The organism is Vibrio harveyi NBRC 15634 = ATCC 14126 = KCTC 12724 (assembly GCF_001591145.1).
Lineage (GTDB): Bacteria > Pseudomonadota > Gammaproteobacteria > Enterobacterales > Vibrionaceae > Vibrio > Vibrio harveyi.
The window spans coordinates 57672-115342 of the sequence record NZ_BCUF01000007.1 but is presented as its reverse complement, the minus strand read 5'-3'; the positions used below and the strand labels follow the sequence as shown (position 1 = coordinate 115342).

The following is a 57671-nucleotide window of genomic DNA, read 5'->3' as shown; positions in this document are numbered from 1 at the left end:
TACGTCGGTAATGATGCAGGAACGACTGTACCAACCAGCGGCAAGGCGACCTACAACATTACTGGTATTAACAAGTTCTCTGGCGCAAACAAACTTTCAGGTACGTTTAACGCTGATTTCGGAGCCAAAACGCTAGACGGTTCAATCAACAATAGCAACCTAACGGTAAGTGTAGACGCAACGATTAATGCAGCAACCGCAGCATTTAATGGCACTGCTCAAGCTGTACAGAATGGCACAACCACGAATGGCGCTTCTCAAGGTCACTTCTTTGGTGCGAACGCTGCTGGCTTGGCTGGTATCGCCACCTTTACCAACAATAGCGATCTAGACACTGCTTTTGGCGGCGAGAAAAAATAACTCTCAATTCAATGAGTGATAACCAAGAAGCAGCCCGTGCTGCTTCTTTTTATATGGAATATTTATGGCGGTTAGAACCTCTTACACCATCGCTCTGACATCCCTGTTAGTGCCGTTGTTTTCTTTTCCCGTTGTAGCCAATGACCAAGATACGAATCTTCGCATTCAGCAAAGAGATGCGCTATCAGCACAAGAAAAAGAAAAGCGTCTCCTGCAAGAAGAAAAAGAACTCGAATTACAGAGGTCGAAGCAAGCTCAGGAACAAAGCTCGTCAGATCAAAGCAACGACAACTTAGGGCAAGCGCTTTACCTAGCAGTTAAAGGAAAGCAATGGTCACAAGTAGAAGTACTATTGAACCAGTATCAATCTTCACCCTATGCAGATCCTTTACTTATCCATTATGCCCAAGGCGCTCTATCACGCTATTTAGGTCGTTTAAGTGATGCAGAGGCAGAGTACCGATCGCTTTTATCCTTATATCCGAATTTTCTTCCCGCTCAGTTAGAGCTTGCTCGCGTTTTGTTTGAGCGTAAGAAAAACCAAGACGCACACACCCTTTTCTCACAAATCAAATCTACTCTCCCTACTGATAACCCAAGGGCTGATGGTGTCAGACGTACTCTCAATGCCTTTATATCAGCACTAGAGCACAGAGATGCATGGCAAGGTGCGATCAGTTTTGGTCCAACTTTCAATGACAATCTCAATAGCAGCTCAGAAACCTATACTTGCTTAGTCCGTCATGAGACAGGAAAGTGTTTATTTGATCGAGTAACACCGGAAAAACAGAGAGCAGCAGGGTTAACTTTTAATGCAAGTGCGAATAAGCGCATTAGCTTCAAAGGTCATCATGGTATGAGTTTGCAAGCGCTGACGTATGGTTCTCGTTACAACAATCACAGTGAATACAACGAGCAAACAGCGAATGTTAGCTTTGGTTACAGCTTTCAAGACCAGCGTCATAGTATCTTGGTTGCGCCGTTGATCGAGTACAGCACATACGCGGATAAGAGTTTGTATTGGTCAACAGGTCTAAAGTTGAATGGATTCCATAGCTTAGACTCGAAAAGCGCACTGAGATGGGAACTAAAAGGCGAATACCAAGATTACCGTCCAACAAAGCTCGACTATCAATCAGATTGGCAATGGAATGCAAGCATCAACTATTGGCACCAGTTGCCACAACAATGGCTCGCATTCGGTGGCATAGACTGGACGCATAAACAAAATGATCAAGATGTACATGCTTACCAGCTCTATGGTGGTCGAATCGGAGTCGTGAAAAGCGTCGAAGGTTGGCTTGACGCTAACCTGTTTGCATCACTGCGAGAAAGGCAATACGAGGGATATAACGCCCTACTCGATGCAAAGAGAAGAGACACAGAGCAAAACTATACTGTCACATTTTCCTCTCCAAAGTTGGTTTTTTGGACGTTGACACCCATTCTAGAGTGGACTCATAAACGGGTAAACAGCAACGTTGATTGGCTGTACACCTATCAGCAAAATGAGGTGAGCGTAAAATTTGAAAAGCGTTTTTGACTCTAAAATCACGGCAAACATGCTTTACAGTGTAAATTGACCCAAATATTTAAATTTATTTTACGGATTTCGTTACTTCATTCGGTGTAGTGGATAGAGCAGGCGCGAAAAGGTTATTTGCGCCATCAGTCATTTTCACAACGAGCAATGGATAATGAATAAGCGTTTTTTTCTCCTAGTGTCGGCATCTTTTAGTCTGGCACTTCTTCCCCTTTCTTCTTCTGCAACTGAGTCAACTGGTACTTCTATAAATAACTCAGTCACCGAAACACAAATAGCACCACCTTCTAACCCGCTCATCACCCACGATTTATCCCCAATGGGTATGTACCACGCTGCTGATTGGGTGGTAAAGGGAGTGATGCTCTCACTGCTTGCCGCATCCATTTTGACTTGGGCAGTTTTTCTTTTTAAACAAGTACAACTGATGAAAGCAACACGACGCACACAAAAACTACTTACTGAGCTTGTTGATGCAGAGTCATTGGAAAATGCCAAACAGACCACTCAGCCTTTTAAAGGCGTAGAATCCTCACTAATTTCAGCAACGCAGCATGAATTGCAACTCTCTTCTCTAGGCTTTGCTTCAGAAAATGGCATTAAAGAACGCGTACAACTGCGCTTAGAAAGAGTGCAAGCTGAATTAGGGAGAAGCATGACTTCACTGACCGGCATCCTCGCAACCATCGGCTCCGTCGGTCCTTTCGTTGGATTGTTCGGCACAGTTTGGGGCATCATGAATGCTTTCATCGGAATCGCAAAATCTCAGAACACGACGCTAGTGGTGGTCGCTCCGGGGATCGCAGAAGCCCTCCTTGCCACGGCAATTGGTTTAGTGGCAGCAATTCCAGCAGTGGTCATCTATAACTACTTCACACGTAAAATTTCTGGCTACAAAGCGCAACTCGCCGATGTCTCCGTAGCATTGATGATCTTGGTTAGCCGAGATTTGGATCAAAAGCGAATGCAATCTCACCAAGAACACAACGACACAGTGCTAAAGAAGGTGGGTTAAACCATGGGATTTAAGCCAGCCTCAGACAGCGATGATATGGTTGAGAATCATGAGATCAACGTGACACCTCTGGTTGACGTCATGTTGGTGCTCTTAATCATAGTGATGGTTGCCGCCCCATTAGCGACAGTCAACGTTGCAGTCGATTTGCCGACGTCATCTGCAGAGCCTCAGCCTCAACCTGATAAACCAGTTTATCTCACGATTCAAAAAGACCTAACCTTAGTTGTGGGAGAAAAGCACGAGACTTCGCTTGCCGATTTGAAGCAAGCCCTAATACAAGCCAAGGTTGAACCAGACACTCGGATATTTCTTCGAGCTGACAAATCTCTGAGTTATCAAGATTTAATGAAAGTGATGAATGAAATGGTCGCTAGCGGCTACAACCAAATTGCATTAGTTGGTGTAGAGCAAGCGTCGGGAGCGCCACAATGAATGCTCTAGCAGGACCATCTTTTCGTTATAGCTATAGGAAAAAACGTTTTGTTTTAACGGCTATACTACTGAGCGCCTCTCTTCACGCCTTAATAGCCATCGCTTACATGTGGACACCTGAGTATGACTTTTCCTCTCCGCCACAAGCGATACCGATTACAGTGAGTATCGTAGCACCAATGGCTGCCCCCAAAAACACGGTGAAAGCGGTTGAAAGTACAGTGCAACAAGAAGAGTTAATTCAACAAGCCCGTCAAGAGCAATCCGTAAAACATAAGCCCGAACAAGAGCAGTCTCCAGCTTTAGTCAAATCCAAACAACCGAGCACGATTGCTGCAAACACTGAAAAGCCAATAAAAACAGAGAAACCAAAACCGAACAGATCAAAACCAGAACCAGAACCAGAAAAGCAGTCAAAGAAAAAACAACCTGAAATCAATCAAGCCGCCAGTTCAAAACCTAGCTTGGAGACGAAACGTGAATCCAAACAAATCAGCGCACTAAGGCAGGGTCAGCAATCCGAAGCAGGACGAGCGGCAAAGGTAAGTTGGCAACAAGCTCTGCATGCACACCTAGAACGAGAAAAACGCTATCCAAGGCAAGCACGTCGACTTAAGAAGAAAGGGATGCCAGTGATTCGCTTTACCATGGACAGGGAGGGAAATGTTCTCGATGTAGAACTCGTAAAAAGCTCAGGAACAGCATCATTAGATAAAGAAGCGATTGAGCTTGTAGGACGAGCGCAACCGTTAGTAAAACCACCTTCAAGTGTCAAAGGTGCTCGCTTGACACTAACTCTTCCTATCAATTTTTCGTTCTAGCCAGCCTGAAAAACAAAGGAGAGAATTTACAGTGTAAACTCTCTCCTCTATCTAAATTCCTATCTATTCCACTTTACAGTGTAAATTACAAAACCGCGTATCGTTTTACACTGTAAATTTAGCGATTAAAGCTTGAAGCTCTTTGCGTATCTCAGCTTCGATTTGCTTACGTCCCGCCAATCCAAATTGTTTTGCGCACTCATTCCAATCTTTGTTTAAGAGTGACTTACTGATCAGCAGATCAGAAACATCAACCAAACCAAATTGAAGTAACCATTGTTGAAGCCATGTCGACACAGATTCAAAGCTATTACCACCTTGAGCATAGCACTCCACCAAAGTGAGCTTCGCCTTATTCAACGAGACAGCTTGAATTGGTTGGGATAACAACGTACGCATTAAACTCGGCTCAAGTCGTGGATAAATCGCAGAAGCACTCAACGACAATAATTCTTCAAATAGATGCTTAGACTCTTCAATCCAAGACTGCTGTTGGGCGTTACAATTGCGAACCATCAAAAGTGAATAGCAGCCACTCGCAGCGTCACGCATCGTTCCAAGTCGAATCGACTCATAGCCCGAGCGTTGCCAGAACTTTATGAGTTCTTCCGTTGCACCAAAGCTGGTGGACAAATAGGAAATGTGAGATGGCGTTGATTGCTCCAGCAATGACAACATATGTTGACCAATTCCTCGCCCTTGCAACTCTGGATGAACAGCGATACGCATCACACGTAATGTAGAAAGCGCGCCGACTTCTGAGTAGCCAAGCTGGTTAATAATGGTAATGGGAGCTAAATGCCCTTTTGGACGACGCTTGCCAAGCTGGATATCTTTAATTAAATTTTCGGCAAAGTTGCCTTCTTCCACGGTTAAAATCACACCGGCGATTTGACCTTGGTACTGAGCAACATAAACCTGACTGTTTTCATCTTGCAGCAAGTGAAGTAAATCATTAGGCGCCGTTTGATAATGCGCGTTGACCAATAGCGCAAAGCACGTTTTCAATACGGAAGGATTAGAAATCAGCTCGGACTTACGGAGATTGACCAATGCAATTTCACCAAGCTCTATTCGCTCAAACGGTTCAAGCTCTGCATTCAATAAAAACGCCTCATACAGCCACGACTCTAGATTGTCATTTGTACTCCAACGGATAGGCTGTTGAAGGTGGTGGCTTTTCATTCCTGGTCTTTGTTCTTTCAACCACTCAATAAACTTAAGCGTAAACCCTCGACCACACCCTTCATAACCATGTATCGTGCTCGAAAAAACCAAACGATGATAATGTTCCGTAATTTGCTTGAGCATTGGTACAGGGATCGCCGCAGCTTCATCCACTAACAACAAGTCACATTCCGGCATAGACGAAAGCAGCTCGTCTGGGGCAATAAATTGGATGTACCCCTGCCCTACTTCCAATCGATCTTTCTTAACTCGTTGCGCTGTTGAAAGTAATCGCAATGCATGCTGATAGATGGGTTCAACAGCTTTAATGCTTGGTGCGGTAACTAAGACACGCAGCGTCTTTTGCTTAAGAAGCTGTGCACAAGCGATACCTAAAGCGCTGGTTTTTCCACGACCACGGTCAGCAGTCAACACCAATGGACGCTTGCGGTGTCCCGTTACTACTTTCTCAACTAATGCTACCGCTTCAGTTTGTTGCTCAAACTGGTTTTCCTTCGCGCCAAATTGTACGCTCGATAGTGTCGGCAACGGAAGACTCTGGTCTATCACAGTCAGTTTTTGCCAATGCATTTGCATCCACAAATCAGCTTCGCTTGGTTGCTCTTGTTTATTGGCGATAACAAGCAGCAATCCACCGCCAACTAAAGCCCCAAGAGCAGCGGTAAAACTGTTGGCATCGACGCCTTTTCTCGCATCAAACAATAAAACATCGCACTCACGACCAAGCAACATATTGCCTTGTTTGCCAGACACACAAAAAGCCCCTTCAAGGGACCAATCACCAACACAGAACCAAGTCTGATCCGATTGATGTTTGTAAAAGTCAGCAATTAGCGCATCTTGCCATTCGGGTTCACCATAGATAGCCACGCCACGACGTTGAAACGCATCATGAGATTGAGTTTGAAGTTGAGAAAGGAATTCAGATTGAGCGAGCATTACGTATATCCGAGCATTAAACTGACGCCATGTTATCACATCTCGATTCATGGAGACTTTGCCAAATTGCAGACATAAAAAAACCGCCCGAAGGCGGTTTCAAAGAAGAAGATATTTACTTCATTTTACTCTCAACGAAAGCAAGAATTTCTTCCATCAAGCTGTCGTCAACTTTCTTCAAGTTAAGAGCAAGGTTATTGCCTTTGCGGCTGTAGCTTGCACGCCCTTTAACAAGATCAACTTTTTCAGCTTTCTTAGCTGGCTTCGCAGGTGCTAATTCTGCAATCCAGCTTTCAATGCTTTCTGTCACTTCTTTTGTCAGACGAGCAACACCTTGAGCTGTGCTACGTTGCCACAGGTAGCCTTCAGACGTACGGCATTTATCCAGCAGATTTTGTTGCTGTTCACCAGTTAGTGATGAGAATTGCTTGTGCAGCTTCACTATCGTTGGACGACCTAAATCGCCAACATTCGGGTACGCTTGAAGAAGCTCTAACGGTAATGCCGCCGCTTTTAACGCACCACTCACCAATGCTTCGCTGCACTGGAACATTTTTGCCAGTGCTTTTTGGTCTTCTGCTTCGCCGCTTTCTAACTTCGCCTGCATCTCTTTACCTTTCTCGTAGAGAGACAGTGGCTTGTGCGCGTTTGCAACATCAGAAAGGAATTTCGCGTGGTCTGTGTTGATGCCGTCACCAACGTAAACCAAGAAATCTTTGCCCGCTAAGATACAAGACATACGACGGCGGCTACCATCTAATACTTCAATCTTGCCATCTTGCGTGCGACGACCAACTGCTGGATATTGTTGACCACGTTCTTTCAACGTCACCAACACATCCGATAAAGCGTGTTCGTTTAGGAAAGATTGCTCACGAGCGTTTTCTGCAAATACGCTCGTGTCTGTCGCCACTTTATCCGCAGGGATTCGTACCAATTCAAATTGCACAGTATTCTCACCAGCGACTGCTAGTTCGATAGTTTGTGCTTTGTCTTTTGCCGCCGTTTGCGCTTCTTGAGGTGTCGCAACACGACGCTTATTGGTTTTACCAAATAATTTCGCGTTTAATTCAGACGTTTTCAATGCCATTTATTCATTACCCCTGATTCAATGACGGCCAGTTAGAGTGCAGTACGCGCTCTAGTTCTAATGCACTCTTGTGTACCGCATCTTGTGCAGTTGCGAGTGTTTTCTTACCACCTTCGAAGTCGCCTATGGTTAAGTCAAACACAGTGCTGTAGGTATCAGCACAGGTTTCGAATGCACGACTGCGAGGAATGGTAGCCATCATAACTTGGTCACCTAGAAGATAGTTCATTTCAGTTAGAACAGAAACTTGCTTCTTGTTGTCGTCTTCAAACATAGTAGGCATAAGACGAACAAACTCAAGACCGTTCCAATCTTCAGGGAACATCTCATAAACCGTTGGTAGGTGTTGGAAGAAGTTTACTGTCGAAGCCCAGTCAAGACGCTTCGCCGCACAAGGAATCAATAGCGCGTTCGATGCGTACATTGCGTTCCATACTAGCGGGTCAACGTGTGGACCGGTATCAATCATAATTACGTCGAAGTCATTCGCGATCTTGTCAATCAACTGCTCTTTCAGCAGACGAACGATATCTAGCGATGGGTCTTCAGAGAGTGTTTGCCACGCTTCTGCGTTGAACATTGCGTCTTCTGGGAAAGCAGAAATCGACTTCAAGTTCGGATATTGCGTCGGCAACAGTACGTTCTTGTGAAGGAATTCACGATCAATTTCAACACCATCAGGCACGTTACCCAACATGATATCGACAGCAGAATAGATGTTGTCGTGTTCTGCCACGCTAATTTGTGGGTTCAAAAACAGACGCAGAGAGCCTTGAGGGTCAAGGTCAATCAAACAAATACGGTAGCGTTTATCTAGGTTTAGAGCCAGACACGCCGCCAAATGAACCGCGGTCATCGATTTACCCGTACCACCCTTTTGGTTTTGTACGTTGATGATCCATGGTTTATTTTCAGAATTCTTTTTGCGTTCATGGAATTTTGGCACTTCCGCCGCCTCCATTAGCATGTGCGCTTCTTCAAGCGTGATTGAATAATGGTTAGCATTATTCTTTGTAAATTGATGACCTTCCGCTTCCATCTTGCCGATAGCATCGTCTAGTTTACGACGAGTTAAACCAGAGCGGGTTTCCATCATTGCCTTAGACATTGGTGGGAAGTAGTTGTCACTACGCTCTTCCAAAACAATCTCAATACGGTCAGCTTGAACTTGTTGCGTCAGCTCTGCTAATTCCTGGAGATTTTCAATCGTTGTTTCTCTTTTCATGCCAAATTCCGTTGGAAGGATATCTGCATTTCATTGTACAGCACTACAACACAAAAACAACAAAAAGGTGCACAAGCATTTTGAATAACCATCACATAAAAAACACTCACAAACGCCAGTTTTATGATTTCACCATCAAAACATCACAAAATTTAATCAAAAACCTGCGAATAAAGTGCTTCAAACTCGACTAGATTTAAAATGTCACACTGTCACTTATTTACAATGTAAATAGCATTAATCTCGGAACGATTATAAAACAACGCTAAATTACGGATAGTGTGAGATGAATCTTATGTTGGATGATTTTCAGTGTCTCTTTAAAGAAATGGAAAAAAACCACACCTTGATCATGCATCCAGTACGTTAGAACGTATATTTAAGTGAAATGAAGCGGAAGTATGATCAAGGGGAGTTCTTGATCATACTTCCGGTACTCACACCAAAATCGAAAGCATGATCAAGGAAATCAACGCATCATTTACATTGCAGCTCGTTTTTTCAAACGGATCAATTTACCGGAAAAATGATCAAGTGAATTAACCACTCGGAAGCATGTAATTCTCAAGCTAATTTACGGAAGAATGCAGACAGACTGGGGGATAGAGGCAAAAACGAATATAAAATCACGGAACGATGAAAACAAAGCGAATGCAAAATGTAGAAACTCATCTGATGATCATGCTTCCGTTTAATTAACGCTAATCATTAATAAGAGGCACAACCAGCAAAGTAGAGTAAGTTTTCATCACATGCGCAAATAATATCCAACTCAATGAACAGAACGATAAAAAACCTCTCTCTTGATCATCGATCCGAGTGTAAAATGACAATGTTTCAATATGCAGAAACCGAAAGTTTTCCATTTGAACCGCTAGGATCTGTGGATAAGTTGTACAAACATCATGATCATCGTTTCAAGGCTGTTTTGATCATCTTTTCAGAAACTTAATGATCATGCTTACGACGTTTTGTGATCATGCTTTCCGGCTCATGTTGATCATCGTTTCGATATAATCATGATCATAGTTCCGTTAATGAACTTTTAAATATCATTATAAAACAAAAACTTACAGAGCTAAAAATCTCCAGATCATTAGATCATATAATCAATTAAGATCAGAATAATCAGAAAGATCAGTTATTTAAAAACCCAAGATTTTTTCTTTATTTATGATCTGTTTTTCTTTATCCTTCGGAACCATAGCAAAACTACGGCTAGTGTGATCTGGATCTAAAATGACGGCTGATGAAAAAATTCTGATTAAAGCGCCAAGAAGCCATAAGGATGGGCACCTTTTTGAGGTACACGAATCTTCTGCAGATTGGGTAGAGCAATACCAACACTTCAAAGGGGTAACCAAAAGCATCTTGGAGTTACTTAATCTGATCTCTTTAAGAGGGTTCAGCAGCAAAGATGGTTTGGTATCTACAACTGAAATTGTTGAAGCGACAGACGGTCAATTGACCAGAGCGGCATTACAACAGCGCCTGCGTGCTGCAGTTAACATTGGTTTGTTTACTCAAACACCAGTGCGTTTTGAAGAAGGTCTCGCGGGTAAAACCATGCTGCATAAGTTCGTTAACCCGAATCAACTTATTTCAGCCTTAGGTGCCACCAGCTTAGTAACTGAAAAAGTTCGTCAAAACGAAAAGCAAAAACGTTCTAAAGCGCTAGCACAAACTCAAGTGAATAAACGTTTACTGAACGAACATGGTTTAAATACTCCGCCGATGATGAAAGATGAAGCGGATCAATTTGTTGTTTCACCAACCAATTGGGCAGGGATCATCGACCAAGCTCTCGCGCCACCGCGTACTCGAAAAAGTTATCAAAAATCCATGGTGTCGATCTCTGGCACAAAAGCGGTGATTGAAACTCGATCGTCTAAAAATATCATGACGGTAGATGATCTGATGACTTTGTTTGCTCTGTTTACTCTAACGGTGCAGTACCATGATCATCACAAAGATCAGTACCACATGGATGCGGCGCATGTTCCAAACAAAACTCCTCTGTACATTACTGATATTCTGTCGTTACGTGGTAAAAAAGACAGCGGTCCGGCACGAGATTCCATTCGTGACAGCATCGATCGTATCGAGTTTACCGATTTTCAATTGCATGAGCTGACAGGGCGTTGGCTTAGCGAGAACATGCCTGAAGGCTTCAAGAGTGACCGTTTCCGTTTCTTAGCGCGTACTATCACGGCATCGGAGGAGGCTCCAACAGAAGGCGCTGATGGCGAAATTCGTATTAAACCAAATCTGTATATCTTGGTTTGGGAGCCATCCTTCTACGAAGAACTGCTTACGCGAGATTATTTCTTCCTGTTCCCACCAGAAATTCTGAAGCAGCACACTTTGGTGTTCCAACTGTATTCATTCTTCCGTAGCCGCATGGTACGTAGACATACGGACTGCATGTTGCTGAGCGAATTGAACCAGAAATTAGCGCGCAATATTGAGTGGCGTCGTTTCTCCATGGATCTGATCCGTGAATTAAAACGACTATCGGAAGGGGCTGGGAGCGATGATCATTTTGTTGTGAATCTTTGGGGATATCACTTGACGATCGAAGCGATGATCGAAAACGACAAGGTGATGGATTACCAAATCGACATCAAATGCGATGTGGAAGAGGTGCTGCGTTATTCTCGTGCTCGTACAACCAACGCAGGAAAGCGCAATATGGCGCCTACACTGCCAAACCCACTTCGCAATGAGATGGTGACCAGGCAGCAGCTAGATGAGCTCTCAGGTATCATAGACGGCGAATTTGAGCCTATTCAGCGTAAAGCCCCGTCTCCACGTGGCAATTTAGGTCGCCGAGTGAAACAGAAAAAGCACTTGGTAGAGATCAATGCTGACGAGATAACCATAACTCTATCTAAATATACCTCTCCAGAGGCTCTAGAACGCAGTATAACGGCTTTATCGGCGATGACAGGGCATTCGTATGCCTCGATCAAAGAAGAGTGTTCTGACTTCATTGAGAAGCTTGATTTCTTGAGAGTAGGGGATGCACCGCTTCCATACGAGACATTAAGTAAGACAGTCGAACTGTTTAATAGCCAAAATGATGTCAAACATCTCACCATTGAACGTTTAATTGCAGGCTTAGCTGTCCGTCGTAAGGTATGCCGTCAGATCTTTGAAGGTCATATGGATGAAATGGTATTCAGAGCACTTGATGAGATGGCGATCTGATATCAACCAAGCGGATACTTATCGAGTGATAAGCATGAGTAATTGATTCAGAATGTAACAATGAATTGCACTGATGGAAATCAGACTTAACTCTTACAAACCACTGACATTGCAACGCTGAGCGCAGACTAAGATTTATCCCGAATAGACAACCTTTTGTCCTTTCTGATGATTAATAGATTGGCTCATATTGTTACATTCATTCTGAATAGACTTCGCGAGTTTCTCCTCAAGAAACTCGCTTTTTTTTATCTAAAATTCCTGTCTTTTGTATCCACAAAATCCATTCGGAACAAACAAGCAACTTTGATCATCTTTCCGGATTAATGACGTAATCCTTGATCATGCTTCCTAGTTTCATTCCAATTTAACGATCGCATCAACGCAACGTGTGACTCGATCAAGCTGCTTGCTTGTTGCTGCCACTCATTTTGATCGTGCTGTTGATTGCAAAACTCCAACGCCAGAACGGTCAAATGTTGCAATCGTTTGAGGCACCAATCCTTGATTAGAAGATCGGTCATCGGTTGGCAAGCCGCGTGTTCTAGCTTTGCACTGGTGTACTGTAGGATTTGAAACGCTTTTTTATGGTCTTGATGCCTAGCGTATTGAAAGACTCTTAGACAGCCATCTAGCCAACAAGCGATGGCTTTACTCTGTTCGTCCGTTAATTCTGGACCAAATACAGAAACAGGTGCTTGATATAAGATCACTTCTAATCTTTCTACTTGATCATGCTTCCGATTATCGTACCAATCTGAAATATGATCTTGCCAGGTCATCAAATTCATTAAGCTGCCTCAGTCCATTGTTTTACAAAGTGATTTGGTCCGATTTGATCGAATTCTTCAACGATAACACTGCTGCGATTACGGATCTCATCGGCATCTACTGAATAGTTTGGTTCACTTTCCACTAGGTTGCCAAACGGCAGATCAGGATCTGGCACCGCAGAGATCAACAACTTAGTGTACGGATGCTGTGGGTTCTTTAAGAGCGCTTGAGTGTCTCCCCACTCCACGATCTGTCCTTTGTACATTACTGCGGTTTCTTCGGCGATGTAATGTGCGGTTGCAAGGTCGTGAGTGATATACAGAAATCCGATTCCAAGCTCTTTCTTCATGCGCTGCATTAGGTTGAGCACACCCAAACGAATCGACACATCCAGCATCGATGTTGGCTCATCGGCAAGGATAAGTTGTGAGCCTACCGCCAGAGCTCGCGCGAGATTGACGCGTTGACGTTGACCGCCACTAAGTTCATGAGGGAACTTGTTCAGAGTTTCCTCTGGCAGCTCGACCAAATCCAGCAGTTCTAGTAGCTTGGCTGGGATTTCTTTGTCACTCTTCACCTGCTTATGAATCTTCAGTGGGCGAGTTAAGTGATGACGAATAGTATGGGTTGGGTTTAAAGAGCCAAACGGGTCTTGAAACACCATTTGGACCTTGCTGCGATAATCCTGAATCTCAGCGCGAGCGGTAATATCGTTGACGTTTTTCCCGTTAAATAGGATTTCACCATCACTGGCTGGATACACTTTGGTAATTAATCGAGCGCAGGTACTTTTCCCACAACCAGACTCGCCTACCAGAGCAAGGGTCTTTCCTGCATAAAGATCAAAACTCACGCCCTGAAGCGCGCGGAAGGTTTCTTCTTTGGCAAAACCACCACCGACTTTGAATTCCTTGATCACGTTTTTCATTTGGATGATCGGTTCACTCATGCTGGTGCTCCTTCCGTTTGCGGTTGTTTGTGTACATCGTGGATATTTGGGAATGACGCCCATAGCTTTTGGGTGTATTCATGTTGAGGATGATTGCGGATTTCGTATGAACTATTCACTTCGACAATCTTGCCGTGGCGCATGATGGCAATGCGGTCGCATAATTGGCTCATGAGCGCTAAATCGTGGGTAATAAAGAGCACAGAGAAACCAAATTCGTCACGCAACTGATAGATTTGCTGCAAGATTTCGCGTTGAACCACTACATCAAGTGCTGTGGTTGGCTCATCCATGATGATCAATTTGGGATTGAGGGATAGGGCAATTGCAATCACTAAACGCTGACGCATGCCTCCGGAGAACTGATGTGGATATTCGCTCAGACGATTTCTCGGAATGTTGACCAAGTCGAGAAGCTTCTCTGCGCGGTCTTTGGCTTGCTCGTTGGTTAACCCTTTGTGGTGGCGTAATACGTCGGCAAATTGTTCCTGAACCGTGAGTACCGGATTCAGCGAGTTCATGGCACTTTGGAACACCATCGCAATCTCGCTCCAGCGTAGCGTATTTAGCTCATTATCAGGTAGGCGAAGGATGTCTCTGCCTTCAAATAGAATTTGTCCACCAGAGATAAACGCGGGCGGCTTGTGTAGGCGGTTGATAGAGAAAGCAATGGTACTTTTGCCGCAGCCAGATTCTCCAGCCAGACCAAATATTTCGCCCTTGCCAATATCAAAGCTCACTGATTTAACAGCATTGAAGTCACCGTTATCAGTGATGTAGTCCACGCATAAGTCTCTGATCTGAATAACAGGATCAGAGTGGAATGCCTGGTTCAGGTTAAGTTCACTCATAATTACACCTTACCAATACAAAAGATAATTATTATCATTATCAGGTGTGTAAGGTTTGCGAAAGATAAAACCGTCTAATCAGTGAAGTGACTCGAAAGTTGAGTGTAATAAAAAGATTTTTTTCCGTTATGGAAGTGTGAATTTATGAGGGAAAAATGAGAGCTGGATCAGCTCACTTTTCGTAGGGGGAATTCTTCAAATCTAAACGCTAAAAACGTGGTTTGCAAAAACTAAATGATGAATCTATTAAAGAGTTAATGAAAGGTCGAAAGGGGTCACATTTCCCCACTGTTTTTCTTACCTCTGCATTGGGGGTTTGCTATAGATTACCCATCGAAAACATGGTGTGTTCGGAGGAAATATGTCCATTAATTCTATCGACCATGAAGAGATGAGCAACATCGCTCACAAATGGGAACTCCCAGAAGAAGAAGCCGTTGTGAGACCCGAGAAAACCGTGAAGTCTGCCGAAGCAAGACGTCGTATTGAAGCACTTCGAGAAATCCGTGAAAGCGGCTTGAGCATCGAAGAAGCAAGGGAACTTGGCTTAATTCACTAATTCTCACACTGCGGTATAAAAACCATGGGGTAGTCATAGGGCTGCCCTTTTCATTTTTCTGATTTACAACCAATTATTTGACTTTCTTACCCTGCGTTACTAAAGCTTATATCAATAGCAATATGCTTTTTGTTGACTATTAAACAGCAACGTCAGGAGTACGATTATGGTTGATCAGATCCTTTTCTATGAGCCCGATGAATCCCACGGTTTTCTCTCCAACTTTTGCCAAGCTCCAATCAAAGTTTCCACCCAATCTTGGCCCACCAGCGAACATTATTATCAAGCTCAAAAATTCAGTGACCTCAAACTGCAAAACAAAATCCTCTTAGCGAAAAGCCCCGACGAAGCCTTTGCTTTAAGCCGTAAGTATCAGCACCTAGTCCGAGAAGATTGGGATAACGACAAACTTTCTGTGATGGCGTTTATCGTCCGTGAGAAGTTTTTGCAAAACCCTCAGCTTGCCAAACAGTTGATGCAGACAGGAAACGCCTGTCTTACCGAACATTCGCATAAAGATGCCTTCTGGGGCGATGGCGGTGATGGCTCTGGTGAAAACCATTTAGGGGAGATTCTGATGAACGTACGTGCTGAACTAAAACATGTAGAGCCATATAGTCTGGTTCGCTTTGTCGATAAAGCCAAACTGCCAACTCAATGGGGCACGTTTATCATGCATGGTTTTATCGAGAACGCGACAGGAAAAGAACATCTCGCCTTGGTGTATGGCGACCCTGCAAACACTAAAGCGCCGCTAATTCGCCTGCATTCAGAGTGCTTAACTGGTGATGCGCTGTTCAGTACGCGTTGTGATTGCGGCTTCCAGCTTAACCGTGCTTTGCAAAACATTGTCGAAGAAGGCTGTGGTGTGCTGCTTTATCTGCGCCAAGAGGGCAGGGGGATTGGCTTAATCAACAAGATTCGTGCGTATCACTTGCAAGACGAAGGCGCAGACACGGTCGAAGCCAATGAACGTCTTGGCTTTGCCGCAGATATGCGTGACTACGCGTTTTGCAAAGGGATGCTGGAGCATCTTGGAATCGATGAAGTACGTTTGATGACCAACAATCCACGTAAGCTTGCAGCGCTGACGAAGGTGAACATCAACGTGATAGAAAGAGTGCCACTGCAAGAGGGGAATAACCCGCATAACCAACATTATCTGCAAACCAAAGCCAATAAGCTCGGTCACATGTTCGACCCCAAATTTGTTGAACAAGATTAAGCGCTCGAACAAGATTAGTTGCAGAGATGAAATAAAAATAAAACCGCTGGCTTATCCAAGCTGGCGGTTTTTTATGATTGCTAAGGCGTGAGTGACTAGATGTATTTTTTGATGATGTCGTCGATTTTTCCTGAATTTTTAAGCTCCGCTAAGCGTTTATTGATGAAGCTCTGTACTTTTGGACTCATCTCTGGAGAGAAAGCCAAATAGATGGAGTAGTCAGGGATGATTGAACTGAAAGATTGGATCTGGAAGTCTCCCATTGGCAACTCTAGGCGTTTGATGTTGTATACCACGCGCGATTCCATTTCGACGAAGGCGGTATCACCAGGAGTACGTTGCAGAACGCGATAAGCAGCGTCGTAGTCTTTGACGCGCATTTCATTGACGGTGCCGTTTTCAAAGAATGGGCTAAGGTTAGGATAATCGAAGCCAAGCAGCAGCACGATAGAACGACCTTGCATGTGCTGCATATCGCTAAATTTGAATGGCGCTTTGCTGCTGGACACGAGTACGTGTTTTACAGTGTAAATAGGCTGTTCAGAGAGGTTTTCCGATTGCACTTTCCCCCAATTCGGGCTGCCATAAGTAACCCAGTTTTCCTCGCCGCCCGCTTCGAGTACCGAAATCATGCGCTTGAATGGGTAGGTGTGGTATTTCACTTCGTAATCGGATTCCGCAAAGATGGCGCTGACGATATCAGTCACAATTCCAGAGTGTTGCTCTCCTTGCTGCTCTATTTGAAATGGGCGGGCTTGCTCAGCAATTACGTAATAATTCACTTCGCTTGCCATAGAGTATGAGCTTAAGGCCATAAAACTAAAGCCTAATGTACGTAAGAGTCCTTTCATCCTAACCTCGATTATTGTCGTGACGTGACTATATTTATAGTAGCGCAAGTTTAAGGGAGCGATTTCATATGGAGATAAAAGAGCGAGCTCAACGCCGATTTAGTATCGGAAATCAATTGATGCTGGCGATTTTTGCGTTGAGTTTAATCTTTACCGTGATCATCTCTTCGATCAGCCTTTATCGTGATTTCAACGATGATCTCGCTCGCCTAGATGTAGAACTTGAACAGGTAAAAACCAGCTACCTTTCCAGTTTCTCTGCCAGTTTGTGGGTTGAAGATAGAGAACTGTTACGCACTCAGGCTGAAGGTGCAATGCGCCTACCCTCTGTGGACTATCTAAGAATTGCCACCCCAGATGAAGTGATCTTCGAACTAGGTAGCGCATTAACGGAAGATCGGATCGAGCGTCAATGGCCGTTGAAGTACGAAATGGGGACGAAAATTTATGATCTTGCCGAAGTGACGGTGCAATCAGATCTTAGCCCGATCTATCAAGGGTTATGGCAAACCTTCTTTTTTCTCGTGATCGCGGAAGCGATCAAGATCTTCTTACTCATCATTGGTGTTTTATGGGTGGCATTTCGTTTGATGGTGAAACCACTAGAGTTGCTCTCCGGTGCGGTGAGCGATTTCAGTGGCGGTCATGTACCTAGTAAAGTGACATTGCCAAAACGTTGGTTCTTTGATGAAGTGAGTTTGTTGGAACGCAAATACAACCGAAGTGTTGAGCGTGTGAAAGAACACCAAGCTGAAATCGAAGAGGCGCGTGACAAAGCTGAAGTGGCAAACCGTAAGAAAAGCGAATTTCTTGCCACCATGAGCCATGAAATTCGTACGCCAATGAACGGGATTATCGGTATCGCTTCGTTGCTCGGAGATACCAAACTCGATGATCAACAAAAAGATTTCGTTTCTATCATTAACAGCTCTTCCAACTCTTTGATGGTCATCATCGACGACATCCTCGACTTTTCCAAAATTGAAGCGGGTAAGATTGAGTTAGAAACCACGACCTACAATCTACTCGATTTACTTCACGAGGTCGGGCGTCTTCATACTGTCAAAGCTCAACAAAAAGGGCTTCAACTGGTTTGTGATATCGACCCTCAGTTACCTTTAGAAGTCGAAGGGGATGTTGGCAGACTCAAACAAGTGTTAAGCAATCTGCTCAGTAACGCGGTGAAGTTCACAGAGCGCGGGCATGTTAAGTTAATGGTGTCGCAGGTGAGCCGAGAAGAGGGTGTTGCCAGCGTGCATTTTCGTGTTGTGGACTCGGGTATTGGGATTGCCAAAGAGAACCAACAAGCGGTGTTTGAGAAGTTTCAGCAAGCTGATGGCAGTACCACTCGTAAGTACGGCGGTACTGGTTTGGGTTTAGCGATTTGCAGTAGTTTGGTCGAAGTGATGGGCGGAGAAATCCGTCTGACCAGTGAACCCGGTCTAGGCAGTTGTTTTGAATTTACTATTCCACTCAATATCGTCAGTGAAAAGGCTATTTCTCCTCAGACACCAAATGTGTTCGATTTTCCGAATGGTGAGAGTAATGCCATCACTTCTGAGTGTATTAACTCAGCCAAAGACGAGGGGAAACCTTGGATTCTGGTGGTGGAAGACACGGCAGTGAACCAGAAAGTGGTACGCATGATGCTAGAAAAACTCGGAATGCAGGTGAATGTTGCCGAACATGGTGAAGAAGCGCTCCAGCAATGCCAAGCGCATAAATTCGATTTGATATTGATGGACTGTCAAATGCCAGTGATGGATGGATTTATTGCCACTGAAAACATTCGCAAGATGGATGAGTGGGGACAGCAAGTGCCGATCATTGCTTTGAGTGCGAATGTCATCAAGGAAGATCAAAAGCGCTGTTTTGATGTTGGCATGAATGAGTTTGTTGCTAAGCCGGTGACGAAAGAACGGTTACAGCAAATCTTTGAGCGATATCTACCAGACTCCTTGCAAACACGATCGAATCCAAAACAAGCAACTTGAAATTGATCAAGTAAAGTGCGTTTCACTTCTTAAAAGTCAAATCTGTGTGCTATAGTGCGCGGCTAGTATTTATTAAAGTACCTTGAGGCTGTGAATGTCGTTCAATCTATCCCTGTTGCCGCCTGACGAGAAAAACAAAGTCGAGCTTGATAAACAAGCGTCGTTTTTGGTTTGGAAGCTTAAAGAAGCAAAATCTGGTCCTGAGGTAATAGACGAACAGCTGTCTAAGATTAACGACGCTGACGAGAAAGTGTTTTTTCAACAGGCGGTCGATAAGTACAAACGAGTAATGGGTGTCGCATAAAGCGAACCGTGGCTCTGGTGTAAACCACAGCGGCGAATGAGGTTTCCTCCCCATTCCTTTGCAAGGTGAAAGGTAAAACTGTTCACTCTTTGCTAAAATCCTTCGCATTAAATTTGAATTTAGAGAGACATCCCGATGGGAAGAAGTTTTGAAGTGCGCAAAGCCTCTATGGCGAAAACTGCAGGCGCAAAAATTAAAGTTTATTCCAAATACGGTAAAGAAATTTACATGTGCGCGAAAAACGGTGGTGGTGATCCAGACATGAACTTGTCTCTGAAGCACCTGATCGCAAAAGCGAAAAAAGACCAAGTTCCTGCACACGTTATCGATAAAGCGATCGACAAAGCGAACGGCGGCGGTGGTGAAGACTACACTCCAGCACGTTACGAAGGCTTTGGCCCTGGCGGCACAAGCGTGATCGTAGACTGTCTAACAGACAACGGTAACCGTACATTCCAAGACGTTCGCCAATGCTTTGTTAAAGTGGGTGCGAAAATTGGTGTTGAAGGTTCTGTTTCTCACATGTTCGATCACCAAGCTGTATTCCAGTTCAAAGGCGAAGATGATGAAATCATCCTAGAAACGCTGATGATGGAAGATGTGGACGTTACTGACGTTGAGCTAGAAGATGGTGTTATCACTGTATTCGCACCTCACACAGAGTTCTTCAAAACAAAAACTGCGCTTAACGGTGCATTCCCAGATCTAACAATCGACGTTGAAGAAATCACATTCGTACCGCAAACGAACACGCCAGTAACAGGCGAAGACGCAGAGAAATTCCAGAAGTTCCTAGACCTTCTAGATGACTGTGACGACGTTCAACAGGTATACCACAACGGCGAACTGTAATTCGGTTCTCTAGTTGTAAAAAAGGCTTTCCGAGGGAAGCCTTTTTTGATCGTGTTGTTTGTCTTTTCTATCGTGACTAGCGTTTAAGTGTTTCGGTACTTGGAATAACACAGCGACATGATCACGCCAAAACAGATGCCTTGAGTCAGCATCGCCGTACCACCGTAGCTAAAGAACGGCAGTGGACTGCCCATTACTGGTAACAAGCCACTTACCATGCCGGTGTTGATGAAGGCATAAAGGAAGAAGCTCATTGCTAATGCGCCACTCACTAAGCGACTGAAGAAATGCTCAGATTGGCACGCTAGCAGCATCACACGCGCCGTAATGAATAAATACAACGCTAACAACACCACACAACCAATAAATCCCCATTCTTCTGCGTAGGTCGAAAAGATGAAGTCGGTATGGCTCTCTGGAATAAACCCTAACGTACCTTGAGTAGCATTCATCCAGCCTTTGCCTTTCATGCCGCCAGAACCAATCGCAATCAATGATTGGATGATTTGGTAGCCTGAACCCAGTGGATCCGACTCTGGATGCAAGAACTGCGTTACACGGCTCTTTTGATACGCCTCCATCACAAAGAACCAAAGTATTGGTGCCAGCGTTAGAATGCTCACCAAAAAGCCGCCAATGATCTTCCAGCTCATGCCTGCAAAGAACAGTACAAACAACGCGTAAATCACGGTGAAGATAGCGCCGTCTAAGTCTGGTTGTAAGGCAATCAAGCCCGCAGGCACAAAGGTGATCAGCAAACAGAAAGCAATTTTGCGAATGTCTGGTCGCCCACCTTCTAGATGCAGCATCCACGCGATCATAATGGGAATGGAGAGCTTGATCAGCTCAGAGGGTTGAAAGCGGAAGAAGCCGATATCGAGCCAACGCTGTGAGCCATTGGTGCTATCGCCAAATAAGGCAACGGCCGCCAAGAGAGAAACTGCAACCAGATACAAATAAGGCGCTGAACGTTGATAACTGGACGCAGGAATCGACGACATGACCAAAATACACACCAGCGTCAAACCGCATCGAGCGAGGTGCTTAAATAGCATAGCTTCATTAAATCCACTGGCACTCCAGAGAGTGAGTGAACTCAATAGCATGATCGGAATGATCGCCATCAGCAATGGCAAATCAATCCTAGGGAAGAAACGCTTGTTCATCTTCTACAACCTAAAAACGCCCCAACGCGGGGCGAAAACAACCAGAACTCTGCGAGCTCAAACTATTCCGATGCTAAGAATCCAATTTGGAAATAACAGACACCACGCAAAGGTGTGCAAGAGAGGAGTGTGCGACGCCGCCTGTTATGGGTAAGCTGACTTGGAAAGTCGTGGGAAGGATAAATACACCAGGCTGAGGTTTTGCGCCACACTTTTTATAAGGTTGAAATGGAAATTGGTACAGGCAGCGCAATGAAATGAGCAGATTCGCCTTAAGTATTGAGCACTTAAGGCGATGGCATGATTAGGCTTGGGCTTTTTCTGGTTTGTGCGTGAAATAGTACAACGCCCACAGCACAAACAAAGTCACGGTGAGCTCCCAAGCTCGGAGGAAGGTGCTCTCCAAGCCCAGTTCATTGCTGGTCATGTAGAGTTGAATCGGCAACATGGTCGCCAATAACGCATCGGCATGGACATCTTTGGCTGGGCCTTTCGCTTTTGCCATTGATGCGGTAATCATAAAGGCAAGCAGACCCAATACGATGGTGTAGTAACCGAACGTGGACTGATGCCCAGCCATCAGTAAGGTGAACACTACCGCTAATGCACAGCCGCCCACCTGAGTTTGAAAACGACGGTCAACCACGTCGATAAAGTTTTTGTGTGTGGTTTGTGTTGCGGCGGCAATCACAGGCACCAAACAAAACGTTGCTGAGATGATGTCGACAATCATCAAGAACGCCACACCAAGACCAATCAACGAGAGTGAAATCGCTCGGTTCTCAAACGTAACAGGCTCTTCTTCAAATACTGGAGGCTTGCCGCCACGTTCAACAGGAAACAGAGTCACCATGGTTTTTGCGACGATCATGGTAATCAGCATCGACAGCAAGATTTCATGAATGCGCATTGGCATGTCCATGGTGGTATGCTGAGCAAACACCACAATCAGAATCCAGTTGAAGGTTGGCATTAGCATCTGACCTTTCTTCGGCGGCGTGGTAGCTCTGCGGCGCATAAAGTCGAAGAAGAACAAGCTAATGGTCCACACCACAAACGGATGCTGCGAAAACACTTCAGTTACCACTAATGCTGCACTTGCTGCTAATAACGTAGGTAGCAAGGTGCGAAGCAGACCAAGCCAAGAATAGTCTTTGTTCTTGGTCATGATGATGGTTGGGTACAGCGCCAGATAAACTGGAGAATCAAGATTCAGCAGTTTGCCCAGCACCATACAAATTGTCACAGTAAGGGCGACACGCAGTGCTTCATTACGCTCAGAGCGATTTTGAAACAGGCTTTCGAAGGTCCACATGGTTCACCTCTTAGTAGATGTAGCGGAACATCGCCACCAAGTGAATCCAAGCCGAGCCAATGACATCCATAATAGGATTGCCGCTTTCAACGATCACACTTGCTCGTGAACCAGAAATCATCGACGGATCCAGCTCGTTCACCGTAATGCGAGTACGCACTTTCTGTTGCTCACGGATCCAACGAGTATCATTGGTCACGCTAGAAAGCTGCCCATTAGCATTGTTGGTATCGTAAATCGCACGCTCTTGGCTGCTGACTTCACCAGTAAATACTTTGCCCGGTAGCGCATCGAAGGACACCAACACTTCGCGACCATTAGTTAGCTTATCAATGCCTTTTTCGTTGAAGTCTGCACTGATCCACGCATGAGCTTCGTCCACCAGCATCAATGACGCTGTGCCTTGTGTGATGTAGCTGCCTGATTGCAGTTGCAAGTTAGTTACCACGCCTTCAGTTTGCGCCACGATTTGGGTATGGCTTAAATCCAGCTCTGCGCTGGCAAGCTTTGCTTCTGCCAACTCGATAGCTGCCGTACGGTCTTGAGTAGAAAGCTCTGCTTCAATACGTTTCACTTCTGCGTTCGCTGCTTCAACCGCGCTGCTGGCGACTTGTGTATTGGTGATCGCGTCATCAAGTTCTTGCTCTGTTGCCAGCCCTTTGTTGCGCAGTTTTTGGTTACGCGTCAGTTTTTGCTTCGCGTTGTGGTATTCGAACTCGCGTTGGCTTTGGGTTTGTTTCGCTGCTGCCAATTGTTGCCATTTCGCGGAATCTGATTCACGTGCTTGGCGCAGTTCGGCTTTGGCTTGTGCCACTTTCAATTGGTAGCTGCTGGCATCGATAGCAAACAGTGGCTGACCTTTTTCAACCAATTCACCGTTATTCACCATCACATCCGTAATCACACCAGATACCTCCGGCGCAATGGTTGCGACATTACGATGCAGTGTCGCTTGGGTGGTGAAAGGGGAAACATTGTCTGAGGTGACTAAAAAAGCGGAGAACAAAGTAGCCGCTGAAAAAACAGTGTATATCGCGTATTTATAAAAATTTTCTTTCACGTCTGTACCTAGTATTCATTCGTTATTACGCGCCGCGTTCACGGCATATTCGGGTCTCTTTTCTACGTGGGCTAGGTTATACTCATCTAAAATTGGAAAAAATAACCAATGGAAGAAGTATGAATTCCATATTTGGAAACGTTGATGATCTGTACCTGTTTTGCTCAGTGGTTGAGCAAGGCTCTCTGCTCGCGGCGGCGAAAAAGCTCGAACTGCCGGTCTCTACTATGTCTCGTCGTTTATCGGCGCTGGAAGCGCGTCTAGGGCTGAGGTTGCTGGAGAAGAAAGGACGTGAGTTGGTGGCAACCGAGACAGGCTTACAGGCGTTTGACCAGCTCAGCAGTGCGATGGCGCAGATTGAATCCGGCATCTTGCAGCTCAATCAGCAAAGCCAAGAAGTGGAGGGGCGAATCCGACTGGTGATGCCAAGCCGCTTTTACAATGACTTGGTTGACAAGGTGATTGAGGACTACATCAAAACCTATCCAAAAGTGACTATTGATCTATTGCTTAGCCAAGTGAATTCGATTCCAGAAACCGATCGCGATCTGGTGGTGACGTTCGATTTGGATGGTTTGGACGATATGATCGCGCGCCCATTGTTTAAAGTAGAGCACGCTTTCTTTGTTAGCCCTGAATATCTAGCGCAAGCGGGCGGCAATATTGAAACCTTACAAGATTTAGCCAAGCAAGACTGGGTAGCCAGCACACACACCACACAAGTGCCTATCTATCAGCAAGACAAGCTGGTGGACATGCTCAACTGTAATCCGCGTTTAGTGGTCAATGACATCACCGCGGTGATCAAAGCGGTGGAAAACGGTTTGGGAATTGCGTCGATCCCATTACGCCACGTTAAGCCTGAATTGAATCTCGTGCGCGTCGCAACATCCTACAGCCGCGGGGATCGCGAAGCCTATTTGGTTTATCGTCAGCGTAACTATCAGCCTAAAGCGCTGACCTTAATGGTCGAAGCGATTTTGCTGGCTTCAGAGGAGCGAAACCATTCATCCTCTCTCAATACCATTCACTCCACATAACTGCCATTGGTCGCATGCAAAAGCAGCGTGCGATTTTCTCCCTTAATCTGAAACCATCAAATCACGTTCAACTAAGGACAGTACATGATGGTTTCTCAATCTCGCTCAATCAAAGCTCTTAAACTGGCAAGTACATTTATCGCCGCATTTGCACTCAGCAGCAATTTGGCTCTGGCTAATCCAAGTGAGCGCACACTCAGTCAATTCAATCAAGCAGCGCAGGGTGACTCTGGCTTAGTTGATACCGTTTACGGCGAATTATCCAAACAACTCGAAGAGCAGGGCGCAACGCCGGTGACCTTGGTTTACTTAGGCAGTGCTGAGACGTTGCAAGGTCGTGAGGCGTTTATGCCTTGGAACAAGATGAAATTCACCGAGCGCGGTCTTGCCACTATCCAAAAAGGCTTGGACTTAATGGCGAATCAGCCATTGCCACTGCAAGAACAACAACGCTTACAAGGCTTGCCGGAATACCAATTAGCCACCGCTATGGCAGCCACTACGTTTACCTCTTTACCTGACATGTTCAATCACTTTGAGCGTGGCTACGAGCTGTACCTTTCATTGCTCGATGAGCCGAGTTTTAGCCAACAACCTTTCGCTGCAACGTCGTGGATTTATCGCTACGCCATTGAAGCGGCACTGCGTGCTGAAGATGTTCAACAAGCCAAAATATGGTTAGCGCAAATGGAGCAGTTGGGTGACAGCAATTTAGAAACGCAAACCGCAAAAGCGCTGCTAGCGAAATATTAGGGAGGCGTCATGATCGTTTTTAATCAACTTAGCCGCGATTACGCCCTTGGCAACCAAACGGTGCGTGCATTGCGAGACGTGTCTGGTGAAGTGTTTGCTGGCGAAATGGTGGCTCTGTGTGGACCGTCTGGCTCAGGCAAAAGCACCTTACTTAACGTGCTTGGTATGCTGGATACTCAATACCAAGGTCAGGTGACGTTTGCAGGCAGCCCATACCCAACCGGGCAAATGCAGGCGGCGAAAATGCGTCGTGAAAAGCTTGGTTTTGTGTTCCAAAAATTCAATCTTGTCCCCGTGATGACGGCGCTAGAGAACGTGGCGTATCCGTTACACCTCAACGGCTTTTCAAAAGCTGAACAAACCGAGCTCGCCACACAAATGCTAGAACACGTTGGCTTGGGCGAGTTTATTCATCACATGCCCGATAACCTATCAGGCGGTCAGCAACAACGCGTGGCAATTGCGCGCGCTTTAGTGCACAAACCAGCATTGGTGATTGCTGATGAGCCAACCGCAAGTCTTGATAGCCAAACTGCCAACAAGGTCATCGACATTATGAAAGGGCTCGGACACGAGCTAGGCACCACTTTTATCGTCGCCACTCACGACCCTCGCATGGCATCCCGTTGTGACCGCACCATTGAATTGGTGGATGGCAAAATTACCCAAACGCACGCAAGTGTGGAGGAGGTTTCATGGGCAAGCTAATTCCTGTTTCGGTTCGTCTTGCTTGGTTGAACCTGCAACGCAATCGCCGTCGCAGTTTGTTGTCGATGCTGATCATCGCTATTGCCGTGTTTGCGTTAACCAGTGCGGGCGGTTTTGGTCTGTACACCTATGACAGTTTGAAAGAATCGACAGCGCGTGACACGGGGCATCTGACGTTAACCACTCCGGGTTACTTCGCCAAAGAAGAAGAGATGCCGCTGAGTAACGGGTTAACTCACGCCGACGACATCACCAAGCAATTGATTGGGTTGAATGAAGTGCGAGGTGTGCAGCCACGAGTTGAGTTCAGCGGTTTGATTTCCAACGGCAACAAGTCATCGATCTTTATCGGCATTGGTGTTAACGAACGCGAATTCGATATGAAAGGACCGTTTTTGGACGTGCGTGAAGGGCAAACACTTTCGAACATTCATGCATCGCGTTATGACCCAGCAGAGCCAGAAGTGATGCTCGGCGTTGATTTGGCGAACAACCTAAGCGTGCACGTTGGCGATTGGATTACCTTGCTGGCGACCACAACTGACGGCGCATTGAACGCGTATGACTTCAAAGTTCGTGGCATCTATTCAACAGGCGTACCAGAGCTTGATAAACGCCAGTTGTACGTGCACATCAACAGCGCGCAATCGTTGTTGGGCTCAGACAAAGTCAGTACGTTATCTGTCTTCTTGTTCGACACCAGTTTAACTAACCAAGTCGAGCAACAAGTGGCTTCGGTTCTGAGTAAGCAAAAGCAGAACTTTGGCGATCAAGATATTGAGATTACGCCTTGGCAAGAACGTGCGTTCTTCTATCTCAAAGTGAAAGATTTGTACGACCGCATCTTCGGCATCATGGGCGCAGTAATGGCGTTGGTAGTCTTTGTCGCCCTGTTCAACACCATGACCATGTCGGTCACCGAGCGTACCCGTGAAATTGGCACCTTGTCAGCGCTTGGTAGCTACCCTCGCGAAATCATTGCTGGGTTCTTGCGCGAAGCAGGGTTACTTGCCGTGATTGGCAGCTTAATCGGTGCTTTGTTTACGGCGCTAGTCACCGTCTTACTGATGGTCGTGGATGTGCAAATGCCGCCACCGCCAGGACGCACAGAAGGTTACCCATTAACGATTTACTTCTCTTGGGAGCTGGTAGCCATAGCAGGATTTGCAGTAATGATGATTTGTTTGGTTGCGGCGTTTTTCTCGGCGCGCAAAGGGGTGAACAAGCCAATTACGGAGGCACTGATTTATGTTTAATTTCAAATCACTATTACCAATTGCACTGCTGACGGTAAGCGGCGTTGCAAGCATGAATGTCAGTGCAAATGAAACAGCGCTAGATGCACAGCAAGTTGCGCAATTGATTGAAAAAGCCGACAGCTACCGCTTGCACGATGATTCCTCCAAAGTGGTGTCACTGGTGCGCTTATATCAAGACCAAGAGTTAGATAAAACCCGCCTTTACCATGTGTACACGCGTCCAAATCGTGAATCGTTGGTGGTGTTCAAATCGGCAGTCGAAGCTGGGCAAAAGATGCTGATGATGGGCGACAACTACTGGCTGCAAATGCCAAAGAGCCGCCGTCCGATTCGCATTACGCCGATGCAGAAGCTTCTTGGTGAAGCGTCTATCGGCGACATCTCAACCCTGACTTGGAGCCAAGATTATCAAGGTGAATGGAGAGCGACAGAAACTGTTTCGGTGAATGGAGCAAGTGTTGCGGCTTATCACCTTGCCTTAACCGCGAAAACCAAAGGGGCGAGCTATCAGAAGATCGATTTATGGTTGTCTGAGCAAGATGCGTTTCCAATCAAAGCCGATCTCTACTTGCGCTCTGGCAAACTCGCCAAGCAAGCGCAATACGGACGCGCAACCGACAATGGCGAAGACTACGTCAGTGAGATGACCTTGCTTGATAGCATTCAGCCGAGCAAAAAGACCGTTATCGAGTACCAAGAAATCGTGCCTTGGCAACTGGATAACAAGTTCTACAACCCAAGCTATCTGCCTAAAGCCAACACGACTCAGCTTTAGTCTGAGCTTCGTAAATAGAACCATGAAAACGAGCAAGGAAGTCACATGAAATCGCACCAGCCTAACCTTAACAAAAGCACCAGTCTGTTGATTGCTGCGTCATTGTGTGTGGGCGCGTCAGCCCCTGCTTGTGCCAATGATGAACTGAGTTTTGAGTGGGATTGGGCTGTCAGTTACGAAACGGCCAAGCAGCGTGACAGCGCATTTATACAAGCGCAGAGCAGTTCTCGTGATTCACTTAATGCACTCTTGGATGTGCAGGTGAATTATCAAAACTTCAGTGGCTTGTTTGCTCTGTACAGCCAAGGTTTGTACCTCAATCAACAAGGAGAGAGTGATTGGTGGAGTGAAGCTGATAACCAGTTGTTGATTAGAGAGCTGGCTTGGCTAGGGGAGTGGCAAGTCGGTGACACTACGCTTGATGTGAGCTTAGGTAAGTTGCGCGTGGATTGGGGTGTGGGTTATGGCTACCGACCTTTGGATCTGTTTAAGCCTTATCGACAAAACCCGGTTGGCTTAGTCGCAGAAGAGGGGGCGGGTGTGTTTTCACTCTCACACTACCATATGGCAGGCGAGTGGACGGTGATTGCGACGGATTCAAGCTGGGGGCAACAAGACCAGAGTGCTCTTGATCAAGCCGCAGAGCAGCAAGGTGTTGGTATTCGTCGTTATGCGCTGGTGGGTGACACCGAGTATCAACTTGTTGGTTATTACGATGATGTGCGCCGAGGTTTACTCGGAGCCAGTGCCATTGCCGTGTGGGATGAATCCATCGCCATGCACGGTTCCATGCTGTGGCAAAAGCAAAGTGTCGGCTATCAGTTTCAGCAGGATGATCTTTACCAACCCGTTTCAGCTGAGGAGCAGGGAAGTGCATTCCAAGCTTTAGTTGGGATGAACTGGGCAAACCAAGCCGGACACAACGTGATTGCTGAATATTGGTACGACAGCCGAGCATGGTCGAAAAGCGAATGGCAGCAAGCAATAGAGCGTGGCGAATTACTCTCTCAGCTCCCTGAACCTAACAACTCTCTGTTGGCTAGCAGCGCTCTACTTGCGACAAGCTACGCCCAAGGGTTTCAGCACGCCAATATCGTTCAGCATAACGTAATGCTGCACTGGAGTTGGGATTTGGAAGCGTGGGCTGCATGGAACGGTAAAGCGGATATGGGCTGGCTAAGTGATGTAACCCCTACGTTGGATGTGATGTTGGCGCCACAAGATGGTGGTGTGATTGTCACGCAGTGGCTTAACTACCAATGGATTGATACCGGCGATCAAAGTGTAGAAGTGGAAGTTGCCGCACGCTTTTTAACCGGAGACGACCAATCTGCTTACGCACAAATCAATGATAAGCATATGATTGTATTTAACATCAAAGGGAAATTCTAAATGTGTTCAGCAAAATCAGTGGTGAAAAGTGGATGGTCGCGTAGCTTATTAGTGACCACGGCATTTTGTCTCTTTATCGCAGCAATGACGCTTTCTGTTTGGGGCGGCTCATTTTACGTTCATGTTATGGTGAGTTTTGGATTTGGCTATTCGGCTATATTCTTCTCATGGCTTGTCGACCGCCTGTTTCCTACCATTCCTCGTTTGGCGGAAGTGGCTATCTCGCTGACGGCTTGCTTATTGTTCGGTGTGGTAAACGCCCAGTTTTGGCTCGGAGAATATTTCGGCATCTCAGGTATGCTATCGGTTGGACTCATGGGGTTGTTATTCAGTACCATGTGCTTTTTCTATTTCTATTCACGCGAGCAACATGCAATCGCGCAACGAGAGTTGGAAGCCATTAAGCGCGAGAAAGCAGAGCAAGATCGTGCGCTGTTGCTGAGTCAGCTTAAGCAGATGCAAAGCCAGATTGAACCGCATTTCTTATTCAATACCTTGGCAAATATCAGCGCGCTTATGTCGCAAGATGTTGATAAAGCTAAGCTGATGCTAGAACAGTTAACCGCGCTACTGCGTGCAACGCTCAAAAGCTCACGTGAAGAGCACACCACCATAGACGATGAAACTGCGTTACTTGAGGCTTACTTAGGTATCCAACAAACTCGTTTGGGTGATCGACTGAGTTATAAGATTGAGGTGGAAGAGGGGTTAGCCAGAACCGAATTACCGCCGATGATGCTCCAACCTTTAATCGAAAACGCCATCATCCATGGTATTGAGCCGAAGCGAGAAGGTGGCGAAGTCAGCTTGCTCATCAAGCGCGAACAACAGAACTTGAAGATTGAAGTCAGAGACACAGGTGTTGGCTTGAATCACGTGAGTGGGCACATGGGCTCTGGCGTGGGTCTAAGTAATCTCAAGCAGCGAGTTGAAGCTTTGTTCGCAGGGCAAGGAGAGGTTTCTATCAGTGAACCTGCTCAGGGTGGCGTTTGTGTTCGCTTGCGCTGGCCAATGGAATCGTAATCAAGGAAGAAAGGAATGAATACAGGGTTTACTGCCATTATTGCTGATGATGAACCGCTATTGAGGCGCCATCTTGATAAAAGCCTAGCTGAAGTGTGGCCTGAGCTAGAGGTAATAGCCAAAGTTGCCGATGGTGAACAAGCGTTGCAAGTCATTGAGCAAAACCAACCTGACATTGCGTTTCTTGATATTCGTATGCCAGTTCTGGATGGCATGACACTAGCGCAAAAACTTAATCAACTCGCCAATCCACCTTTGATTGTGTTTGTCACTGCGTACGATGATTACGCCATCAAAGCCTTTGAACAAAATGCCGCCGATTATTTGCTCAAGCCTATCTCGGATGAGCGCCTCCTGACGACGTGTGAAAGAGTGAAAGCACGCCTTGCTAAGCGAGAACAAGAAAGCAGTAATGTGCAGATGAGCAGTCTGTTAGAACAGTTGCAGCAATTATCCGCGCCACAAACGCCGCAATATCTTCAGTGGATCAAAGCGACGCAAGGGGAAGATATTCATCTGATTGCTACGTCTGATGTGTTGTATTTCAAAGCGGAAGAAAAATACGTTTCTGTATATGCCCAACAAGGACAAGGCAAAGTGCAGGAGTATTTGATTCGCACCTCGTTGAAAGAGTTGATAGGGCAGCTTAACCCAGAACAGTTCTGGCAAGTGCACCGTTCAAGCGTGGTGCAAGTGTGCAAAATTAGCAAAGTAAACAAAGACTTTGCAGGCAGAATGTTTGTTCACGTTGGGGAAAACAAGCTTCCCGTGAGCCGTGCATCTCAAAGTTTGTTCAAAGGGATGTAAACGCTAGAACTGCTCACTCTTTACACTGTAAACTCGCTGCTCTTTTTTTCAGCAATAAAAACAAAAAGCGCCCAGGTCATAAGACGTTAGGCGCTTTTGTCGTTTTATAGCGACGATTTCTACCAAGAGGCGAATGGGCTTATTCGCTGACTGTCACTTTCTCAATAATGATTGGATCGCATGGCACATCATCGTGACCAAGCTTAGAGGTCGTTTTCACTTTCGCGATGCGGTTTACGACATCCATACCCGCAGTCACTTTACCAAACACGGCGTAGCCCCAGCCTAGGTTGGTAGTTGCGGTGTGGTCTAGGAAATCATTGTCTTCCAAGTTAATGAAGAACTGTGCCGTTGCAGAGTGCGGAGCATCGGTACGCGCCATTGCGATAGTGCCAACAAGATTCTTTAGACCACGGTTTGCTTCGTTCGCGATAGGGGCGCGTGTTGGCTTTTCTGCCATGTCTTCGGTATGACCGCCACCTTGGATCATAAAGCCGTCAATAACGCGGTGGAAAATGGTGCCGTTGTAGAAGCCATCTTCACAGTATTTTTTGAAGTTTTTTGAGCTAACTGGTGCTCGTTCTAGGTTCAGTTCAATCTCGATATCACCGAAATTGGTGGTCATGATAATCATCTGGTTTTGCCCTTGTAGGTGCTAAGTTGGCGGCATTATAGCTAAGTCGTATGAGGATAGCAGAAATAAAAACAGCGACGTTTTGGCGTCGCTGTTTGCATAGTAAATGGGTGAGGAAAGCTTTAAACCGTAAAGCGACCGACCAAGTCGTACAGCTCGTTAGCTTTGTGGTTAAGGTTGCCACTGCCTGCACGGTTTTGGTTGGCAAGGTGTGCCGATTGGCTGCTTTGTTGAGAGATCACTTCAATCCGTTGTGAAATCTCTTGCCCAACTTGGCTTTGCTCTTCGGTTGCCGTTGCGATCAAGGTGTTCATGTCCATGATGTTAGCAATTGCGGCTTGGATTTCTTGTAGTGCGGCAGAGGCAGCTCGTGCTTCCTCAACCGTTGCTTCACCACGCGCTTGGCTTGAACCCATGGCTTTCACTGCTGCATCCGAGCCAGACTTCAACTGCTCAATCATTTGGTGAATTTCGCCTGTGCTGTCTTGAGTGCGACTCGCCAGTTTACGAACCTCATCGGCAACGACCGCAAAGCCGCGACCTTGTTCGCCTGCACGTGCTGCTTCAATGGCTGCGTTTAGTGCCAATAGGTTGGTTTGCTCGGCAATGTCTTGAATCACTTCTAGCGAAGAAGAAATGTTTTGTACATCGCTTTCTAAGCGAGAAATCACCGTGCTGGCTTCCGACACCTCTAGTGCGAGCGCTTCGACAGAGCTCGCTGCGGAATCAACAATGTGTTTCGCTTGCTGTGAGTTATCATCGGCGTCTTTGGCGGATTGCGCCGCTTGGTTAGCGTTGCTGGAAATCTCGTGCGCCGTTGCTGTCATCTCGGTCATTGCCGCAGCGACTTGTTCGGTTTCTTCACGTTGACCTGAAGCCAATTCGTCCACTTGCGACGCTCGCTGTGACATGTCGTTGGTCTCTGAAACCACTTCTTGCCCAACATGGCTAACACTCTTGATGATGCCTTGCAGGCTTTCAACAAAGATATTGAAGTTACGGCTAAGCTGAGTGAACTCCGGTACGCTTGATTCTTCCATGCGTGCGGTTAAGTCGGCATCGCCTTGCGCGAAAGAGTGAATTGAAGCATCAAACTGCTCAATAGGCTTCATGATGCTGCGGTTAACAAACACCGCGAAGACTGCGACGATAGCTGCAATCGAGACACAGAATAGAGCGATCGCAGTCAGTGTGGTGTTGAGAGCCTGATGCGCAGCTTCTTCCATGTTTGCCACAATGGCATCGATATCGTCAGTATAGAAGCCCGTACCCAGCATAAGATCCCATTCAGGAATAAAGACGGAGTAGCTTAGTTTCGGTAGCGCTTCGCTCTGACCGAGTTTTGGGAAGTAATAAGTCGTGAACTCACCAGTTTTGGAATTTTTGAGCAAATCCTGAATCAGGTAATTGCCTTTCTTATCCTGCAAGTTATAGAAGTTTTCCCCGATGCCTTTGGTGTTTTTACCCACTACGACGCGAACGCCTTTTGAATCGTAGCCAAAGATGTAACCGGATTGACCGAACTCCAGCTGTTTCAAGATAGGCAGAGCCTCTTCAAGTGGGGCGTTTTGAGCGAGTAGTGGCTCGACAGCGGAACGCGCCATTTGGACGTAGTTTTTGAGCTCAGCTTTTTTCATCTCCATCATTTGACTTCGAGTCTGCTCAATCTCGTGTTCGTTGTAGGCAGTGGTTTGTAGGTAGGTGAACCACATCATGCCTATTGCCATGGTTAGAATTGGAATTATTGAAAGGATATATAGTCGTTTTCTGATCGTCAGATTCATAGAGACGTCCTTCTCTCGGCGCAGCGTTACAAGTGACAAGCTGAATAAGCCTGCCTGATAAAATTATTAATACTTATTGTTGTAATGCTTAGAGATTAACCGAGTTAATCAATCAGAAGTACAGGAAGTTTATAAATTTAGACTAAGGTCGTAGCATTTTTAAGCGGGATCACAATTAACGTGAACACGAACCGTTATTGCAGCGAGAAGTGCCCGTTAGCCAGTAGGAAACGCGGTAGCGGTTTTTGGCAAATTTGAGGTAAAGCCAGTCCGCAACAGGTTTGATAATGCGCCAACGCAATGGTGCATACAACCAACCGCGACCGACCAATTGCCATGCACGATGAGTCACGTCTAACCCAAGCAGAAGTTCTCCCTTATCGTTAAGGGCGTGCAAAATGGTGTTGGCTTGCTCCGGATCGATCTGCGGATAAGCGGCAAACGCCTCGCTGTAGATGTCGACGGTTTTGATGTGCTGCTTGGCATCGCGTTGTTTTAGCGCCTTCATCTCTTTGGCGCACAAGGGACAAGTGCCATCGTAAAATACGGTCAGTTTGGTCATGATTGAGCTCATTATTGGCGGTTCTTATCCCTTTTACGCGATTATTTTTCTTTTAGTTCATTGTCTTGCAAGTAATGCAGCCAATTATCGCGAATGTTGCCGTAATTGAATTGGCAGAACTCTTTGCGATCGCGTAAGTAATCTTTTTCTACTTCATCTAACAAGGCTTTGTATTGCTCTGGATCGCTGCCGTAGACCAGACACAGGGTCGAGAAGTAACGCTGTAGGTCGAAACTGTGCTCGTCAATGTACTCGCCAAAATCGTAGTAGTCCGGTCTGTCGTCGGATTCGAATGCGAACATGTCCGCAGCACTGATCGCCACATCGGCACCGTCATCGACGTAATCAATCAACAAAATGGTAGCGAAGTTATCAACCGCATCTTCTTCCTTGCCTAGTACCGGAATGTTTTGATCGGCAATGTAAGCGTGTCCGGCTTCGTGCAATAGCGTGTGCAGCAAAGTATCGAGCGCGCCCGTTTTCGGTGATTTACCGTAACGTTCTTGGTATTTGTTGTTGGTGAAGTAGTTGAATGATTCCAGATAGAAGGTATAGGGAATATGGATGGTGTGGGTTTCTGGATCATAAAGCGGACCGTCTTCGCCACCGTAGGTCAGTGTTAGTGGGTTATCAAACGGGAAGTAATCATCAGAAAGCTGGACAAAGATGTCGTTCACTTCACTGCTTTCAATCACTTGCGCAGCAAAGCGATCGTCGGCAGTTTCCGCTGGGCGGTATTCGATTTTAATGTTTTCGCTCGCAGACGCTGTGGCAGCAAACAGCAGCAGAGAGGCAAAGGCAGAGTGACTTTTCATTTTCGGAATCTTGTTATTTGTTTGGTTTGCTTGAAAATTATACATGCTTTTTATAGTGTGCGCGCTGGAGGGTACATTCATGAATAATCCATTACTACTGCAACCCCGCATCCAATAGGCGTTGTTGACTGAGAACGCAGCAACAACGCCACGAGAAACCGTTCCGTGGCATACATTTACTCTATTGAGGCAACTGCCATGAAAAAACATTGGTCCAAATTTCAGTACCTGCACCAAGTGGTGCAAAACCAAAACATCCACATCAAAGGCACCCACAGTTATTACAGTGATTGTTGGGATAATGGCTTCGAAGATTCTGTCGTGCGTTATCTGCATGGCGATGAAGTCAGTAAAGCGTGGCAACCGAGGTGGGAAGTCGATCAGCTCTACATCGGTGATTACGTTTGTATCGCGGCTGAAGCGGTGATTTTGATGGGCGGCAACCATAATCACAGGACGGACTGGTTCTGTCTGTATCCGTTCCTTGATGACATCGAGCAATCTTACCAAGGCAAAGGCGACACCGTGATTGGTGACGCGGCTTGGATTGGCATGCGCGCGATGATCATGCCCGGTGTCACCATTGGGGAAGGCGCAGTGATTGCCGCAAACAGCGTCGTGATTAAAGATGTCCCACCTTACACTGTGGTGGCAGGATCTCCGGCAAAACCCGTTAAGCTTCGCTTTAAGCAAGACATCATTGATAAGCTGCTCGCCCTGCAAATCTACACGTGGGATGAAGCCAAGTTCGAGGCACTTCGCGCTTTCATCTGCAGTAATGATATTGAACAGTTGATCATTGCAGAAGCAAACTATGAAAGTGGCGAATAGCACTGAAATGAGGAAAATTTTCAGCGATATGTTATAATCTCGCTCCGTTGTAACGAGAACACTTGTTGCAAGCTTGAGAATTTCCCGGGATTCGGCTCGTTCCAAACACCATGAGTCAGAGTTTTTAACTACGATGGGATACAAGCAAACCCAGATGTTAGAGCGCCACCTCGGCGCTCTATTCGTTATGACGGGAAGGAACTTTGCTCGATAGTGATGATCACATTCTGTTTAAGTAAGGGAGCCCGATAGCGGTTCAGAAAGTGTCACTCGAACAATACTCACAACACGATATCCATCTCCTGCAAGCAGTCATTTCTGTTTGTCTATGAAGAGGATAAGAAGGAGCTTAACAGGCTCCTTTTACATTTTAGGGCTTGCGAATAGCGCGTAAATCAGAACATCGCTTAACGACCGTCCCTTAAACTAGCCTAAGGCGCATTTAACACAACCTTTTGAGTATTTTCGGAAAAATATAGCGAGAAAATTTGCTATTGAGCGAAGGTTAAACTAACACTCAATCATTACGGAGGATGAAGAGAACAATAATAAGAGGCGATATGAATCATTTAATATCTGTAGGTGCACTGGAGTCCTTTTTGGTTGCGATCAGTGTGCTTTTCCTGGGGCATTTCATTAATGCTAAGCTACCGATCTTAAAGAAATTCAACATACCTGAGCCGATTGTAGGGGGCTTAATCGTTGCCTGCATCATTACTGCTCTTCATTTTAACGGCGTCGATTTGGAGTTCGACTTACCGTTGCAAAACACATTCATGCTGATGTTCTTCGCTACCGTTGGTTTGGCAGCAAATTACACTCAGTTAATGAAAGGGGGCGCGAAGGTTTTCATCTTCTTAGCAGTCGCGTCGTTCTACATCATCATTCAAAACGGTGTCGGTGTTTCACTGGCAGCGGCATTGGGTTTAGATCCGCTGATGGGGCTTATCGCTGGTTCGATTACTCTATCAGGTGGTCACGGCACGGGGGCGGCGTGGTCACAAACTTTCCAAGACGTTTACGGTTTGAATAACGTATTGGAAATCGCGATGGCGTCAGCAACATTCGGTTTGATCATCGGTGGTATCATCGGTAGTCCGGTTGCGCAGCGTCTGGTCGAAAAGAACAACATCGAATCTGAGTATGGTCGTGGTGGTCGAGATGCCAAAACCCACGAGAAATTCCCGGAGTTGGTGACGTACAACGAGTACGAAGAAGACAAAGTAACCGCGAAAAAAGTGGTTGAGAAACTGTTCTTCTTATTGATCTGTGTAACAGGTGCTAAGTACGTAGAGCAATGGGTGAGCACTTACGACATTCAATGGCTGATGATTCCAGACTTCGTTTATGCGTTGTTCATTGGTGTGATCATCACTAACTTCTTGGAAGTGACCAAGATTCGTAAGTTGGATGCCGAAACGGTCGACATGTTAGGTACGGTGTCGCTGTCTCTGTTCCTAGCGATGGCTCTGATGAGCTTGAAACTATGGAACATCTTTGACCTAGCGATCCCATTCTTGGTGATTCTAGGCGTGCAGTCAGTGATTCTGGCTATCTTCACCTACTACGTAACATTCAAGGTGATGGGTAGCAACTACGATGCTGCGGTTATCGCAGGTGGTCACTGTGGTTTCGGTTTGGGTGCAACCCCAACGGCGGTAATGAACATGGGTTCAATCGTTAACCGCTTTGGTCCGTCACCACAAGCGTTCATGGTTGTTCCGATTGTTGGTGCCTTCTTCATCGACATTGTTAACTTGATCATTCTACAAGGTTACATCTCGTTCCTTGGCTAGATAGATTAAGACGCCAAATAAAACAAAAGGTCACAGTATTGCTGTGACCTTTTTTGTTTCTGGCGCTTGCCAACGACGAACTTCGTCAGTCTATACGCAAGCTTTCATTTTCAAGCGGTTCTTGTTGTCGCGATTAGCAAGGACTTGCTGGTGGTCATCAATCGTCCCCAGTGTTTTCGCCATGCGATCGTAAAGCACAACGTTCACCGTCGCGGCTAGGTTCATACAACCGTGAGTCGGTACGTACACCACGTGATGCGCCTTATCGACCATCTCTTGCGGCAGTGATCCGTCCTCCGGTCCAAACACATAAATCGCGTTCTCTGGGTGAGTGAAGTGCGGCAGTGCTGTTGCGCCGACCACTAACTCAACACAAACAATTTCCACATCGTCGGCAACATTAGCAGTGAGGTCTTCCATCTCCACTAATTGAATACGTTCTTGTGAGTTCTGGGTGTCGGTCTGGAACTTTACTGCGCGGCTGTAGCGCGTGCCGTTGTAACGAACTTGCGCAGCGTCGTAGCAGCCTGCGGCTCGTAATACAGCGCCAACGTTGGTTGGACTCTTTGGGTTGTACAGTCCAATAATGGCTGTTGGCTTGGTGGTCATGGTTAGTGTTCTGCTTTTCAAAAATTCTAGATAATAGCGCTGAGCGCATTAAGCGAGGGATTATGAACTTAACCACGCCGAAGCGCTATTGCTATAGGCTGATTATTTTTGCGTTGAAGCAAAGAGAATGAAGATTGATGGTGCTGAAAATGAAAAAGCGAGGACAGTACCTCGCTTTTGATGTGTGGTTTTGCTTGTGCTTGTTAGTTCACGGTGCGGCTGAACTTGATGCTAGCCGTCCAAGCAAGCACACCGATGAAAGCGTAAATCCCAACGTTCATCCAACCTGCATCTGGAATCGCGCTGAACGGGTTTGGCGCAAGAATCGCATGCAGTGGTAGATAGAAAATTGCTGAGAAGAAGTCATCCAGACCATAGAAGTTGAACATCGCAATTGGCATCCAACGTAGCGCGTAAATACCAATCAAGATGACCAATAGTGGTGAGTTCACTTTCTGCGAGATTGCCATTGCGGTTAGTGCGAGCGGCAATAACAACACCCCAGCCACTACCATTCGAAGCAAGAATTCAATCCAGTTCAGCAGCACGAAGCCCAATGATGCCTGGCGATACAATAACGCCAGCTGGTGGTCGGTTGAAACATTCAACATCCACAGCATAAAGTCGGCAGCGAAAACCAATACCGAACACACCAATGGAATCACCAATAAACCAAACGTCAGCTTCACCAGATGGGTTTTCACGTCACTGACAGGCATACTGCGCCAAAACATGATACTGCCCTCTGAGCGCTCTTTACGCAGCGTTCTCGGGAAGTATTGAGTGCCAAGCAGGATAGACAACAAACCAATGCCGCCGGTGATCAGCATGTTGACGTCATCGCCTAGCTCTTTGTGGATGTCACTGACATCACCGCCAAAGCTCATTTGGAAGAACATATTGTGTTGCAGTGTCGAGCTACTCATCAAGCTGACAAATAGCAGCACACCACAGGCAAACATAAATAACGGCACGCGTGTAACCAACGGGTTCTCTAGCCATTCTTTACGCAACATCGCGACAATCGATTTCATTATGCTGCCTCCTTCTGCAATGCCAAGAACAGATCCGCAAGCTTGACGCCATATACATCACCCAGCCCTGCAACTTGCTCTGCGTATTGAGACGAAAGCAACCATTTAGTTGTGCCTAAGCCTTTTTGTGATGACAGTGGTTTCAGCGCTTCGATTTGTGCGCGATGCTCATCACTGGCATCGAGAATGAAGTAATTTTCGCTGATGCTGTCCATTGAAGTTTGCAGAACAGGTCGACCGTGTTTAAGGATCAGCACGTCCGTCAGTAGGTGTTCGATTTCCGATACTTCATGGCTAGCAATGATCAGCACACGCTCGCCATCGTGGAACCATTCCAGCAAATGACGGTAGAAGGTATCGCGATAAACCAAATCCAAACCAAGCGTCGGCTCGTCGAGAATCAGAATCTGCGTATTGGTCGCGATGACGACAGCCAAGTGCAATTGCACCTTCATGCCTTTCGATAGGGATTTGATACGTGCACGCGGCTTGATATCGGTTTGACGAAGCATGCTATCAGCTTTGCTGCGATTAAAACCTGGGTGTACGCCCTCGGTGTAATCGAGCAGCTGAGCAACCGTCATCCAGTTTGGCAGAACGTTCACATCCGACATGTAAGATAAGCTCTGCATGATTTTGTCGCGTTGCATTATTGGCTCAAAGCCGTTGATGCGAATGGTGCCCTGATATTCGTGTGCACCGAGTAGGGCGTTAATGAGAGTCGATTTACCCGCACCGTTATGACCTAGCAAGCCAAGCACTTGACCCGCTTGTAGATCAAAGCTCACGTCATGCAGCGCTTCACCCTGCTGACGATATTGCTTGGAGGCGTGTTTTACACTGACTAATGCGCTCATTGGTCACCTTCAATATGTGTTTGGATTTGTTGGATAAATTCATCAAGAGACATATCCAGACGTTGTAGTGTGTCGGCGATCTGCGGAATTTGTTGCTCAAGGAAACGTGCTTTTTCATCAGCAAGCAGCTGTTTTTTTGCACCTTGGGCGACAAACATGCCTTGCCCACGTTTCTTTTCTACCAATCCTTCATCAACCAATAACTGATAGCCCTTCATGACCGTCAGGTGGTTGATCTTCATATCCGCAGAGACACTGCGTACCGAAGGCAAAGCTTCGCCCTCTTGCCAGATGCCTTGCAATATTTGCTGGGTGATCTGGTCAGCCAACTGACGGAAAATCGGTTGGCGATCATGCCAATGCGTCATGATTGGTTTCCTTGGCTGAGTTGGTGTTATATATATGTATAACACCTTGGCGATGGGATAGAAAGCGCCAATCTTCTTGCGCTGTTTTCTCAATCACTTTTGCCGATGAAATTTCGACAAAGTTTGCACCAGAGTTTCACGCAAAATTTGTACGCAATCGCATACGTTTTTGCCTTCAAAAACTGGTAAAAAATTGTTCACTTCTCATAAGTTGAGAAGAGCTAAAAAAACGAGAAAATTGCGCCACAAAACTTGGTGAAAAAGTGTGTTTTTTCACTGAGTGAGAATTGGGTGAATATCCGAGTTGTTGCTTTCTTATTTAATGAGAATTTAGTGGGTTTGGACCCTAGAAAACCACACGTTCAGTAGGCACTCTGACCTGCCTAAATACCGCTCAACCTGCGAGTTGTTACTCAAAGGATGAGAAAAAGGAGGCAAAGAGGTTTTATGAATCAGGTCATTTCTGTCGGTCCACAAGAGTCGTTTCTCGTCGCTATTTGTGTGTTGTTCTTGGGACAATTCGTTAACGCTAAATTACCGATCTTAAAGAAATTCAATATTCCCGAGCCAATCGTGGGTGGTTTGATTGTCGCATGTGCGATCACCGCGATGCACTTCAATGGCGTGGACTTAGTTTTCGATTTACCGTTGCAAAACACTTTCATGTTGATGTTCTTCGCTACCGTTGGCTTAGCAGCGAACTACACCCAGTTGATTAAAGGCGGCGCTAAGGTATTTATCTTCTTAGCTGTAGCATCGGTGTACATCCTTATCCAAAACGCGGTCGGTGTATCTTTGGCAACGGCGCTCGGCTTAGACCCGCTAATGGGCTTGATTGCAGGCTCGATTACGCTGTCTGGCGGTCACGGTACGGGCGCAGCATGGTCGCAAACCTTCCAAGACATGTACGGCTTGCACAACGTTTTAGAAGTGGCAATGGCATCCGCTACCTTTGGTTTGGTGATTGGTGGCATCATCGGTAGCCCAGTAGCACAACGCTTGATTGATAAACGTAATCTTGAATCTGAATACGGACGCACCAACCAGACTCACGAACGTTTCCCTGAATTGGTGACCTATAACGAGCACGAAGAAGACCGCGTAACCGCGAAAAAAGTGGTCGAGAGCTTGTCGATCATCTTGCTGTGTGTCACAGGTGCTGGCTACTTAGAAGGTTGGGTGAGCAGCTTTGGCATCAAATGGTTGATGATTCCGGACTTTGTTTACGCGCTGTTTATCGGTGTGGTGATCACCAACATCATGGAAGTGACCAAAGTACGCAAAGTGGATGTTGAAACGGTCGATATTCTCGGTACGGTTTCGTTGTCTCTGTTCCTAGCGATGGCGCTAATGAGCCTAAAACTGTGGAACATCTTCGACTTAGCAATCCCGTTCCTCATCATCCTAGCGGTGCAATCGGTGATTCTGGCGGTCTTCGCTTACTACGTAACGTTCCGTGTGATGGGCAGCAACTACGATGCCGCAGTCATCGCAAGTGGTCACTGTGGCTTTGGTCTGGGCGCAACGCCAACGGCAGTCATGAACATGGGCTCTATCGTTAACCGCTTCGGTCCATCACCACAAGCCTTTATGGTGGTGCCTATCGTTGGCGCGTTCTTTATCGACATCGTCAACCTAGTGATTCTGCAAGGCTGTATTTCTTTTATTAAGTAACCAGCCTTACTCCACAAAACAAAAGCCAGTCCCGAGAGACTGGCTTTTTTGATCTGACGTATGTCTCGTCCTGAATGAGTTACGGCGCAGGGCTTCTCTTCTTTAGATTCTCAAGCAAGTTACAGTGAAAAACCGTCAACTTCCGGTATGAGACCCAAATAAAAAATGAGCGTGCTAGGGTGCAGAGTCACCATTAAGTTTGTTTGTTAAGGATATCAACCTCTTGTAGGTCTTTAGGAGATTTATGGGCCTCTTAAAACGCATTCTGGGACACTCGTGCGAGAACACGCATTACCAAATCAACCGTGTCCAATCACACTATGTTTCTATACCTTGTGAAGCTTATTGTAAAACGACGGATGCCTGTCTGATTCATCTCTACAGGGATAAACATCAACGCTTGGCAGATCGCTTCATCAACCGCTCTACTTTTTATTACTCGGATAACGAAGATCCCAATGAACTTGTGACTTTATTGGACCTTGCTTGGCGTGGTTTATGCCCGAAGGCTAAAGTGCCAGCGGTGAGAAAGGCCATCTATGAAAAGCAACAGGAAGTACTTGAGAGCCTTCAAGGCATGGACAGCTACATCTTGCTGGTCGGTTCATGGTTGGGTGTGGAAGTCAGTAATTTCAGACGCAATGTGCAAACCAAGCATCAAGAAATGATAGAAGATCGCTTGTTGATATTTGGCGAGGAAGCGGAGGCGTTCCCTATTACGGAGGAATATGGCAGTGAGCTGTATTTTTATAAGTACCAACTGCTGCTGGATATCACGATTAGGGCAAATGAACTTAACGTAAAAAACGTCGTCGCTCGGTGTACTTTCCGCTGGTTTGACGCGATATTAGCGGGTATTTTTCTCGGTAGCATGGAGCAAGAGGTGATTGAGGAAATCCTTGATATGCACAATTACCATCAGAACGTACTTAATCAGATTTTTGAGCTGGCGGGAATCGGTTCTCTAGAGCAGTTTCTTTTAAACGTAAAGCCGGCGTAGAAGTATGATAAGCGTATCAACCGTGGGTAGGATGATACGCTTTCTCACTTTCTAGCCTTTTCGATGCAATTTCTCATAGGTTGCAAAGCTAAAAGCGCAGGCTGAAGAGATCAGATCTTGCTTGATGATGGTGACGGCATTGGCATCACTATTGGCGTAGTGTTTAGTAAAATGAACTTCTAGCGTCCCCTTGTCTCGATACTCACTCATTACCGGCTTTATCGATATCTCTTGGTTGAGTCCTTCTGCTTCGTTGGGCTCGCCTAGGCTGAGTACTTTCCCCACATATAACCTTCTATCCGACAGGGTCAGCATGACCATTTTGTCCCCTTTTTCTAACGCTGATTTAAAGAGAAAGTCATCCAGCGAGCTGTCGGAAAAGACTCTCGCATTCAGTCGCTCTTTTGGGCTAAACGTCATGTAGCGAATGCAATATTTGATGTAGGCGAGCAGAGACCAAAATACAGGCACGAGCAACATCGAAAACGTAATCATGGTCACCCAGGTGAGATTGATAACCTCTTGATTGGTAAAGGCATCAAGTTCATAGAGTAGGTTCGATGTAAACTCATAAGGCGTCTGTACCAACAATGCATCAGGTAACCATTTTATCGGAGCTACATGTGTGATGGCTGCGAAAAAATACGCGTAGCGATTAATGATCAAGACTAAGCCTAAGGCGATAAACAAACACATCATGCCTAAGTTTGCGCTTTTTAAGTACAGGTACTGTCCTTCATAACGGTGCACCTTGTATCGATAGAACGGATGGATATGACAAACCAAAAAACCACTTACCAAGATTGGTAAGATTAGCGACTTTGTTGCATAAATCGATGGAACTAAATTAAGAAACTATGATCTGATCGGCTACACCCATCAATCATCGTAGCCTCATGCCTAAACCTCGTTACAAAACAACTAACTGGAAGCAGTACAATAACTCCTTGATCAACAGAGGTTCACTGACGTTCTGGATTGACGAGGAGGCCATAACTGAGTGGAAACAACCAAAACAGGAAAGACGTGGCAGACCAAGAATGTTTAGTGATCTCGCTATCACGACGGCTCTCATGGTAAAGCGCATCTTTTCCTTACCATTAAGGGCGCTACAAAGCTTTATCGACTCTGTTTTTAGATTGGCGAACATCCCATTGGTTTGCCCTCACTATACCTGTATAAGTCGCCGAGCTAAGGATGTTGAGGTTAATTTCAAAACCTCAACACGAGGCGCTATCCAACACCTAGCCATCAATGCAACTGGTCTCAAGGTATACGGTGAGGGTGAATGGAAAGTGAAAAAACATGGAACCGATGGCAAGCGTCGAGTCTGGCGTAAACTCCATCTTGCGGTTGATACAGATACACACGAAATTATCGCCGCTGAGGTGACACTATCAGGTGTGACAGATGCGGAAGTACCCCCCCCCCAATCTACTCAAGCAAACACGCCAAACTATCAAGGAAATCTCGGGAGATGGTGCATACGATACAAGAGAGTGTCACAGGGCGATTAGGGTTAAGAAAGCGATACCTCTAATCCCTCCGCGTGAGGGTGCAGCTTTCTGGGAAAAAGGGCATCCACGCAATATGGCAGTTGGCTGTCAAAAGCTCTATGGCTCGAACAAAAAGTGGAAACAGAAGTATGGATATCATAAGCGTTCATTGTCGGAGAGCGCTATGTATCGTGTAAACAACTACTAGGAGCTTCACTCAAGCTTCGAAATTACAACGCACAAGTTAGTGAGACCTACGCCATGATCAAAGCACTCAACAAGCTAACTGGGATAGGTATGCCTGAAACTCAGTATATTGTTTAAAATACGCACGATTTAGCTAGCATTCGTTCTTACGCTGAATTAGGCAACAAAGCCCGGAGCAACTTAATCCCATAGCGATCTTCCAGCGCTTGCAGTCTTGCCGTGATAGTTGCAGGAGATAAACCTAACTCTCTACCTGCTGCTAACCCTTTATTCTTAACGATGCAGGCAAACATCGTCATATTAGAAAACTTGTCCACGGTCTCTCCTTTGACTTTATTATTCGGCTGAAGTGAAAAGTGAATTCGGATATTACCTGATTATCAAATGCACTCAATTTAATAATAATAACTTCATAAGAACGACATTAGAGAAACAAGTTATAACAGCGTATTAGGATGTTGACGTCTCCCAAGCGAAACAGGTCTATGTTCCAGCCTAATTATATCTGGAAATCAGTACATTTGTATTTCGTAATAACTTTGTGGCACAACCAAACCTTTTTGCTAGTCGTATGCGAAGAGCCTCATAAAAACAACTTAAGGAGTTATAGTATGAAGTTTTCTATTAAAAAAGTTACCATAGCTATACTGTTGTCTTCAGCATGTATTAATGCTTTTGCATCAAATAGTTGGACTCAAGATGAAATAATCGTAAAGCCTAAAGGAGCAGACATCTTTGGAAATGTAATGCCAAATGAGATGTCATACAAATTCTCCTACAATAGTGACGAACTATCTGCTGTCAATATGCTATTCAAAAGCACTGATAGTGGAAACGATGGAGATACTATCTACAATTCAATTGTTGGTTCTCATTATTTTAAGTATGAAAATGTTAATGGGAGAAAACGTTTAAAGGCCATAATGCTATTTAGCCAAGGGCGTGAACGTGTAACCGGTACCAAAGATCAGATTGCAGAAACATACTCACTTAGTGCCAAAGCAGAGTCACCCACATTCCCAATGTCAGGAAAATGGGTTCTTGTCGTCGCTGAAAGAGATGAACATGGTCGCGCCACAGTAGTTAATAAGTTCAGGATTGGCACTAAACTTATATCTATGATACATAAAAATCAACAGCGTATTGATGCAATGCATGCTACCGCTAGCATTCTCGGTAGTCTCTATAACACCATCGCTGCTGCCTTATCACCTCTTGATGGTATTGATTTTGATGACCCCTCTATTGGTTCTCCAATCGGTACATTTGTTATCACTTATACCGATCAAGAAAACACAAACTTCCAAGAGGTAAAAACATATGCCATAAGTTCTGGACAATGCTCTGCATGTCCTGCACCACCAGTTAAAAAACCACTCCAGAACTACTCATATACACCAAAAATTAGTTATGTTTGGGATTATCATAGCAATGGTGATATTACTACAACCTTCAACTATATTTCGATAGACGCATATCAAAAACTGACAATCCCATTTTATCAACAGGAATTAAACGTGGAAGATAACAATCCAGATTCAGGACGCATTGGAAGAATTATGGAATATGCGAACAACGTCTATAACCTATCCCACAATGCACAACCAACGCCTATGTATGAATATATATTGAAGGATGAGTCACGCGAATCTGTCACTGTGGACGAATATCTATTTGGTCTCTCTATGATGGGAATCGGAGTACCACAAGAAGAAACTAGCGATATTAACTTCAACAGTATTATAAGTTCAAGTCCAGACTCAGGTTCTAGCCATAGCGATAATCTAATCACTAATTGGTTAGTAGAATACTATGATAAACGCTTTAATGGCTTGGGTTCATTAGTATCAAAAATGGGTTCATTTGGCGGCTAATTTGGTTCTGTCGCAAAGTTGACGACGCAAAGCGATATTTTGATAATGCAACGTTACAATAACGGAGCATTATTAATATGGGACTTAACTTTTCAGGTCGACATTATCCATCGGATATTATCATGATGTGTCTGCGTTATTACCTTCATGGTAAGGAATTTCAATATTCCTTAACCTGAGCTCGGGATAAAAAATGAACTAAAAGCCCACCTTGCGATTAGATCCTTCGACTAAAAACGATTTGAACACAAACATGGTGGGCTTTATTGCGTAATTCAGACGAGAAACCAAACCTCCTAAAGTTGAGTAACTTTTATACAATGCACAGAGTTTCAGGCATACCAAGCCCTGTAAGTTTGTTCAGGGCTTTGATCATGGCGTAAGTCTCGCCAACCTGAGCATTGTAATTTCTTAGGTTCAGTTTCCCACCTAGTAGTTGTTTTACTCTGTATATCGCTGTCTCTGATAGCGAGCGCTTATGATAGCCATACCGCTTTTTCCACTTCTTGTTGGAGCCGTAGAGCTTCTGACAACCTACTGCTAAATTGCGAGGGTGTCCTTGTTCCCAGAAGACCGCCCCTTCTCGTGGCGGGATAAGCGGAACCGCTTGCTTGAGCCGTATAGCATCATGGCAATTCCTTGTGTCATAAGCGCTATCACCTGATATCTCAATGATTTTACGGCGTGTTTGCTTGAGTAAATTGGGGAGCACTTCGGCATCGGTTACGTTAGATAAGCTCAGCTCTGCTGTAACGATTTCGTGGGTGTTTGTATCTACTGCGATATGCAGCTTACGCCAGACTCTGTGCTTCCCATCAGTACCATGTTTTTTGACTTTCCACTCGCCCTCACCATAAACCTTGAGGTCAGTGGCATCAATGACCAGATGTTGTATTGTTCCTCTGGTTTTGGTTTTAAATGAAACCTCAACTTCCATAGCTCAGCGGCTTATACAGGTGTAGTGCGGGCAAACAAGCGGGATGTTAGCCAGCTTAAATACTGAGTCTAGAAAACCTTGCAGACCTCTCAACGGCATTGAAAATATTCGTTTCACCATCCGGTAGTAATGGCTAAGTCACGAAATCGGCGAGGTCTACCACGCTTGCCTTGTTTGTTTTGTTTCCACTCGGCTATCGCTTCCTCATCAATCCAAAAGGTCAGTGAACCCCGGTTGATTAAGACTTTATTGTACTGCTTCCAGTTAGTTGTTTTATCACGAGGTTTAGACATGAGACTACAGACTTGAATGAATGTAGACGATCAGATCGTAGCTTCTTGATTTAGTTCCATCGATTTAAGCAACAAAGCCCCAAAGTCCTGTTAATATTCAATCAACCGTGCTGGGTATTATGGATGAAATCAACATCAACTATTTAGGTGATGCCGTTTCTGCTATTGATAATGGTCATACTCTGCAAGCCAATGTTGAAGGTAATAACACGCTACTGGTTGACGATAAAAAGTTCACGCTTTCTCAGCTTCACTTCCATACGCCATCTGAAAACCACATCAACGGAAAAGAGTACCCGCTAGAGGCGCACTTTGTTCATGCTGATAAGGATGGCAATCTAGCGGTTGTGGCAGTCTTCTATAAGCTAGGAGATGAAAACCCAGCATTGGAGCAGTTGCTAAAGCATGACTTTGAAAAAGGCAAAACAACCAGCTTTGCACCAGTGAGCATCAAGTCTCTCATTCCTTCTAAGCACAGCTACTACCGATTCAATGGCTCGTTAACGACACCACCATGTTCTGAAGGCGTTCGTTGGTTAGTACTAAAAGAGGTTCAAACGGTATCTGCAGCGCAAGTGAAAGCGTTTATGGACATCATGGGCAAGAACAATCGTCCTATCCAGCCTATTAACGCTCGACTCATTATCAACTAACCCATTAATGGCGAGTCGAAGTCTGACGCGGTTTCCGTGCTATCTGAGATGAACGGTTGTCTAAACGAAAAAAAGGACTCTTAGTGAGTCCTTTTTGATATTAAAAATAAGAGCATACATCAAGTGGAACTCAAGTGTTTGATGGGTACTCCATCCTTGGAGGTTTGACACTTAAGCGACATCGAACGCAGTCACACATTGCACTCGGATGTACTAACCGAAACCAATTTAACATTGAACTTGTAAGCAGTACATCAAATGATTTTTGTCGATTGATGATGCCTAAGTGGCTCAATTTTAAGTGGTTTATCTTCGAGGCTTTAGACGGATATTGTTGATATTGAGCGTAAGTTAGAGCGAAGTTGGCATTTATTAGAATGCTTGTAGATGTGCACTAGCGTCTAGGGTTTTTGAGAGCGTTAGTCTCTCTGAAAGCTCTCCTACTTATAGATAGCGAATGTTAATCGTCGCAGAAAATGCGCTCTGTATCATCTGCAGTTCCTGCAATAAAAAAGGACTCAATTGAGAGCCCTTTTGGTTTTCGCTGTCTGACGTTGCGACGGAATTACAAGAACGCTTTGTATGGCAATTCTGGTTCGTTTTTGAAGATGTCGCTAAAGCCACGGAAGTGTTGGTAGTGCATGCGACCTTTATCGGTTGGGAAGGTGTATTTGCCCCCGACTTGCCAGAAGAACGGTGCGAACTTGTATTGCAGACGGTCTTTCTTCATGTTCCACAACACTTCGATTTCGCGTGGGTCGTTTTGGAAGTTCGCCCAAATATCGTGGTGGAATGGCATAACGACATCACAATTCAATGATTCTGCTGCGCGTAGGATGTCAGAAGACGTCATCTTGTCTGTCACGCCACGTGGGTTCTCACCGAATGACAACAATGCCACGTCGATTTGGTATTCGTTGCCGTGCGCTGCGTAGTAGTTTGAGTAGTGTGAGTCACCAGAGTGGTAAATCGAGCCACCTGAAGTTTCAATCAGGTAGTTCACTGCGCGTTTGTCCATGCCGTCGAGGATTTCTTTATCGTAAGATGAAGTGCCCTCTGGCAGCGTGACAAGTGCAGTACGGTCGAATGAATCCAGTACGCGGATCTTCATGTCGCCGACTTCAAGCACATCGCCCACTTTTGCGACAACACAACGCTCTTCTGGCACACCCCAGCCCATCCATAAATCGACACACGCCTGTGGACCGATGAACTTCACGTGGTCACCACAGTTTTGTAGTACCGCTGCCGCGACGTTCACGTCGATATGGTCAGCATGGTCATGGGATGCCATCACAGCGTCGATCTCTTTGATAGCAAATGGGTCAAGCGGGAAGATAGCAGTACGTAGGTTTGGTTGCAGCGCTTCGACACCACCCATACGCATCATTTGGTGCTGGTTCTTCATGAAGGCATTCTTTTGCGTCTTTTTGCCCGTACCACACCAGAAGTCGATAGAGATGTTGGTGTTGCCCTCACTCTTCAACCAGATACCTGTACAACCTAGCCACCACATCGAGAATGTATTTGGTTCTACCACCGTATTTTCGATCTCTTCGTTTAACCAGGTACCCCACTCAGGGAATGTATTTAGGATCCAAGATTCACGAGTGATTTCATTTACTTTACTCATAGCAACACCTTTTTGTTTCACAATTTTTATTAAATTTGGGATGTAGGGAGCCGAGCGCCTTAATTTGTGGTTAAGGCACTGAGCTGAATTATTTTTATTTATTTGAGAAAGAGGCTAGGGCGCGTTAGACCAGAATGACCTGTGTCCCTTTTGCTTCTATCGCTTTGATGACCTCTGAGTTGGCGTTTTTGCCTGTGATCAGAATGTCGATTTTCTCGGTAGGACAGAACAACATGCCTGTTCTGTGACCCACTTTGGAGCTGTCTACCACGACTACGAGCTTGTCGATTTGCTCAAGCATTTGCTGCTCAGCCACCGCGGTTAACATGTCGGCTTTGTAGAGTCCGGCTTCGGTTAATCCTTTACCCGAGGTGAACATCCAATTGCCTGCGTAACTGCCAAGCGAGTTGGGCGCCGGATTTAAGAACAGTTTTTGCGAACGGTTGTATTGACCGCCAATGATGATCACATCGTCATGGTCTTCATTGATCAGGTAGCTTGCCAATGGGAAGTAGTTGGTGACGATCTGCACGTCTTGTCCACATAGCTTCTGCCCAAGTAGGAAAGCGGTCGAACCGCAGTTGATGACCACGCTGTCGCCAGGCTGACAAAGTTCAGCGGCTTGCATCGCAATCAAGGATTTTTCTTCGTAATGCTCAGTGCTGTTGATGTTCAGCGGTGACCATTTTTTCTTTTCTGCTTCTACGCGTTCTGCGCCGTTGCGTACTTTGCGCAGTTTGCCTAGTTCATCCAGCTTAGAGATGTCACGGCGAGCCGTCGCTGGAGAGACGTTAAAGCTCTCAATAATGTGTGAGACGTTAATCGTCTGATTTTCTTCTAATAAAGACAGAATGCCATTGTGTCTTTGTACTTCATTCATACCCATCACCCTATTTGATTCAAATTCACCGAAATGTGTATCTAGTGATTATTTGGTGATTACTTGTGATTTGTTTTGATTCTATTAATCACGCTCTTGATTGTCAAATTCAAGACTGATGAAAATCTGAACTTCATCACAAGAATTTATAAGTTATTGTATTTATTGATAATTTAATTTTTGTGTGTGATCCGCTTACCATTTGTAGGGTTTTTTGGAGGGCAAAATTGATAAATATCAAAATAATCACAAATGAGCATTGCGTGATTACTTTTGATTGTTAGAGTTTATTTCGTGAGCAAAAACTGAGTAGATTCTGCGACATCAGATGGAATCACTCTGACCTACATACGATTACAAATAAAAAACACTCTAGGGGTAAAGATATGGAGTTCTTGTACGACATCTTCTATATTTTTTACAGCCAAGTTATGACCAAAGCCCCACTACTACTGGGTTTGGTAACATGCATTGGCTATTGGTTGCTGAGAAGAGACGCCACCACCATCATTAAAGGTTCCATCAAAACGATCGTGGGTTTCATGCTGGTTCAAGTGGGTGCGGGCACCCTAGTTGCTGGCTTCAAACCTGTGATTTCCAAACTTTCCGAATACCACGGGCTAACCGGCTCGGTCATTGACCCTTACACCTCCATGATGTCTACCATGGAAGCGATGGGCGATAACTACTCTTGGGTAGGTTACGCCGTTCTATTGGCATTAGGAATCAATATCCTCTTGGTACTGTTCCGCCGATACACGGGTATCCGCACCATCATGCTGACTGGTCACATCATGTTCCAGCAAGCAGGTCTGATCGCCGTGTTCTACTTTGTGCTTGGCGCAAGCATGTGGGAAACCATCATTTACTCTGCGGTGTTAATGGCGCTGTACTGGGGTATCTCCTCCAACATTATGTTCAAGCCAACCGAAGAAGTCACTGGCGGGGCGGGTTTCTCAATTGGTCACCAACAACAGGTCGCGTCTTGGATTGCAACAAAAGTAGCGCCAAAACTGGGTGATAAGAACGACAGCGTTGACCACCTAGAACTGCCTAAATGGCTACACATCTTCCACGACAGCATCGCAGCAACGGCGATCGTGATGACGGTGTTCTTCGGCATCATTCTGCTTTCATTCGGTCTTGATAACCTTCAAGAAATGGCGGGCACCACACACTGGACTATCTACATCCTAGAAACGGGTCTGAAATTCGCTGTGGCGATTCAGGTGATTGTTGCTGGTGTACGTATGTTCGTTGCTGAGCTGTCTGAAGCGTTCAAAGGCATCTCTGAGCGCGTGATTCCAAACGCGGTATTGGCGATTGACTGTGCGGCTATCTACGCATTTTCTCCAAACGCAATGGTATTTGGTTTCATGTGGGGTGCGCTTGGTCAGTTCGCGGCAGTACTGGCAATGCTGGCATTCGATGCGCCAATCATGATCATCCCTGGCTTCATTCCAATGTTTTTCTCTAACGCGACCATCGGCGTATTTGCTAACCACTTCGGTGGCTGGAAAGCGGTGATGAAGATCTGTTTCGTGATGGGCATCATCGAGGTACTAGGTTCTGCTTGGGCTATCCACCTATTTAGCCAACACGGCACAGAATTCAACGGCTGGATGGGCATGGCGGACTGGGCGCTTGTATTCCCACCAATCATGCAAGGTCTGTCTGCATCGAAAATGTTCTTCTTCGTTCTTGTTGGTCTGTCTCTGGTTTACATGTTCTTCGCTTCTCGCAAGCTACGTGCTGAAGAAGACGCGCAAGGCACAGTAGAAATCAGTGAAGAGCCAGAAGTGATTGAAGCGGTAGAGCAAGCAATCAAAGCGAGCGACGGTCTGCGCCCAGTAAGCATCCTAGCGGTATGTGGTAACGGTCAAGGTTCATCGATGATGATGAAAATGAAGATCGGCAAATACCTAGAGAAGAAAGGCATTCCTCACGTGATGGACTCATGCGCAGTGTCGGACTACAAGTCGAAGCTTGCGAGCACGGACATCATCGTATCGTCGAAGCACCTGTCTGCGGAGATGGAACCAGGCGAAGGCAAGTTTGTACTTGGGGTGCAAAACATGCTTAACCCTAACTCCTTCGGGGACGAGCTACTCGACATCATCAATAAAAACTTTGTACCAGCAAAATAAAACAACATGACCAAATACTTCTCTCAATGAAGATATAAGAAACCAATAACAAACAGCGGATAACAACAGTGGTGCCGGGTTTCGGAAAGCCAAAGTCACGGCACCCAAACTGGAGATAGAACAATGGGATTAAAACAATCACTGATCGACAACAACTCAATCAAACTGCAAGCAAAAGCGTCTAACTGGCGTGAAGCCATCAAGATTGGTACGGACATGTTGATTGCCTCTGGTGCGATTCAGCCTTCTTACCATGACGCCATCATCAGCAGCGTGGAAGAGTTGGGTCCTTACATCTGCATCGCGCCTAACTTGGCACTGCCACACGCACGCCCAGAAAACGGCGTGATTCGAACTGCTTTCGCACTGGTTACGCTAGAAGAGCCAATCTACTTTGAAGGCGAAGACGAGCCAGTTGATGTGTTGATCACGCTAGCGGGCAGCTCTTCCGATGAGCACATGGAAGGTCTGATGGAAGTGACCCAAGTGTTGGATGATGAAGACAGTGAAACGGGCGTGGATTTAGACAAGCTTCGCCGTTGCCGCAGCAAAACCGATGTATTCAACGTGATTGATGAAGCTTTGGCTGTCACCGCCTAAGGAGAAATCATGTACAGCGAACTGAAACAACGTGTGCTCGAAGCCAACCTCAAACTGCCGAAATACGGCTTGGTGACCTTCACCTGGGGCAACGTGTCTGAGATTGACCGCGAGCGCGGCGTGATTGCGATTAAACCGTCGGGGGTGGAATACGATGGCATGCGCGCTGAACACATTGTGGTGGTCGATTTAGACGGCAATGTGGTGGAAGGCAATATGAATCCATCCAGCGATACCGCGACCCACATTGAGATCTACAAAGCGTTCCCACAAGTGGGCGGCGTGGTGCATACACACTCACGCAGCGCAACGATTTGGGCACAAGCGGGGATTGATATTCCAGCGCTGGGCACGACTCATGCCGACTACTTCTACGGCGACATTCCGTGTACTCGTAAGCTCTCACAACGCGAAATTGCCGAAGAGTACGAGAAGAACACTGGCTTAGTTATCGTGGAAGAGTTTCGTCAACGCCGCATCGACCCAATGGCAGTACCAAGCGTGATTGTGGCGGGGCATGCGCCTTTCTCTTGGGGAACCAACGCCGATGATGCCGTGCACAACGCGGTGGTATTGGAAGAGATTTCTGCCATGGCATTAGCAACGCGTTCACTCAACAGCGGCATCAAGATCCAGCCTGAGCTTTCAGACAAACACTACCTGCGTAAGCACGGTGAAAACGCCTACTACGGGCAGAGGTAACGACATGTACAAAGTGCTTGCTTTAGATTTAGACGGAACCGTCCTCACCGATGACCACAGCATTCACCCTGAGGTGAAAAAAGCGATTCAAGAAGCGCAGCAGAAGTGTCATGTGGTGATTGTCACCGGACGCCATCACACTGCGGCACGTCCGTATTACGATGAGTTGGGTCTTACCACGCCTATCATCTGCTGCAACGGCACTTATGTTTATGACTACCACAACGACCGAGTGCTCAAGCACAACTCCATCGATAAGGAAGACGCGCTGACGTTCATCGCCTTGGCGAAGGAGTTTCAGGTCAAGATGGTGATGTACGTAACCGATGCCATGACGTACTCAAACTACAACCCAATTCACTACATGGAAGCGTTGGAAAAGTGGGCGAAAACCGCGCCAGAGCATCTTCAACCGAAGATCTACAAAATCGACTCGTTCAGTGAAGAAGTGCGCAATACCGAGTTCGTGTGGAAATTCGTGGTGGAAGGCTTACCAAGCTCGGTAGAACGCTTGATTGAAAACCCATGGGTGAAAGAGAAATTCAACGGCGAACGCTCGTGGTCGAATCGCATCGACTTCGCAGCAAAAGGTAACAGCAAAGGTTTAAGACTGGCGGAATACGTTTCTGAGCTGGGTTATCACCCGAATCATGTCATTGCCGTGGGCGATAACCACAATGATATTTCCATGCTCCGTTACGCCGGATTAGGCGTTGCCATGAATAACGCAGACGAGACGGTACGCTCAAGCGCCCGTTTGGTGTGCGAAACCGATAACAATAACGACGGCTTAGCTCGTCTGATACGTGAAAAAATTCAAGGATAAGCATCATGACCAAACCAATGATTCAAATCGCTCTAGACCAAACTAACCTAACTGACGCTGTGGCGGTTGCAAGCAATGTACATAGCTACGTCGATGTGATTGAAGTGGGCACCATTCTCGCGTTCGCAGAAGGGATGAATGCGGTCTCGACGCTACGTAAGAACCACCCGGACCACATTCTAGTGTGCGATATGAAAACCACCGATGGCGGCGCGATTTTGTCTCGCATGGCGTTTGAAGCGGGCGCTGACTGGATTACGGTTTCAGCCGCAGCGCACATTGCGACCATTGAAGCGTGTAAAAAAGTGGCGGATGAGTTTAGCGGCGAAATCCAAATCGAAATCTACGGCAATTGGACGATGGAAGATGCGCAAGCGTGGGTGGATCTTGGCATCACTCAAGCGATTTATCACCGTTCTCGCGATGCAGAGTTGGCTGGGATTGGTTGGACAGACGCTGACATCAGCAAAATGCGTCAACTCTCTGAACTGGGTATCGAGCTCTCTATCACGGGCGGTATCGTGCCAGAAGACATCTACCTGTTTGAAGGCATCAAAGCGAAAACCTTTATCGCAGGTCGCGCATTGGCTGGCGACAAAGGGCAAGAAACCGCAGAAGCATTGAAAGCGCAAATCGACCGTTACTGGAACTAGGGGGCGACATGTATCAGAACCTACAACGTCATCGTGTTGGCTTGTATGAGAAAGCGTTGCCGAACGAGTTGAGCTGGGAAGAAAAGCTCAGCGTGACCAAAGAATTAGGCTTCGATTTTCTTGAGATCTCGGTGGACGAATCAGACGAGCGCCGCAGCCGCTTAGATTGGGACGACGAGACGATTTATGCCCTGCGTCACCAGTGTGAACGTTATGGCATGCCATTGCAGTCGATGTGTTTGAGCGCGCACCGCAAGTTCCCGTTTGGCTCGGCGGACCCGAAGATTCGCGAGCAAGCCGTGCTGCACATGGAAAAGGCGATTGCATTGGCGTACAAACTTGGCGTCCGTACTATTCAATTGGCTGGTTACGATGTGTATTACGAGCCAGCAAACCGTGCTACCCACTTGCGTTTTATTGAAGGTATGAAGGAAGCAGCGAAACTGGCAGAGCGCGCAGGCGTGATGCTTGCTGTCGAAATCATGGACACCGATTACCTCAACTCATTGAGCAAGTTTGAGGTGCTTAATCGCGAAGTGAATTCACCGTATTTCACTGCTTATCCAGACGTAGGCAACATCTCGGGTTGGAATTACGACGTGTGCACCGAACTGAAATTGAGTAAGCCACACATTACCCAAATCCACCTTAAAGACACCTATCGTGTGACGCCGGAATACAAAGGTCAGTTCCGCGATCTCGTGATTGGCGATGGTGAAGTAAACTTCGATGCCATCTTCCGCACACTCAAAGAGACAGACTGCGTCGTGCCACTGGTGATTGAGATGTGGGCGCAAGATGAACATTGGCGTGCGCACATTCAAACCGCTCAACAGCGCTTAAATCAAGCGTGTGATCATGCGGAATTACCAAGGTTGTTTGCCGCATAATTCTCTCTTAACTGTATAAACAGTTATACCCAAGTAACCTCGAGATGCGTGGTTCAGCGAAAGTGACTTGGTTTGCAGACGCGGCAACGATTTGAAGATCTAGTGGTTCTAAATCAAAAATCGTTAACAAAGTATGGAAGCCAAGGCAATTCGCCCTTCGGGAACGAGTCACGGAAACAATTTCTTCGTCAAACGACTTGGAAATAGCTGTCTATTACGCTGCTTCGTTTTCCTTGAACTTGAGTCAGTGACTTGTTCTGAATCCTGCATCTTGAAGTCACTTGGGTATATATGCTCCGGTGCTCGTTATTGGGCACCGTTTTCCCATCGTGGGAACGTGCAGTTTTTAACCCTCGTGAAAACTGCACTCTTTCGTTTCATTGGTTGACTTACCATCAGGGTTGGCGCAAAGTTGCGCTTTGTCGTTATGAAA

51 protein-coding genes and 4 pseudogenes (1 of these 55 only partly in view) are annotated in these 57671 nt (G+C 46.0%); 32 read left to right on the top strand and 23 right to left on the bottom strand.

All coding sequences use genetic code 11. The features are described from left to right. The 5 genes from VHA02S_RS05945 to VHA02S_RS05925 form a co-directional block, all read left to right on the top strand. Positions 1-360, top strand: partial view of a Slam-dependent surface lipoprotein gene (locus VHA02S_RS05945; protein WP_005450033.1) — the 3' portion only. Its footprint begins 366 nt before the window's first position; 360 of the gene's 726 nt are visible here — the last part of the coding sequence; the start codon falls outside the window, past its left edge; it ends in the stop codon at positions 358-360. Positions 361-424: 64 nt separating this feature from the next. After that, positions 425-1903, top strand: coding sequence for a surface lipoprotein assembly modifier (locus tag VHA02S_RS05940; protein WP_038898405.1), 1479 nt, complete (start codon positions 425-427; stop codon positions 1901-1903). 154 nt (positions 1904-2057) lie between these two features. Then, the gene (gene exbB, locus VHA02S_RS05935; RefSeq protein ID WP_038898406.1) at positions 2058-2918 is read left to right on the top strand and encodes a tonB-system energizer ExbB; all 861 of its coding nucleotides are present in this window, start codon (positions 2058-2060) and stop codon (positions 2916-2918) included. A 3-nt stretch (positions 2919-2921) separates the two neighbouring features. After that, on the top strand, positions 2922-3353 hold the full coding sequence (gene exbD / locus VHA02S_RS05930) for a TonB system transport protein ExbD (protein WP_005448827.1): 432 nt from the start codon (positions 2922-2924) through the stop codon (positions 3351-3353). Beyond that, the gene (locus VHA02S_RS05925; protein WP_038898407.1) at positions 3350-4174 is read left to right on the top strand and encodes a cell envelope integrity TolA family protein; all 825 of its coding nucleotides are present in this window, start codon (positions 3350-3352) and stop codon (positions 4172-4174) included. The genes exbD and VHA02S_RS05925 overlap by 4 nt, the downstream gene beginning before the upstream one ends. 105 nt (positions 4175-4279) lie before the next feature. Here VHA02S_RS05925 and VHA02S_RS05920 read toward each other — a convergent pair whose 3' ends face one another. The 3 genes from VHA02S_RS05920 to VHA02S_RS05910 form a co-directional block, all read right to left on the bottom strand. Continuing rightward, entirely contained in the window at positions 4280-6301 is a 2022-nt protein-coding gene (locus VHA02S_RS05920) for a GNAT family N-acetyltransferase (RefSeq protein ID WP_038898408.1), read from the bottom strand. A gap of 115 nt (positions 6302-6416) precedes the next feature. Next, positions 6417-7391 (bottom strand): ParB/RepB/Spo0J family partition protein, encoded by a 975-nt coding sequence (locus tag VHA02S_RS05915; protein WP_029790505.1) that lies wholly within the window; start codon positions 7389-7391, stop codon positions 6417-6419. 7 nt (positions 7392-7398) lie between these two features. Beyond that, on the bottom strand, positions 7399-8616 hold the full coding sequence (locus VHA02S_RS05910; RefSeq protein WP_038898409.1) for an AAA family ATPase: 1218 nt from the start codon (positions 8614-8616) through the stop codon (positions 7399-7401). Between the two features lie 1239 nt (positions 8617-9855). Here VHA02S_RS05910 and VHA02S_RS05905 point away from each other — a divergent pair. Beyond that, positions 9856-11826 (top strand): replication initiator protein RctB domain-containing protein, encoded by a 1971-nt coding sequence (locus tag VHA02S_RS05905; protein ID WP_005448836.1) that lies wholly within the window; start codon positions 9856-9858, stop codon positions 11824-11826. 323 nt (positions 11827-12149) lie between these two features. Here VHA02S_RS05905 and VHA02S_RS05900 read toward each other — a convergent pair whose 3' ends face one another. Genes VHA02S_RS05900 through VHA02S_RS05890 form a run of 3 tightly spaced genes read right to left on the bottom strand, consistent with a single transcriptional unit; the run spans position 12150 to position 14400 of the window. Next, entirely contained in the window at positions 12150-12617 is a 468-nt protein-coding gene (locus tag VHA02S_RS05900; RefSeq protein ID WP_038898410.1) for a hypothetical protein, read from the bottom strand. Continuing rightward, complete coding sequence (locus VHA02S_RS05895; RefSeq protein WP_038898412.1) at positions 12617-13549, bottom strand: ATP-binding cassette domain-containing protein; 933 nt, start codon at positions 13547-13549, stop codon at positions 12617-12619. Before VHA02S_RS05895 ends, VHA02S_RS05900 begins: the two co-directional genes overlap by 1 nt. After that, a complete protein-coding gene (locus tag VHA02S_RS05890; RefSeq protein ID WP_038898413.1) occupies positions 13546-14400 on the bottom strand; it encodes an ABC transporter ATP-binding protein in 855 nt (284 codons plus the stop codon). The genes VHA02S_RS05895 and VHA02S_RS05890 overlap by 4 nt, the downstream gene beginning before the upstream one ends. Before the next feature lie 361 nt (positions 14401-14761). Here VHA02S_RS05890 and VHA02S_RS05885 point away from each other — a divergent pair, with 361 nt between their 5' ends. Together VHA02S_RS05885 and ribA are read left to right on the top strand one after the other, a co-directional pair. Further along, positions 14762-14959 carry a PA3496 family putative envelope integrity protein gene (locus VHA02S_RS05885; protein WP_005448843.1) on the top strand — a complete coding sequence of 66 codons (198 nt, stop codon included), beginning with the start codon at positions 14762-14764 and terminating at the stop codon, positions 14957-14959. A 166-nt stretch (positions 14960-15125) separates the two neighbouring features. Further along, positions 15126-16184 carry a GTP cyclohydrolase II gene (ribA, locus tag VHA02S_RS25220; protein WP_080640367.1) on the top strand — a complete coding sequence of 353 codons (1059 nt, stop codon included), beginning with the start codon at positions 15126-15128 and terminating at the stop codon, positions 16182-16184. A gap of 95 nt (positions 16185-16279) precedes the next feature. On the opposite strand, the gene VHA02S_RS05870 is transcribed toward ribA, so the two are convergent. Beyond that, a complete protein-coding gene (locus tag VHA02S_RS05870) occupies positions 16280-17035 on the bottom strand; it encodes a substrate-binding periplasmic protein (protein ID WP_038898414.1) in 756 nt (251 codons plus the stop codon). A 68-nt stretch (positions 17036-17103) separates the two neighbouring features. On the opposite strand from VHA02S_RS05870, the gene VHA02S_RS05865 reads away from it, so the two are divergent. From VHA02S_RS05865 to VHA02S_RS05855, 3 genes are all read left to right on the top strand, one after another. Further along, on the top strand, positions 17104-19029 hold the full coding sequence (locus VHA02S_RS05865; RefSeq protein WP_005448856.1) for an ATP-binding protein: 1926 nt from the start codon (positions 17104-17106) through the stop codon (positions 19027-19029). A 94-nt stretch (positions 19030-19123) separates the two neighbouring features. After that, positions 19124-19333 carry a DUF3283 family protein gene (locus VHA02S_RS05860; protein ID WP_005448858.1) on the top strand — a complete coding sequence of 70 codons (210 nt, stop codon included), beginning with the start codon at positions 19124-19126 and terminating at the stop codon, positions 19331-19333. Positions 19334-19468: 135 nt separating this feature from the next. Further along, on the top strand, positions 19469-20185 hold the full coding sequence (locus VHA02S_RS05855) for a YebC/PmpR family DNA-binding transcriptional regulator (RefSeq protein ID WP_017189799.1): 717 nt from the start codon (positions 19469-19471) through the stop codon (positions 20183-20185). Between the two features lie 83 nt (positions 20186-20268). On the opposite strand, the gene rodA is transcribed toward VHA02S_RS05855, so the two are convergent. The 3 genes from rodA to VHA02S_RS05840 all read right to left on the bottom strand — a co-directional run bounded on the left by rodA (position 20269) and on the right by VHA02S_RS05840 (position 23726). Continuing rightward, entirely contained in the window at positions 20269-21351 is a 1083-nt protein-coding gene (gene rodA, locus VHA02S_RS05850; RefSeq protein ID WP_005428884.1) for a rod shape-determining protein RodA, read from the bottom strand. A 304-nt stretch (positions 21352-21655) separates the two neighbouring features. Beyond that, positions 21656-22666, bottom strand: a complete 1011-nt coding sequence (locus tag VHA02S_RS05845) for a DUF2955 domain-containing protein (RefSeq protein ID WP_038898415.1) — start codon at positions 22664-22666, stop codon at positions 21656-21658. 10 nt (positions 22667-22676) lie between these two features. Continuing rightward, positions 22677-23726, bottom strand: coding sequence for an HlyD family secretion protein (locus tag VHA02S_RS05840; protein WP_038898416.1), 1050 nt, complete (start codon positions 23724-23726; stop codon positions 22677-22679). 119 nt (positions 23727-23845) lie between these two features. Between VHA02S_RS05840 and VHA02S_RS05835 the strand changes: the two genes are divergently transcribed. From VHA02S_RS05835 to VHA02S_RS05800, 8 genes are all read left to right on the top strand, one after another. Then, positions 23846-24766 (top strand): LysR family transcriptional regulator, encoded by a 921-nt coding sequence (locus tag VHA02S_RS05835; RefSeq protein WP_038898417.1) that lies wholly within the window; start codon positions 23846-23848, stop codon positions 24764-24766. A gap of 84 nt (positions 24767-24850) precedes the next feature. After that, complete coding sequence (locus tag VHA02S_RS05830) at positions 24851-25519, top strand: hypothetical protein (protein WP_038898418.1); 669 nt, start codon at positions 24851-24853, stop codon at positions 25517-25519. A 9-nt stretch (positions 25520-25528) separates the two neighbouring features. Then, positions 25529-26227: an ABC transporter ATP-binding protein gene (locus tag VHA02S_RS05825; RefSeq protein WP_005448872.1), complete on the top strand. Its 699-nt coding sequence runs from the start codon at positions 25529-25531 to the stop codon at positions 26225-26227. Next, entirely contained in the window at positions 26215-27483 is a 1269-nt protein-coding gene (locus VHA02S_RS05820; protein ID WP_038898419.1) for an ABC transporter permease, read from the top strand. The genes VHA02S_RS05825 and VHA02S_RS05820 overlap by 13 nt, the downstream gene beginning before the upstream one ends. Next, positions 27476-28261, top strand: coding sequence for an outer membrane lipoprotein-sorting protein (locus tag VHA02S_RS05815; protein WP_038898420.1), 786 nt, complete (start codon positions 27476-27478; stop codon positions 28259-28261). Before VHA02S_RS05820 ends, VHA02S_RS05815 begins: the two co-directional genes overlap by 8 nt. Before the next feature lie 45 nt (positions 28262-28306). Next, the gene (locus VHA02S_RS05810; RefSeq protein ID WP_038898421.1) at positions 28307-29653 is read left to right on the top strand and encodes a DUF1302 domain-containing protein; all 1347 of its coding nucleotides are present in this window, start codon (positions 28307-28309) and stop codon (positions 29651-29653) included. Further along, entirely contained in the window at positions 29654-30676 is a 1023-nt protein-coding gene (locus tag VHA02S_RS05805; protein WP_038898422.1) for a sensor histidine kinase, read from the top strand. A gap of 15 nt (positions 30677-30691) precedes the next feature. Then, on the top strand, positions 30692-31483 hold the full coding sequence (locus VHA02S_RS05800) for a LytR/AlgR family response regulator transcription factor (RefSeq protein ID WP_038898423.1): 792 nt from the start codon (positions 30692-30694) through the stop codon (positions 31481-31483). A gap of 139 nt (positions 31484-31622) precedes the next feature. Here the strand turns inward: VHA02S_RS05800 and VHA02S_RS05795 are convergent, their stop codons facing one another. The 4 genes from VHA02S_RS05795 to VHA02S_RS05780 form a co-directional block, all read right to left on the bottom strand. Continuing rightward, positions 31623-32117 (bottom strand): peptidylprolyl isomerase, encoded by a 495-nt coding sequence (locus VHA02S_RS05795; RefSeq protein WP_005448882.1) that lies wholly within the window; start codon positions 32115-32117, stop codon positions 31623-31625. A gap of 122 nt (positions 32118-32239) precedes the next feature. Further along, a complete protein-coding gene (locus VHA02S_RS05790) occupies positions 32240-33901 on the bottom strand; it encodes a methyl-accepting chemotaxis protein (RefSeq protein WP_005448883.1) in 1662 nt (553 codons plus the stop codon). A gap of 175 nt (positions 33902-34076) precedes the next feature. Beyond that, the gene (locus tag VHA02S_RS05785; RefSeq protein ID WP_038898424.1) at positions 34077-34463 is read right to left on the bottom strand and encodes a thiol-disulfide oxidoreductase DCC family protein; all 387 of its coding nucleotides are present in this window, start codon (positions 34461-34463) and stop codon (positions 34077-34079) included. Positions 34464-34504: 41 nt separating this feature from the next. Beyond that, complete coding sequence (locus tag VHA02S_RS05780) at positions 34505-35278, bottom strand: DUF4344 domain-containing metallopeptidase (RefSeq protein ID WP_033006986.1); 774 nt, start codon at positions 35276-35278, stop codon at positions 34505-34507. A gap of 198 nt (positions 35279-35476) precedes the next feature. Here VHA02S_RS05780 and VHA02S_RS05775 point away from each other — a divergent pair, with 198 nt between their 5' ends. Continuing rightward, entirely contained in the window at positions 35477-36109 is a 633-nt protein-coding gene (locus VHA02S_RS05775) for a CatB-related O-acetyltransferase (RefSeq protein WP_038898425.1), read from the top strand. Between the two features lie 560 nt (positions 36110-36669). Continuing rightward, positions 36670-37905, top strand: a complete 1236-nt coding sequence (gene gltS / locus VHA02S_RS05770; protein WP_005428854.1) for a sodium/glutamate symporter — start codon at positions 36670-36672, stop codon at positions 37903-37905. Positions 37906-37995: 90 nt separating this feature from the next. On the opposite strand, the gene VHA02S_RS05765 is transcribed toward gltS (VHA02S_RS05770), so the two are convergent. The 4 genes from VHA02S_RS05765 to VHA02S_RS05750 all read right to left on the bottom strand — a co-directional run bounded on the left by VHA02S_RS05765 (position 37996) and on the right by VHA02S_RS05750 (position 40773). Further along, positions 37996-38514: an RNA methyltransferase gene (locus VHA02S_RS05765; RefSeq protein WP_005448887.1), complete on the bottom strand. Its 519-nt coding sequence runs from the start codon at positions 38512-38514 to the stop codon at positions 37996-37998. Between the two features lie 203 nt (positions 38515-38717). Then, complete coding sequence (locus VHA02S_RS05760) at positions 38718-39548, bottom strand: membrane protein (RefSeq protein WP_038898426.1); 831 nt, start codon at positions 39546-39548, stop codon at positions 38718-38720. Beyond that, positions 39548-40405 carry an ABC transporter ATP-binding protein gene (locus VHA02S_RS05755; RefSeq protein WP_038898427.1) on the bottom strand — a complete coding sequence of 286 codons (858 nt, stop codon included), beginning with the start codon at positions 40403-40405 and terminating at the stop codon, positions 39548-39550. The genes VHA02S_RS05760 and VHA02S_RS05755 overlap by 1 nt, the downstream gene beginning before the upstream one ends. Further along, a complete protein-coding gene (locus tag VHA02S_RS05750; RefSeq protein ID WP_005428840.1) occupies positions 40402-40773 on the bottom strand; it encodes a GntR family transcriptional regulator in 372 nt (123 codons plus the stop codon). Before VHA02S_RS05750 ends, VHA02S_RS05755 begins: the two co-directional genes overlap by 4 nt. A 447-nt stretch (positions 40774-41220) precedes the next feature. Here VHA02S_RS05750 and gltS (VHA02S_RS05745) point away from each other — a divergent pair, with 447 nt between their 5' ends. Beyond that, positions 41221-42447 (top strand): sodium/glutamate symporter, encoded by a 1227-nt coding sequence (gene gltS, locus VHA02S_RS05745; RefSeq protein WP_020195065.1) that lies wholly within the window; start codon positions 41221-41223, stop codon positions 42445-42447. Between the two features lie 244 nt (positions 42448-42691). Further along, a complete protein-coding gene (locus tag VHA02S_RS05740; RefSeq protein ID WP_038898428.1) occupies positions 42692-43447 on the top strand; it encodes a hypothetical protein in 756 nt (251 codons plus the stop codon). A 51-nt stretch (positions 43448-43498) separates the two neighbouring features. Here VHA02S_RS05740 and VHA02S_RS05735 read toward each other — a convergent pair whose 3' ends face one another. Continuing rightward, on the bottom strand, positions 43499-44233 hold the full coding sequence (locus tag VHA02S_RS05735) for a hypothetical protein (protein ID WP_227740454.1): 735 nt from the start codon (positions 44231-44233) through the stop codon (positions 43499-43501). Positions 44234-44343: 110 nt separating this feature from the next. On the opposite strand from VHA02S_RS05735, the pseudogene VHA02S_RS05730 reads away from it, so the two are divergent. Continuing rightward, a pseudogene (locus VHA02S_RS05730) lies at positions 44344-45267 on the top strand (IS5 family transposase). Positions 45268-45323: 56 nt separating this feature from the next. On the opposite strand, the pseudogene VHA02S_RS25740 reads toward VHA02S_RS05730, so the two are convergent. Beyond that, positions 45324-45467: pseudogene (locus VHA02S_RS25740) on the bottom strand (helix-turn-helix domain-containing protein); the annotation flags it as partial. Positions 45468-45761: 294 nt separating this feature from the next. Between VHA02S_RS25740 and VHA02S_RS05725 the strand changes: the two are divergent. After that, positions 45762-47024 carry a hypothetical protein gene (locus tag VHA02S_RS05725; protein ID WP_038898430.1) on the top strand — a complete coding sequence of 421 codons (1263 nt, stop codon included), beginning with the start codon at positions 45762-45764 and terminating at the stop codon, positions 47022-47024. 313 nt (positions 47025-47337) lie between these two features. On the opposite strand, the pseudogene VHA02S_RS05720 reads toward VHA02S_RS05725, so the two are convergent. Further along, positions 47338-48254, bottom strand: a pseudogene (locus VHA02S_RS05720) (IS5 family transposase). A gap of 80 nt (positions 48255-48334) precedes the next feature. On the opposite strand from VHA02S_RS05720, the pseudogene VHA02S_RS05715 reads away from it, so the two are divergent. Continuing rightward, a pseudogene (locus VHA02S_RS05715) lies at positions 48335-48907 on the top strand (carbonic anhydrase); the annotation flags it as partial. A 565-nt stretch (positions 48908-49472) separates the two neighbouring features. On the opposite strand, the gene ulaG reads toward VHA02S_RS05715, so the two are convergent. Further along, positions 49473-50540, bottom strand: coding sequence for an L-ascorbate 6-phosphate lactonase (gene ulaG, locus VHA02S_RS05710; protein WP_005434681.1), 1068 nt, complete (start codon positions 50538-50540; stop codon positions 49473-49475). A 124-nt stretch (positions 50541-50664) separates the two neighbouring features. Then, positions 50665-51420, bottom strand: a complete 756-nt coding sequence (gene ulaR / locus VHA02S_RS05705; protein ID WP_009703226.1) for an HTH-type transcriptional regulator UlaR — start codon at positions 51418-51420, stop codon at positions 50665-50667. Between the two features lie 386 nt (positions 51421-51806). Here ulaR and VHA02S_RS05700 point away from each other — a divergent pair, with 386 nt between their 5' ends. From VHA02S_RS05700 to VHA02S_RS05675, 6 genes are all read left to right on the top strand, one after another. Next, entirely contained in the window at positions 51807-53567 is a 1761-nt protein-coding gene (locus VHA02S_RS05700) for a PTS ascorbate-specific subunit IIBC (protein WP_005434683.1), read from the top strand. A 123-nt stretch (positions 53568-53690) separates the two neighbouring features. Then, positions 53691-54167, top strand: a complete 477-nt coding sequence (locus VHA02S_RS05695) for a PTS sugar transporter subunit IIA (RefSeq protein WP_009702554.1) — start codon at positions 53691-53693, stop codon at positions 54165-54167. Positions 54168-54176: 9 nt separating this feature from the next. Next, a complete protein-coding gene (locus VHA02S_RS05690; protein ID WP_009696581.1) occupies positions 54177-54869 on the top strand; it encodes an L-ribulose-5-phosphate 4-epimerase in 693 nt (230 codons plus the stop codon). Positions 54870-54873: 4 nt separating this feature from the next. Further along, positions 54874-55695, top strand: a complete 822-nt coding sequence (locus VHA02S_RS05685) for a Cof-type HAD-IIB family hydrolase (protein WP_005434688.1) — start codon at positions 54874-54876, stop codon at positions 55693-55695. 5 nt (positions 55696-55700) lie between these two features. Next, positions 55701-56348, top strand: coding sequence for a 3-keto-L-gulonate-6-phosphate decarboxylase UlaD (locus VHA02S_RS05680; RefSeq protein ID WP_005434690.1), 648 nt, complete (start codon positions 55701-55703; stop codon positions 56346-56348). 8 nt (positions 56349-56356) lie between these two features. Beyond that, complete coding sequence (locus VHA02S_RS05675) at positions 56357-57238, top strand: L-ribulose-5-phosphate 3-epimerase (protein ID WP_038898432.1); 882 nt, start codon at positions 56357-56359, stop codon at positions 57236-57238. Positions 57239-57671 lie beyond the last annotated feature (433 nt).

Excerpts from the sequence above, each read along its gene's own strand:
- VHA02S_RS05940 (WP_038898405.1), top strand. The coding sequence starts at position 425 with ATGGCGGTTAGAACCTCTTACACCATCGCTCTGACATCCCTGTTAGTG.
- exbB (WP_038898406.1), top strand. The coding sequence starts at position 2,058 with ATGAATAAGCGTTTTTTTCTCCTAGTGTCGGCATCTTTTAGTCTGGCA.
- exbD (WP_005448827.1), top strand. The coding sequence starts at position 2,922 with ATGGGATTTAAGCCAGCCTCAGACAGCGATGATATGGTTGAGAATCAT.
- VHA02S_RS05925 (WP_038898407.1), top strand. The coding sequence starts at position 3,350 with ATGAATGCTCTAGCAGGACCATCTTTTCGTTATAGCTATAGGAAAAAA.
- VHA02S_RS05920 (WP_038898408.1), bottom strand. The coding sequence starts at position 6,301 with ATGCTCGCTCAATCTGAATTCCTTTCTCAACTTCAAACTCAATCTCAT.
- VHA02S_RS05915 (WP_029790505.1), bottom strand. The coding sequence starts at position 7,391 with ATGGCATTGAAAACGTCTGAATTAAACGCGAAATTATTTGGTAAAACC.
- VHA02S_RS05910 (WP_038898409.1), bottom strand. The coding sequence starts at position 8,616 with ATGAAAAGAGAAACAACGATTGAAAATCTCCAGGAATTAGCAGAGCTG.
- VHA02S_RS05905 (WP_005448836.1), top strand. The coding sequence starts at position 9,856 with ATGACGGCTGATGAAAAAATTCTGATTAAAGCGCCAAGAAGCCATAAG.
- VHA02S_RS05900 (WP_038898410.1), bottom strand. The coding sequence starts at position 12,617 with ATGAATTTGATGACCTGGCAAGATCATATTTCAGATTGGTACGATAAT.
- VHA02S_RS05895 (WP_038898412.1), bottom strand. The coding sequence starts at position 13,549 with ATGAGTGAACCGATCATCCAAATGAAAAACGTGATCAAGGAATTCAAA.
- VHA02S_RS05890 (WP_038898413.1), bottom strand. The coding sequence starts at position 14,400 with ATGAGTGAACTTAACCTGAACCAGGCATTCCACTCTGATCCTGTTATT.
- VHA02S_RS05885 (WP_005448843.1), top strand. The coding sequence starts at position 14,762 with ATGTCCATTAATTCTATCGACCATGAAGAGATGAGCAACATCGCTCAC.
- ribA (WP_080640367.1), top strand. The coding sequence starts at position 15,126 with ATGGTTGATCAGATCCTTTTCTATGAGCCCGATGAATCCCACGGTTTT.
- VHA02S_RS05870 (WP_038898414.1), bottom strand. The coding sequence starts at position 17,035 with ATGAAAGGACTCTTACGTACATTAGGCTTTAGTTTTATGGCCTTAAGC.
- VHA02S_RS05865 (WP_005448856.1), top strand. The coding sequence starts at position 17,104 with ATGGAGATAAAAGAGCGAGCTCAACGCCGATTTAGTATCGGAAATCAA.
- VHA02S_RS05860 (WP_005448858.1), top strand. The coding sequence starts at position 19,124 with ATGTCGTTCAATCTATCCCTGTTGCCGCCTGACGAGAAAAACAAAGTC.
- VHA02S_RS05855 (WP_017189799.1), top strand. The coding sequence starts at position 19,469 with ATGGGAAGAAGTTTTGAAGTGCGCAAAGCCTCTATGGCGAAAACTGCA.
- rodA (WP_005428884.1), bottom strand. The coding sequence starts at position 21,351 with ATGAACAAGCGTTTCTTCCCTAGGATTGATTTGCCATTGCTGATGGCG.
- VHA02S_RS05845 (WP_038898415.1), bottom strand. The coding sequence starts at position 22,666 with ATGTGGACCTTCGAAAGCCTGTTTCAAAATCGCTCTGAGCGTAATGAA.
- VHA02S_RS05835 (WP_038898417.1), top strand. The coding sequence starts at position 23,846 with ATGAATTCCATATTTGGAAACGTTGATGATCTGTACCTGTTTTGCTCA.
- VHA02S_RS05830 (WP_038898418.1), top strand. The coding sequence starts at position 24,851 with ATGATGGTTTCTCAATCTCGCTCAATCAAAGCTCTTAAACTGGCAAGT.
- VHA02S_RS05825 (WP_005448872.1), top strand. The coding sequence starts at position 25,529 with ATGATCGTTTTTAATCAACTTAGCCGCGATTACGCCCTTGGCAACCAA.
- VHA02S_RS05820 (WP_038898419.1), top strand. The coding sequence starts at position 26,215 with ATGGGCAAGCTAATTCCTGTTTCGGTTCGTCTTGCTTGGTTGAACCTG.
- VHA02S_RS05815 (WP_038898420.1), top strand. The coding sequence starts at position 27,476 with ATGTTTAATTTCAAATCACTATTACCAATTGCACTGCTGACGGTAAGC.
- VHA02S_RS05810 (WP_038898421.1), top strand. The coding sequence starts at position 28,307 with ATGAAATCGCACCAGCCTAACCTTAACAAAAGCACCAGTCTGTTGATT.
- VHA02S_RS05805 (WP_038898422.1), top strand. The coding sequence starts at position 29,654 with ATGTGTTCAGCAAAATCAGTGGTGAAAAGTGGATGGTCGCGTAGCTTA.
- VHA02S_RS05800 (WP_038898423.1), top strand. The coding sequence starts at position 30,692 with ATGAATACAGGGTTTACTGCCATTATTGCTGATGATGAACCGCTATTG.
- VHA02S_RS05795 (WP_005448882.1), bottom strand. The coding sequence starts at position 32,117 with ATGATTATCATGACCACCAATTTCGGTGATATCGAGATTGAACTGAAC.
- VHA02S_RS05790 (WP_005448883.1), bottom strand. The coding sequence starts at position 33,901 with ATGAATCTGACGATCAGAAAACGACTATATATCCTTTCAATAATTCCA.
- VHA02S_RS05785 (WP_038898424.1), bottom strand. The coding sequence starts at position 34,463 with ATGACCAAACTGACCGTATTTTACGATGGCACTTGTCCCTTGTGCGCC.
- VHA02S_RS05780 (WP_033006986.1), bottom strand. The coding sequence starts at position 35,278 with ATGAAAAGTCACTCTGCCTTTGCCTCTCTGCTGCTGTTTGCTGCCACA.
- VHA02S_RS05775 (WP_038898425.1), top strand. The coding sequence starts at position 35,477 with ATGAAAAAACATTGGTCCAAATTTCAGTACCTGCACCAAGTGGTGCAA.
- gltS (WP_005428854.1), top strand. The coding sequence starts at position 36,670 with ATGAATCATTTAATATCTGTAGGTGCACTGGAGTCCTTTTTGGTTGCG.
- VHA02S_RS05765 (WP_005448887.1), bottom strand. The coding sequence starts at position 38,514 with ATGACCACCAAGCCAACAGCCATTATTGGACTGTACAACCCAAAGAGT.
- VHA02S_RS05760 (WP_038898426.1), bottom strand. The coding sequence starts at position 39,548 with ATGAAATCGATTGTCGCGATGTTGCGTAAAGAATGGCTAGAGAACCCG.
- VHA02S_RS05755 (WP_038898427.1), bottom strand. The coding sequence starts at position 40,405 with ATGAGCGCATTAGTCAGTGTAAAACACGCCTCCAAGCAATATCGTCAG.
- VHA02S_RS05750 (WP_005428840.1), bottom strand. The coding sequence starts at position 40,773 with ATGACGCATTGGCATGATCGCCAACCGATTTTCCGTCAGTTGGCTGAC.
- gltS (WP_020195065.1), top strand. The coding sequence starts at position 41,221 with ATGAATCAGGTCATTTCTGTCGGTCCACAAGAGTCGTTTCTCGTCGCT.
- VHA02S_RS05740 (WP_038898428.1), top strand. The coding sequence starts at position 42,692 with ATGGGCCTCTTAAAACGCATTCTGGGACACTCGTGCGAGAACACGCAT.
- VHA02S_RS05725 (WP_038898430.1), top strand. The coding sequence starts at position 45,762 with ATGAAGTTTTCTATTAAAAAAGTTACCATAGCTATACTGTTGTCTTCA.
- ulaG (WP_005434681.1), bottom strand. The coding sequence starts at position 50,540 with ATGAGTAAAGTAAATGAAATCACTCGTGAATCTTGGATCCTAAATACA.
- ulaR (WP_009703226.1), bottom strand. The coding sequence starts at position 51,420 with ATGAATGAAGTACAAAGACACAATGGCATTCTGTCTTTATTAGAAGAA.
- VHA02S_RS05700 (WP_005434683.1), top strand. The coding sequence starts at position 51,807 with ATGGAGTTCTTGTACGACATCTTCTATATTTTTTACAGCCAAGTTATG.
- VHA02S_RS05695 (WP_009702554.1), top strand. The coding sequence starts at position 53,691 with ATGGGATTAAAACAATCACTGATCGACAACAACTCAATCAAACTGCAA.
- VHA02S_RS05690 (WP_009696581.1), top strand. The coding sequence starts at position 54,177 with ATGTACAGCGAACTGAAACAACGTGTGCTCGAAGCCAACCTCAAACTG.
- VHA02S_RS05685 (WP_005434688.1), top strand. The coding sequence starts at position 54,874 with ATGTACAAAGTGCTTGCTTTAGATTTAGACGGAACCGTCCTCACCGAT.
- VHA02S_RS05680 (WP_005434690.1), top strand. The coding sequence starts at position 55,701 with ATGACCAAACCAATGATTCAAATCGCTCTAGACCAAACTAACCTAACT.
- VHA02S_RS05675 (WP_038898432.1), top strand. The coding sequence starts at position 56,357 with ATGTATCAGAACCTACAACGTCATCGTGTTGGCTTGTATGAGAAAGCG.